Raw genomic sequence first — 46,605 nt, 5'->3', positions numbered from 1 at the left:
CAGTGCCGCCAGCCCGCCACCCGCCGGACGGAGTCCGGCACGCCGCCAGAGGCGGCCGACGAACACAGCCCGGACGGCTGGGAAGCCAACCACGCGGCCCTGGCACACCTGGCGGAACACCGGATCCCCTGAACACCCTGAACCGCGCACGGTGCTTCGTGTCACGGCGTGGTCGACGCGGCCTGCGGTGTACGGCCCTCCTCGCCCGTGTCGTCGTCGGGGGTGTCCGCGAAGGTGAGGTCCGCCGGCGTCAGGGGGGCGGCGGCGGGCAGGTGGGGCCGTGGACGTGCGGTGGGCGGGTCGGCGCCCATGCGCTCACAGGTGAGCGCGGAGACGAGGACGGCGTCGTCCACCGCAGTCGCGAGTTCGGCCGGGGTGGCCGCGGTGAGGGTCTGCGGGGTGTGCAGGCCGTGGCGGAGCAGGGCGCCGAGCAGCCCCGCGGTGAAGGCGTCGCCCGCCCCCACGGTGTCCACCACCGCGACCTTCCGGCCGGGCCGGCTGAGACGTCCCGCACGGGTGTGGAAGACGTGGGCGCCGGCCGCGCCGTCGGTGACGACGACGAGGAGCGCGCCGAGTTCCAGCCAGCGGGCGGCGATCCGCTCGATCGTGGTGTCCGGGTAGAGCCACTCGACGTCCTCGCGGCTGGCCTTGACGACGTGGGCGACGCCGATGCCGTGTTCGACGGCCTGTCTGCCGCGGGCCGGGTCGCCCAGCAGGGCGGGGCGGACGTTGGGGTCGTAGCTGATCAGCGCCGTACCGGCGGCCCGCAGCCGCTGGACGGCGGAGTGGATGTGCTCGCCGCCCGGCGGTGTCCAGGACGCGACCGAGCCGAAGTGCAGTACGGCGGTGCCGGACGGTACACGGGCGGTCTCCGCCGCTGTCCACTGCCAGTCCGCGGTGCCTTCCCGGTAGAAGTCGTAACTCGCCCGCCCCTCCGTGTCCATGGAGACCACGGCCAGCGTCGTCGGTTCGACGGCGGCCGGGGAGCAGGTCAGGTCGACGCCCTCGGCGGCGGCATGGGCGTGCAGCATCCGGCCGAAGGCGTTGCCGGCCAGCCGCGCCATGAGGGCGGTGCGGTGCCCCAGCCGGGCGAGGCCGACGGCGACGTTGAACGGGCTGCCGCCGGGCCGGGCGCGGTAGTCGCCGGGTGCGTCGAGCTGGACCATGTCTATCAGGGCTTCGCCGATCACGGTCACGGCCGGGGACCGCTGCCCCGTAGCCTGCGTCGTTTCAGTCATGTCGGGGTTCTCCGGCTGTGATCTCGCCGGATCCCCGCTCGATGAGCCGGGTCGGCACGGTGACGGTACGGGTGGGTGACTGGTCGCCGTCCAGCCTGCTGAAGAGCATCTCGGCCGCTGTCCTGCCCATCTGCTCGATGTCCTGGGCGATGACGGAGATCCCCGGGGTGAGGATGTCCGCCAGGGGGAAGTCGTCGAAGCCCATGTGGGCGACGGTGTTCTGCAGGCCGAGGGCGCGCAGTGCGCGGACGGCTCCTATGGTGACCAGGTTCTGGCTGGTGAAGAGTGCCGTGGGCGGGTCGGGCAGCGACAGGATCTGCTCGGTCGCGGCGATGGCGGCCTCCTCGCTCGCCCCTGTGTGGCGGACGATCTCGTCGTCGAACGGGATGTGCGCGAGTTCTAGGGCGTGCCGGTAGCCGTCGAACCGCTGGGCGGCGGTGGGGATGGAGGCACTGTCACCGAGGTAGGCGATCCGGCGGTGGCCGTTTTTCAGCAGGTGGTCGGTCGCGGTGATGGCGCCGCGCCGGTTGTCGGAGACGACGGCGTCCGCGTCGAGCAGGCCGGCCTCGCGGTCGACGAAGACCACGCAGGTGCCGGAGCGCTGCTCGCTGATCAGGTAGCTGTGGTCGCGCCCCGCCGGGACGATCACCAGCCCGTCCACCCGCCGGTCGACGAGCGCCCGGGCCAGCTCCCGTTCGCGGGCCGGATCCTCGTCCAGGCTGCCGATCAGCACCAGCACTCCGCGCTCCCGTGCCACGTTCTCGACGGTGCGGGTCAGGGCCGCCGAGAAGGGGTTCGCGGCGTCCTCGACGAGCATGCCGATGGTGGCCGTGCGGCCGTCACCGCGGCGCAGGCTGCTCGCGGTCAGGTTGGGCCGGTAGCCCAGTTGGTCGGCGGCCTCGCGCACTCTGGCGACGATCACCGGATCGACGGTGGGGACGCCGTTGACCACACGCGAAACCGTCTTGATCGCCACGCCTGCCAGCGCAGCCACCTCACGCATGGTGGGGCGGCTCCGGTGCGACGGTGGGGGCGGTTCGCCCTGAGTCATCGTTGTCTCCAAGTCGTTCAGCGTTACCGTCTCGTTGCGGATGCATGTCTACCAGCGCCTTGACGCGCTCGTCCATGGGGGCCCACTATCCCGTTCAGTCAACGTTGTCTCGGCGTCGGCCAGGACGGTTTCGAAAGGCTTCCGCATGAAGATCTCAAGAGTCCAGACCTCGACCGCCCTGCGGACTCGGCGCACCACGGCGGCGATCGGCGTCACCGTGTGCCTCACGGCCGCACTCGGCGCGTGCGGTTCGTCGAACGGGTCCTCCGGCGACTCCGCCTCCGGCGGCGGCAAGATCGGGGTGTCCCTCATCCTGAAGACGCTCACCAACCCGTACTTCGTGAGCATGCAGAAGGACGCCAAGAGCCAGGCGGCCAAGGACAACGTGAACCTCACCGTGGCGGCGGGCAGTTCGGACGGCGACACCCAGACCCAGATCACCGCGATCGACAACGCCGTCTCCCGCGGCGACAAGGGCATCCTGATCACCACCAACGGCGACGCGGTGAACGCCGCGCTGAACCGTGCCAAGCAGGCCGGCCTGTTCGTGATCGCCCTGGACACCGCGCCGAACCCGGCGAGCGTCGCCGACATCACCTACGCCACCGACAACGAGCAGGCGGGCAAGCTCGACGGCCAGTACGCCGCGGCCGCGCTGGACGGCAAGCCGGCGGTCATCGCCATGCTCGACCTGTTCAACAACCAGGTCGTCTCCGTCGACGTCAACCGCGACCACGGCTTCCTCGAGGGCATGGGCATCGACCCGGGCAGCAAGACGGAGAACGGCAAGGAGGCCAAGTCCGGCAAGTACACGGGCGGCAAGGGCGGCACGTACACCGTCGTCTGCCACCAGCCCACGCAGGGCGCCGTCGACGGCGGACGCACCGCGATGGAGAACTGTCTGTCCTCCAACCCGAACATCAACGTCGTCTACGCGATCAACGAGCCCGCCGCCGAGGGTGCGTACAACGCGCTGAAGGCCGCCGGCAAGGAGAAGAACGTGGCGATCTACGCGATCGACGGCAGCTGCTCGGGCCTGAAGAACGTCACCAGCGGCAAGTTCACCGCCGACGCCGTCCAGTACCCGGGCAAGATGGCCGCCCTGGGCGTCAGCTCGATCGCCAAGCTGGCCCGCGGCGGCAGCAAGCCCAGCGTGACCAACGGCAAGGCGTTCTACGACACCGGCACCGCCCTGGTCGCCGGCAAGGCCCTCGACGGGGTGACCGTCCAGTCGCCGACCCAGGCCGCTTCCGCCTGCTGGGGCAGCTGACCGAGGCCGTACCCGCGGTGCGCCGCCGATCCCCGAACCCGGCGGCGCACCGGGTCCCGCTCACCCGGCGGGAGCCCACCGCACTTCCGACGGCTCGGACCAACAGGACAGTAAAGGACGCCCTGTGACCACCCAAGCGGACAGCAAGTCCCCATCAGCGCCGGCCGAGGATTTCCTCAACCGGCCCGCCACCCCCGCCCAGCGCATCCACTCGGTGCTGCACCGTCAGCCCGCGCTCAGCCCGGCCATCGTGCTGGTCCTCGCCGCAGTGGTGTTCTCCCTCGTCAACGACCGCTTCTTCCAGCTGCAGAACCTCTCGCTGGTCACCCAGCAGGTCGCCGTGATCGGTTCGCTCGCCGTCGGCCAGACGGTGATCGTCCTCACCGCCGGCATCGACCTGTCGATCGGCGCGGTCATGGTCCTCGCCTCGCTGGTGATGACGAAGCTGTTCGCGGACAACCACGTGCCGGGCGTGCTGGCTCTCCTCGCCGGCGTGGCCGTGGCCATCGCCGCCCAGGCCGTCAACGGCCTGCTGGTGACGCGGGTCAAACTGCCCCCCTTCATCGTCACCCTCGGCACCCTCAGCATCTTCACGGCGATCACCCTCATCTACGCCAAGGGCCAGACCCTGCAACTGCAGCCGGGCAACCTCCTCATGTGGAGCGGAAACACCGTCGCCCTCGGGCAGCTGAACCTGACCACGGGCGTCCTCCTCATGATCGCCCTGTACGCGGTCGTCGGCTACGCGCTGCGCTACACCGCCTGGGGGCGCCACCTGTACGCGGTGGGCGACGATGCCGAAGCGGCCCGGCTGGCGGGCATATCCGTCAACCGGGTGCTGGTCAGCGCCTACATGGTGGCGGGCTTCACGGTCGCCGTGGCCGCCTGGATCCTCATCGGAAGGGTCGGCGGCGGTGACCCCAACAGCGGTCTCAACGCCAACCTTCAGTCCATCACCGCCGTGGTGATCGGCGGCACCAGTCTGTTCGGCGGGCGCGGTGTGGTCTTCGGCTCGCTGATCGGCGCGCTGATCGTCCAGGTCTTCGTCAACGGCCTCGCGCTGGCCGGCATCGACCCGAACTACCAAGTCCTCGCAGTCGGCGTCCTCGTGATCCTGGCTGTCTCCGTCGACCAGTGGATCCGGAGTGTGAAGTCGTGACGACCCCCACCGCAACCGCACCCGTCCTGCAGGCCAAGGGCCTGGTCAAGGTCTTCGGCAGGGTCGTCGGCCTGGCCGACGTCGACCTCACCCTCCACGCCGGCGAGGTCCTGGCGGTCATCGGCGACAACGGCGCCGGCAAGTCGACGCTGATCAAGTGCCTTTCCGGGGCACTCGTCCCGGACCGGGGCAGCATCCTCGTCAACGGCGAGGAGGTCCACTTCAAGGGGCCGCAGGACGCCCGTGACAACGGGATCGAGACGGTCTACCAGACCCTCGCCGTGGCCCCGGCCCTGGACATCGCCAGCAACCTCTTCCTCGCCCGCGAGATCCGGCGCAAGGGCGTGCTCGGCTCGGTGTTCCGGATGCTGGACACCGGCGAGATGCGGAAGCAGGCCGCCGACCACATGAAGCGGCTGGGCATCAGCACCCTGCAGAACATCAACCAGGCGGTGGAGACGCTCTCCGGAGGCCAGCGGCAGTCCGTGGCGGTGGCCCGGGCGGGCGCGTTCGGCGGCCGTGTGGTGATCCTCGACGAGCCGACCGCCGCCCTCGGCGTCCGGGAGACCGGCCAGGTGCTGAAGCTTGTCCGCGATCTGCGCGACCAGGGCCTCGGAGTCATTCTCATCAGCCACAACATGCCCAACGTCTTCGAGGTCGCCGACCGTATCCACATCCAGCGGCTCGGCGCCTGCGCGGGAGTCATCACCCCGCAGTCGCACTCGATGGAGGACGCGGTGGCCATCATGACGGGGGCGAAGAAGCTCGCCCCGGAAGCCGGCTGAGGGCCCGGGGTGGCCGCCGGGTACCGGATCACCGAGGGCCGTCTCGGCGGCGAACCCACCGTGTCCGTCTCCGCACCGGACGGGTCGGTGCACGCCGTCCTGGCCCTGCGCGGAGCGACCCTGCTGAGCTGGCGGACAAGGCGCGCAGCGGCGGCCGGCGCTCCGCTCACGGACCTGACGGACGGGTACCGCGACGAGGCGGAGCTGTTGGCGCAGGACGGTGTCCGGGCCGGGCTGATGGCGCCGTTCTGCAACCGGGTCGCCGACGGCCGCTACCGCTTCCGCGGGCGCGAGCACGATCTGCTGCCCGGCCGCCGCGGGGACCGCACGATCTACCACGGCTTCGCCCGCGAGGCCCCGTTCGAACTCGTCGGCTCCACCACGACGGCCGACTCGGCACGGCTGCTGCTGCGCACGACGGCCATCAGGCCGGGCCGGTATCCCGGCTACCCGTTCGCCATCGACGTGGAGGCGGAGTTCACCGTCGGCGGCCACGAGCTGGCGATCGAGGTACGCGCGGCGAACACGGGCGACGCCACCGCCCCCTACGCGGCCGGCTGGCATCCCTACTTCACCCTGTCGCGGCCCCTCGACGACCTGAGCCTGCACATCCCCGCCCGCACCCTGGTCCGCACCGACGCCGCCCTCCTCCCGCCGCCCGGCGATGCCGCCTTCCTCCCCCTCGACCGGTGCCCCGGCATGGACTTCCGGGTGCCGAGACCGCTGGGCGACGCCGTCATCGACGCCTGTTTCGCGGACCTGTCCCCCGGGCCCGACGGCCGCGCCGAGACGGTGCTCAGCGATCCGGCGACCGGTGAGGAGCTGCGGGTGTGGCAGTACGGCGGGTACATGCACGTCTTCACCGGAGACACCCTGGCGCGGGACCGGCGGGCCTCCATCGCTCTGGAACCCGTCGAGGCGATGACCGACGCCTTCAACCGGCCCGAGCACGCCGCCGCCCTGTCCCTGGAGCCGGGCGGCCGGCGCCGGTTCCGCTTCGGTGTCAGGTACGCGCCGGCGCCGGCGCACGTCGGGGAACACCGGGCGGCTCGGAATCCTTGAGAGTTCGGGCCCGAAGGGGCTCTTGCGCCGTCGGGGGACAATGGAAGGTGGTCCACTCCACCGGTGGCGCCATCCGAACCGTACGAGGAGGACGAGACATGGCGGAGCCCACGCCGCGTCGGAACGAACCGCGGCTACGCCCCGCGCCCCTGCTCTTCGAGCCGGCGGAGGCGGCCGGCGATCCGGAGCACTTCTTCGACCTGGAGTCGTTCGACGACCCGGGGGCGCTGCTGACGCGCGCGACGGAGCTGACGGTGGCGTTCCGGGCGGCCGCCGACCGGGCGGTGGAGTTCCAGGCCATGGCGGCCGCGCAGCTCGCCGATCCACGCCGGTTCGACCGGCTGACCCCCGCGGACATCGCCGAGCGGGCCGAGTGGACCGAGGACTACGCGAAGAAGATGATCGAGTTCGGCCGCGATCTGCTGCGGGGCGACGCGGAGGGCCGGGGGACCGCCGACCCCGTGTAGGGCGTGTTTCGCCCTGGACCCCTGACAGGCACCAGGCCCCCGGGGCTCTTCCACGCGGTGGCGCGCGGGCGCGGGGGCATATGCCAAGTGCGCGGGCACGATACCCGGTGCTTCCGTCCCCCGTGCCCTTTTTCCGCAACCCTCGGGAATCGTACGCTCACAGCCGGTAGACCTGTTCGGTATGAGCAGCGCATGTGTCACCGCGGACGGCGCCGTCTGGCTGGCCTCCGCCGGAACGTATCCGCGCAGCACCCTCGCCTTCTGGGACGAGCGGCCGCACGCCCCGGTCGTCCTGCCCTGCGGCTCCGTGTTCGACATCGTCAGCGCGCCCGGGATGTTCGGACGGCTCATGCTGGACCTGCTGTGGGGTGACGGGCCGGGCTCGGGGCCGGTGGCCGCCTTCCGGGGGCGGATGCTGCTGTTCGCCGCGCCCGGCACGGCCCAGCGGCTGCCCTCGCTGCTGGAGTGGGAGGCGTGGAGCGCCCACGGCCGGCCGGACGGCCGTACGGGATCCGTGCCGCCGCTGCTCTGCCACGGCACGGGGGACGCGGTCACCGTGCCCGCGCTCACCCCGGACCGGGACGGCGGATCCACCCGCTGGGTGGTCGCCCCGGACACCCGGCACCCCTGGCTCCCGGGCCCCGAGATCCTGCTCTGGGCGGCGGTGCGGGCGGGTCGCGCGGAGGCGTCGATATCGATTTTTCCCCCGGCCGACCAGGATGCTAAGGTCTACGACGTCAGCAGGCGCCGCTAGCTCAGTTGGTTAGAGCAGCTGACTCTTAATCAGCGGGTCCGGGGTTCGAGTCCCTGGCGGCGCACCGACAGCAAAGGCCTCTCGCAGAAGCGAGGGGCCTTTCGCACATCCCCGCGCACCCCGTATGCCCGCCCCCGCGCACCCCCTACTTCCGCGGGGCCGGTGGGGTGATCTGCACCGTCCACGCGCCCGAGGCCGTGCGGCTCACCGCCTCCACCCGCACCCCGTCGCCCGGCACCGTGAACGTCTCGCCGAGGGCGACGGGCGCGTCGGCGAGGGGCGGGTAGACGGAGGACTCCCAGCAGGCCTCGGTGTGCGGGTGGGCGTCGATCACCTCGACCGGGCCGCGGCCGGACTGGGCGTCGCCGCTGATGCGGTAGACGAGGATGCCGGAGCGGCAGGCGGCACGGTCGTTGCCGATCGGGCCGCGCGCCTCGAAGGCGAGCGCGCTGCCGGCGCCGGTGCGGACGACGGCGAGTTTGGTGCCGTGGCCCAGACCGAACGCCGGGGAGCCGGAGGCGCGGGTGACGGGTACGCCGGGACCGGCGCCGAGGGGCTCCAGGGTGAGCCGGGTCGGTCCCGGGCCCCGTACGCACACCACCTGGCGGGGGTCCAGCCAGCCCAGCTTCCACTTGTGCCAGGCGAAGAGGTCGGGGGCGAGGCCGAACTGGCTGCCCATCAGGTCCCAGTCGCCGACGTAGGTGTCCCAGTCGCCCTTGCCGTCGACCGGGCGGTGGTAGAGATCGGGCAGGTCGAAGACATGGCCGGTCTCGTGGGCGAGGACGAGCCGGTCCGGGGGGTGCTTCTCGAAGACGGTGACCACACGGCGGATGTCCGTGCCGTCGGCGCGCAGGGGCACGTCGAGGTTGACGACCTTGGTGGCGTCCGAGTCCACACCGGGCGCGTCCGGGTCGGCGACGAAGTAGACGATGTCGTAGCGGGAGAAGTCGACCCGGCCGTCGGCGGCGGCGAGCGCGTCACGCAGGTAGGCGGCGCGGCGGTCGGCGTTCCAGTCGCGCTGTATGCGGTAGGCGGTGGACGGCTTCGGCATCCGGATCCAGCGTTGCAGGGGATGCGCGCGCAGGGCGAACCTGCCGTAGGAGGCCCGCCGGAAGAAGCGGCTGGTCGTCGGGAAGTGGTCGGCGGCCAGTTCGGCGGGGGAGGCCATGGGGGCCGAGTCCGGGAAGGACAGGAAGACCATCACCGCGTCGAGGCCGCGGGTGGGCCGCGGGTAGGCGGTGTTCCAGGTGTCGAGGCCCTCGGAGTGGTGGGCGCCGGTGCGTGTCAGGGCGCAGGGCGCGGTGGAGAAGGGTTCGGCGACCGAGGGGCCGGCGGAGAGGGAGATCGCGGCGAGTGCCGACAGGGTGGTGCAGACGGCCGTGGTGCTGCGCAGTCGGGAGTGCGGGAACAGTCGCGGCAGCACTGCAGACCTCCGGGTGGCGGTTGACGGGGCACCGCCACCCAGCCTCCGGGAATTTGTCGTACTACGCCCTGTTTGTCTGCCCCAGAAGAGTGAGGCGAGAGAAAGCGGGCATCAATCCCGACACCCCCGGAATTCTCACGGAACGTCACAAGCGGTCGGGGGCCCGCAGAACCGGTCCACCTGCGGGCAGAAACGATCTGTCAGAAGGGTGGGTCGTTCCTGGACACTGGGCAGTGGCTGCGCAACTCCGGGGGCAGCATCTATGATCGGCACACTTTCCTGCCAGGACAGCGATCGAGTGCACTGCGGGAGCGAGCGGTGAGCGGAACGTCCGAAGGGCCGACGCCCGCGGCAGACCTCGACCGGTCCGCCGTCACAGAGAGTGATAGTCAGGCAGCTGCTTGTGCGGAAGGCCGGAAGGGGGCGAACCCCGCGGATCCCGTGGCCTACCGTTCCGTCTTCGCGGCGGCGCCCCTCGCCATGGCCCTCGTCGACCGCGAGGGCCTGGTCGTCGACGCCAACGAGGCGCTCGGCGAACTGCTCGGCGGCGCCGGTCCTTCCCTGGTCGGACGAGTCGCCGCCGATCTGCTGGACCTCGCGTCCGACGCCCGCACCTGGCACGCCTACCGCGAGGTGCTGCGCGGCCGGCAGGCGAAACTGCGCTGCACCCGGCGGCTGAAACACCCCGACGGCCGTACGCTCTGGGCGCAGGTCACCGTCTCCCCGCTGGACGACGACGCGCCCGGAGTCCTGCTGTCGGTCGCCGACATCAGCGCCCGGCACGACCTCCAGGCGCGGCTGCGGCACCTCCAGATGCACGACCCGGTGACCCGGCTGCCCAACCGCACCCTGTTCTTCGAGCGGGTGTCGGCCGCGCTGGAGGCCGAGGTCTACGAGCAGAGCGGAACCGGCCGGATCGGCCTGTGCTACCTCGACCTGGACGGCTTCAAGGCGGTCAACGACACCCTCGGTCACCGCGTCGGCGACCGGTTGCTCGCGGCCGTCGCCGAACGGCTGACCGAGTGCGCCAAGGAGGCCGGGCGCAACCGGCCGGGCGTGCCGCTGGTGGCCCGCCTCGGCGGGGACGAGTTCGCGCTGCTCGTGGAGGACTCCACCGGCACCGAACAGCTCGCGGACCTCGCCGAGTCGGTGCTGAAGGCGCTCCAGGCGCCGTTCGACCTGTCGGGGCAGCGGATGAACGTGTCCGCGTCCATCGGGGTCGTCGAGCGGCACGCGGCCGGGACCACCGCGACCGGTCTGATGCAGGCCGCCGACACCACGCTGTACTGGGCGAAGGTGGACGGCAAGGACCGCTGGACGCTGTTCGACCCGGAGCGCAACGCCCATCTGATGACCCGCCAGGCCCTCGCCTCCACCCTGCGGCCGGCCATCGAGCGCGGCGAGTTCCGCCTCGAGTACCAGCCGCTGGTCGGCATGTCGGACGGCCGGCTGCGCGGCGTCGAGGCGCTGGTGCGCTGGGACCACCCCCGGTTCGGCGCGCTGGCGCCGAATCGGTTCGTCGCACTGGCCGAGGAGGACGGCTCGATCGTCCCGCTCGGCCGGTGGATTCTGGCCACCGCCTGCCGCCAGGCCCGGCAGTGGCAGCTGGACAACCCGGACGACCCGCCGCTGTTCGTCAGCGTCAACGTGGCGGTCCGACAGGTGTGGGACTCCGACCTGGTGACGGACGTCGCCCAGATCCTCGCCGAGACCGGTCTGCCGCCGCGGCTGCTCCAGCTGGAGCTGACCGAGTCGGCCGTGATGGGCTCGGCGGGACGGCCGCTCCAGGCGCTGCAGGCGCTCAGCGACATGGGCGTGCACATCGCCATCGACGACTTCGGGACCGGCTACTCCAACCTCGCCTATCTGAGCCGGCTGCCGGTGTCGGTGCTGAAACTGGACGGGTCGTTCGTGCGCGGCTTCCAGTACGAGGGGACGGGCGCCGCGCCCAACCCGGCGGACGAGGTGGTCGTCGAGGCGATGATCGACCTCGCGCACCGGCTCGGGCTGACCGTGACCGCCGAGTGCGTGGAGACCGCCGCCCAGGCCACCCGGCTGCGCAGCATCGGCTGCGACACCGGGCAGGGGTGGCTGTACTCCCGTCCGGTGTCGCCGGATCGTATCTCCGAACTGATGGGCAGCGAGTCCTACGCGGTCGGCAACCCGTAGGCGTCGGCGACGAGTTCGTAGGAGCGCAGGCGCAGTTCGCCGCGGTGGGCGTGGCTGGTGAGCATCAGCTCGTCGGCGCCGGTGCGCTTGCGCAGGTCGTCGAGGCCGGTGCGGACCTCGTCGGCGGAGCCTTGGACGATGTTCGCCGTCCAGGAGTCGACGAACTCCCGCTCCAGCTCGCTGAAGACGTGCGCCTCCGCCTCCTCCGGGGAGGGGAAGAGGCCCGGGCGTCCGGTGCGCAGACGGACCATGTTCAGTCCCATGGCCAGGGTCTGCCGGCGTGCCTCGCGCTCGTCGTCGGTGGCCAGGACCGAGACGCCGATCAGGGCGTACGGCTCGGTGAGCACCTCGGAGGGGCGGAAGGACTCGCGGTAGAGGTCGAGGGCCGGGACGGTGTTCTGCGCGGAGAAGTGGTGCGCGAAGGCGAAGGGCAGGCCGAGCAGGCCGGCCAGCCGGGCGCTGAAGCCGGAGGAGCCGAGCAGCCAGACCGGCGGCCGGTGCGGGGACTGGACGCCCCCCGGCGCGGTCGCCTGGACCGGGCCGGGCACGGCGTGGATCCGGCCGTAGGGGTGGCCGTCGGGGAAGTCGTCGTCCAGGAAGCGGGTCAGCTCGGCGAGCTGCTCGGGGAAGTCGTCGGCGCCCTCGTGCAGGCGCTCGGAGCGGCGCAGGGCGGCGGCCGTCGCGCCGTCCGTACCCGGGGCGCGGCCGAGGCCCAGGTCGATCCGGCCCGGCGCGAGCGCTTCGAGCGTGCCGAACTGCTCGGCGATGACCAGCGGCGCGTGGTTGGGCAGCATGACACCGCCCGAGCCGAGCCGGATGCGGTCGGTGTGGGCGGCGAGGTGGGCGAGGATCACGGCGGGCGAGGAGGAGGCGACGCCCGGCATCGAGTGGTGCTCGGCGACCCAGTAGCGGTGGAAGCCGCGCGCCTCGGTGAGCCGGGCGAGGTCGACGCTGGTGCGCAGCGCGTCGGTGGCGGTGCGGCCGGAGCCGACGGTGACCAGGTCGAGGACGGAGAGGGGGGTGGGGGCGGTGCCGTGGGCTGTGCCGCGGATGCCGTCCGGTGCGCTCTCGTCTGCCGCCACGGGGTCCTCCTGCTGCTCGTGCTGCTCGGGCTTACGGTGTCCAGGACGCCGTAACAGGAGGGTGTCCCCGTTTATTCCCGGCGCCCGGTCCCGAACGGCTCAGGCCTGCACGATCGGCTCCCGGGTGAACAGAGCCCCGAGGCCCGGCGCATTGACCCTCCGGTTCGTGAGGCGCAGCGCCTCCCAGACGGTGACCTGGCCCGCGGTGAGGACCGGCTTGCCCAGCTCGCGTTCCAGGGCCGGCAGGTGCGCGACCGTGTGCAGGGCGGAGTCGGGCAGCAGAACGGCCTCGGCGCCGGGGGTGTCGGCGGCCCGGGCGAGCGTGAGCGCGTCCCCGCCGGCCTCCCGCGTGCCGCCGACGACCTCCAGGCCGCCCGCCGTCAGGAACTCCGTGGCCTCCGGGTGGGACGTGGCGACCGCGACCCGCCGTACGCCGAGCTCCCGCGCCGCGTGCACGAAGGCGAGGACCGTGGCGGAGGCGGGCATTCCGGCGATCGTGGCGAGTCCCCGCACCTGCTGCTGCACGGCGTCCCAGCCGCGGACGAACCCGTCCTCGCCGCCGGCCCACACAATCGCCTCGGCGCCCGCGAGCCGCAGCTGCTCGACCGCCTTCCCCAGCAGCTCGGGCGGATCCTCGGCGGGGTCCGCGAGGACGAGGTCCAGCCGGATGTCGCTGCCCAGGAGCTGTTCGATGCGCGGGTAGTCGTCCTCGGCCGAGTGGCCCGCGTGGAGGATTCCGAGTGCGGTCATGTCCAACCTTCCTGCTGCTCTTCTTCCGGAAGTACCCGGCTACCCAGCGGGCGCAGCAGACAGCCCCGCCCGTCACCTGGTCGGCGGTCCGTACGGGTGTGTTGACGGCGGTGGGTTCGGGTGCGAGCGTGATCAGCCCCGCCGCGAAAGGCACACGAAAGGCACCGGATGGCCGCCGTCCCCACCCTCCTCGTCCTGGACGCCGATCCCCTGCCGCGCCTCGGCCGCCTCACGGGCCGGGTCCGGGTGCTGCACGCCGACGACGCGACGCTCGCCGACCTGCTGCCGGCGGCCGACGTGCTGCTGGTGTGGGACTTCACCTCACGGGCGGTGCGCGCGGCCTGGCCGGGCGAGGGGCCGAGGCCGGCCTGGGTGCACACGGCGAGCGCGGGCGTGGACCATCTGCTGTGCCCGGAACTCGTCGCGTCCGACACGGTGGTGACGAACGCGCGGGGCGTCTTCGACGAGCCGGTCGCCGAGTACGTGGCCGCCCTGGTCCTGGCGATGGCGAAGGACCTGCCGCGCACCTGGGAGCTGCAGGGGCGGGGCGAGTGGCGGCACCGGGAGAGCCGGCGGGTGGCCGGCACCCGGGCCGTGGTCGTGGGGTCGGGTCCGATCGGCCGGGCGATCGCCCGCACCCTGAAGGCGCTCGGGGTGACCGCCGCGGTGGTCGGCAGTGTCCCGCGCACCGGTATCCACGGCCCCGACGACCTGGACCGGCTGCTCGCCCGCGCCGACTGGGTGATCGCGGCCGCCCCGCTCACCGAGCGGACGCGGGGCATGTTCGATCTGCGGCGGTTCGGGGTGATGCAGCCGTCGGCGTGTTTCGTGAACATCGGCCGGGGCGGACTGGTCGTCGAGGAGGCGCTCGTCCGGGCGCTGCGCAGCCGCTGGATCGCGGGGGCCGCCGTGGATGTCGTGGCCGCCGAACCGCTGCCGTCCGACAGTCCGTTGTGGCGGGTCCCTGGCCTGATCGTGTCCCCGCACATGAGCGGTGACGTGGTCGGGCGGCACGACGAGCTGAGCGCGCAGTTCGTGGACCTGTTCGAGCGGTGGGCGGCTGGCAGACCACTGAAGAACGTGGTCGACAAACAGCGCGGGTATGTTCCGGGGCGTTGACCTGCAACTTTCCCCCGACTGTGGGCGTCTGCGCACAGTCCCCTCACACGACGCACCCGCATAACCCGAATGGACGCGGGTAGCCGCGCGGCCATGGCTCCACCGAACAGACAACCCGGAAATCAGGACAATTCCACCCGTCACGATCCGGCCCGTCACACTCCCACCCGCCGGTCGCTGCTCGCGGGGGTGGCGGCGCTCGGCGCACTGGGGGCCGCGGGCTGTTCACGCGTGGCCACCGCGTCCACCACCGACGGCGGCGACCTGCTCGACCGGCTCCGGGCCGCCGGGGTCGTACGGCTCGGGATCGCGGGTGAGATCCCCTTCGGCTACATCGACACGGACGGACAGCTCACCGGTGAGGCGCCCGAGCTGGCGAAGACGATCTTCAAGCGGCTCGGGGTGGACAAGGTACAGCCCGTGCCCACCGAGTTCGGGTCGCTGATACCCGGACTGAACTCGCAGCAGTTCGACGTCGTGGCCGCCGGGATGTACGTCACCCCCGAGCGCTGCGCGCAGGTCCTGTTCGCCGACCCGGACTACCAGATGCTCGACTCGTTCGTCGTGGGCAAGGGCAACCCCAAGGGGCTGCACACCTACCGGGACGTGGTCGCGAAGAAGGCGAGGTTCGCCACCGGCACCGGGTACGCGCAGATCGAGCACGCCGTGGCGGCGGGCTACAAGGAGAGCGACATCCTGATCGTGCCCGACCAGGTCGCCGGCCTGAACGCCGTGGAGGCCGGGCGGGTCGACGTGTTCGCCGGTACGGCCGTCACCACCCGGGACGTGGTGAAGAAGTCCCCCAAGGCGGAGTCGACCAAGCCCTTCGCGCCCGTCATCGACGGCAAGCCGACCATCGACGGGGGCGCCTTCGCCTTCCGGCTCACCGAGACCCGGCTGCGGGACGCCTTCAACGCCGAGCTGCACAAGCTCAAGAAGAGCGGCGAACTGGCCCGGATCCTCCGGCCCTTCGGGTTCACGAAGGCCGAGATGACGGACCTGACCGCGAAGGAGCTCTGTCGCGGATGACCTCAGGACTCTGGGAACTCGTCCTCAAAGGCGTCTGGACGACCGTCCAGCTCCTCGTGTTCAGCGCCCTGCTGGGCGCCGCCGTCGCCTTCGTCGTGGGGATCGCACGCACCCACCGGCTGTGGATCGTCCGCTTCCTCGCGGGCTTCTACACCGAGGTGTTCCGCGGGACCTCGGCACTGGTGATGATCTTCTGGGTGTTCTTCGTGCTGCCGCCCGCCTTCGGCTGGCAGTTGGTGCCGATGTGGGCGGGCACCCTCGCGCTGGGCCTGACCTACGGGGCGTACGGCGCGGAGATCGTGCGCGGGGGTCTCGCCGCGGTGGACCCGGCGCAGAGGGAGGGCGGGGTCGCGCTCGGGTTCACGCCCGCCCAGCGGCTGCGCAAGATCCTGCTGCCGCAGGCGGTGCCGGAGATGATCCCGCCGTTCTCCAACCTGATCGTCGAACTGCTCAAGGGCACCGCGCTGGTGTCGGTCATGGGCATGGGCGACCTCGCCTTCAGCGGCAACCTGGTCCGTCTGGCGCTCCAGGAGAGCGCGGAGATCTACACGTACGTACTGCTCATCTACTTCGTCATCGCGTTCCTGCTCACGCGGGTGATGCGAGGGCTCGAGCACCGACTGAAGGCGGGTCTCCGATGAACTGGGACTGGAGTGCCGTACGCGACTTCATGCCGCTGTTCCGGGACGGGCTGTTCGTCACCCTCCAGGCGCTCGTCCTCGGGTCGCTGATCTCGTTCACCCTGGGGCTGGTGTGGGCGCTGCTGATGCGGACGCCCACACGGTGGGTGCAGTGGCCGGTCGGGATCGTCACCGAGTTCGTCCGCGACACCCCGCTGCTGGTGCAGCTGTTCTTCCTCTTCTACGTGCTGCCCGAGTGGGGGCTGACCTGGTCGGCGCTGACCACCGGAGTCGTGGCGATCGGGCTGCACTACTCGACGTACACGATGCAGGTCTACCGGGCCGGCATCGAGGCGGTGCCCGTCGGCCAGTGGGAGGCGGCGACCGCGCTGAACCTGCCGAGCGGCCGGACCTGGCGTGCGGTGATCCTGCCGCAGGCGGTCCGCCGGGTCGTGCCGGCGCTCGGCAACTACGTGATCGCGATGCTCAAGGACACACCGATGCTGATGGCGATCACCGTGCTGGACATGCTCGGCCGGGCGCGGCTCTTCTCCCAGCAGCACTTCCAGTTCACCGAGCCGCTGACGGTGATCGGCGTGGCCTTCGTCGTGATCTCGTACCTCGCCTCCCTTCTCCTGCGCACCCTGGAGCGTCGCCTTGTCCGTTGACACCACCCCGACCCTGAACAAGCAGCAGACCACCGAGCTGATCCGGCTGGAGCAGGTCACCAAGCGGTTCGGCGACAACACCGTCCTGGACCACCTCGACTTCTCCGTGGAGCCGGGCAAACACGTCACCCTCATCGGGCCCTCGGGTTCCGGCAAGACCACGATCCTGCGGCTGCTGATGACGCTGACCAGGCCCGACGAGGGCACCATCACGGTCGACGGGCAGCAGTTGTTCCCCGCGCCGGAGAAGCAGGTCCGCGAGGTACGCAAGAAGATCGGGATGGTGTTCCAGCAGTTCAACCTGTTCCCGAACATGAGCGTGCTCAGAAACCTCACCGAGGCCCCGGTCACCGTGCTCGGCCTGTCGAAGGACGAGGCGGAGGAGCGGGCGCGGGAGCTGCTGGACCTGGTGGGCCTGGCCGACAAGGCCGACGCGAAGCCGTCCCGGCTGTCGGGCGGGCAGCAGCAGCGGGTGGCGATCGCGCGGGCGCTGGCGATGCGGCCGCAGATCCTGCTGCTCGACGAGGTGACCTCCGCGCTGGACCCCGAGCTGGTCGCCGGCGTCCTCGACGTCCTCAGGGACATCGCCCGCTCCACCGACATCACGATGCTCTGTGTGACCCACGAGATGAACTTCGCCCGGGACATCTCCGATCAGGTACTGATGTTCGACGCCGGCCGGGTCGTGGAGTCGGGCCCGCCGGAGAAGATCTTCGGATCGCCGGCGGAGGAGCGGACCCGGGAATTCCTGAGCGCCGTGCTGTGAGGTGCCAGGTCGGGGCGGAGGACATCCGCCCCGGTCATGCCTCAGGCATATGCCAGAGTGTCAGCGCCGCAGCTGAGAGGATCGAGGCTGCAACAGATTCTCGTCAACAACTCCTCCCCAGGGCCCCCTTGGCCGCTATCGTGAAGGTGATTCGCCTTCCGCGTCACGGCCAGAGAGCGACCCCAGGGGGACCCAAGTGGCCTTGAAGCACGAGCCGACCGCGCCGTACCACTCGGCCCAGGACGCCCTGCGCGTCCTGGAGACGGTGACCCGGCACCCCGCGGGTGTCACCGACGCCGAGCTCGCCCGCCAGACCGGCCTGGGAGCGGAGCGCCTCGCTCCGCTCCTGCGCATGCTGCGCCGCGAGGGGTACGTCGAGCAGGTCGCCGACGGCGCGTACGTCACCGGGGACGCCCTGACCCGCCTCGGCTCCGCCCAGGAACACCAGCAGGCGCTGCGCGACCAGCTCCAGCGGACCCTGGACCGGCTGCGCGACTCGATCGGCGCGGCCGTCTACGTCAGCCGGTACGTCGACGGCGAGGTCACCATCGCCCAGTACGCCGCGGGCCCCGCCACCCCGGCCGTCCACGAGTGGTTCGACTTCCGCTCCTCGGCCCACGCCACCGCACTCGGCAAGAGCCTGCTCGGCCAGCTCGACCACAACGGCCGGCGCGAACCACCTCTCCCGGCACAGGATGACCCGCCTCACCTCGCGCACCATCACCAGCGACCGGCTGCTGCTCTCCCGCCTGGAGTCCCAGCCGCCCACGGTCCCCCACCTCGACCTCCAGGAGTACGCGGTGGGCACGGTCTGCGCGGCCGTCCCGATCACCGCCGGCTCCTCGGTCGGCTGCCTCGCCCTCTCCCTGCCGGTCGCCCACGCCCACCGCCTGCGCCAGGCCGCCGACGCCCTGAACAGGAACGCGGCCCCGGTACTGCTCTCCCTGGCGATCTAGGGCGTGGCGAAACGTGGTCGGAAGCACCCCTCGCGACCGGGTACTATTTTCTTCGTCGCCGGCCGCCGTAGAGCGGGAGGCGAGGGTCATGCGCCGCTAGCTCAGTTGGTTAGAGCAGCTGACTCTTAATCAGCGGGTCCGGGGTTCGAGTCCCTGGCGGCGCACGATGACGATGGCGGCTCGTGTTCGCGGAAAGCGCGAACGGGAGCCGCCATCGTCGTGTCCGCGCTCCGGCGCCCACACCCCCGTCAGGAAGGATCCTTCGCGGATACGAGGGGCCCTTCGGCGTCCTCCGCGGAGAGTCTGCGGTACGCGTCCTCCCCCGGCGGCCGCCACCACACCGGGTCCGCGCACCGCACGCCCTCCTTCCTGAGCAGCGCCCGGTGGATCTTGTTCGTGGCGGTGACGGGCATCCGCTCGAGGACCCGCACGAACCGGGGCGCCATCTTCGTCCCCAGATCCGGCTGGGCGCGCAGGAACGCGGCGAACCCGGCCGGCTCGAAGTCGCCGGCGAGCGCCGCCATCACCTGGTCCCCGGTCACCGGATCCGGCACCGCGTAGACGGCGACGGCGCGCGCGCCCTCGTAGCGGGCGAGGATGTTCTCGATCATCGCGGCGGCCAGGTTCTCGCCGTCGACGCGGAGGCGGTCGTCGGTCCGGCCCGCGAAGTAGAGGTGGCTGTCGGAATCGCGGTAGAAGAGGTCGCCGGTCCAGTACAGGCCGTCCCTGCGCCGCTCGGCCTCCGCCCCGGGGTTGCGCCAGTACCCCTCGAAGGGGTTGGGCCCGCGGTTGACCAGTTCCCCGATCGCCTCGTCCCCGTTGAGCAGCCGCCCCGCGGCGTCCAGCACGGCCGGCGGGCACTCCTTCCCCGTCTCCGGGTCGAGCACGGCGAGCCCGGGCCCCGCCCGGCCCACCGCGCCCGCCGGTGTCCCCGGCGTCCACTGCACGGCCGCGCCGCCCTCGGAGGAGCCGTACCCCTCCACCAGCCGCACCCCGAACCGGCGCTCGAAGGCCGCCGCGTCCACCACGCCCGCCTCGGTCCCGAAGCCCAGCCGCAGTGCGTGGTCCCGGTCGTCCGGGCCGGGCTCGGTGGCCAGCAGGTACTGGATCGCCCGGCCGACATAGGTGAAGTACGTCGCCCGGTAGCGCCGTACGTCCGGCAGGAAGCCGGAGGCGGAGAACCGCCGCCGCAGCGCCACGCCCGCCCCGGCCGCCAGCGCGGGCGCCCAGTCGGCGATCACGGCGTTGCCGTGGAACATCGGCATGCAGACGTAGTGCACGTCGTCCGGCGTCACGGAGAACTGTGCCGCCAGGGACCGTCCCGCGGCGGCCAGCCTGCCCTGGGTGCAGATCGCGGCCTTGGGGGCGCCGGTCGAGCCGGAGGTGAAGTAGAGCAGGAGCCGGTCGGCGGGGGCGGCCCGGGACGGGTCGGGGCGGGCGTCCGCGTACGGCGCGAGGAGGGCGTCGTACTCCTCGGTGCCCGTCACCAGGACACGGACTCCGGGGAGGCCGAGGCCGGCGAGGAGAGGGAGATGGGTGTGCTCGGTGATCAGCAGCCCGCACTCGGTGTGCAGGATGTCCCGGGCCAGTTCCGGGCCCCGGCGGGTGTGGTTGATCCCGGCGACCGCCGCCCCGGCCAGCGCGGCGGCGGACAGCCACAGCGGGAACTCCGGGGTGTTGTCCAGCAGCACCCCGAGGTGCGGCGGGGCGCCCGGCGGCAGCAGGTCGGCGAGGAGCGCGGCTCGGGCGGCGGCCCCTGCCGCGACCTCGTGGTGGCTGAGGACCGGCTTCCCGGGGTCCTCGCTCCACAGCCCCGGCCGGTGGTCGCCCCAGCGCCGCGCGACGAGTTCGGCGACGGACTCCATGAGCGCGAACGGTAGTTGACGGACCGTCAGATTACTACGGCGCGACGAGGCCGAAGACGGCGAGGACGGGTGGCCTCAGCCCGCGCCGTCGCGTCCGGGACACCACCGCCGCGGCGGTCCGCCGCTCCGGGCCTCACTTGGATTCGATCCGCCCCATGGGGGCGGCGCTCTCCGACAACGCCTTCCGCGCCGCCGTCCAGCCGGCATCCTCGATGCCCAGCGCGTGGCGGAGGTAGGCCCACGTGACCCGCTGGATCAGGGCGACGCGCTCGGGGTTCTCGTCCGTCGTCTCCCGGACCTCGTAGCCGGCGATCCCGCCGAGCGAGTGTTCCGCCCCGAACAGAGTGAGCAGGCTCTTGGCACCCGGGCTCAGGAAGTACGGGTCGGCGAGCCACTCCGGTCCCCGGACGGACAGCGGCGAATCGTCCTTGTCCCCGGCGACCACGAGGGCCGGCGTGGTCATGTTCGCGAAGTCCGGGTTCATGAACGGGAAGTGCTCGGCCGCGAACGGTGTCAGGTCGGCGCCGCCCCTGCCGGCCGTGGCGAGCAGCAGTCCCGCCTTGATCCGCGTGTCGGACAGGTCCTCTTCCTCCCTGCTCACCGGATCGAGGACGCGCAGGCCCAGCAGATTGCCCGCCGTCTGACCGCCGAAGGAGTGTCCGGCCGCGGCGATGCGGCTCCGGTCGAGGCGACCGCCGAGACCGGGAACGGCGGCTTCCAGCAGATCGAGCCGGTCGAGGACGCGCTTCATGTCCTGGACGCGGAGACGCCAGAGCCGCGGCGTGCGGGGATCGCCCCGGGGAAGGCCCACGGTCCTGGAGTCGAGATGGGTGGGCTGGATCACCACGAAGCCGTGAGCGGCCCAGAAGTCGGCCAGCGGGCCGTAACCGTTCATCGACGAGCCGAAGCCGTGCGAGAAGACGATGACCGGCAGTTCGCTCCCGGTCACCGGCGCGGAGATCCTCACCTCCAGGCCCGCACCACGGCCCGGCGCTTCCAGCACCACCGGCTTCACCGAGACGATGGGGGCGGGGGCGGGGATGGGCATGTCCGTGGCCGCCGTGTCCGACGCAGTCATGGGAAGGTCCTCTTTCGTATTTCCGACGGGGAAGCCGCCGGACAAGCCGGTCATGGTCTCGCCCTTCGCCTCTGCGGAGGGGGTGAGCCGGCACGGGATACGCTAAAACCTGACACTGACGTCAGAGGCAAGAAGTGTTGTCCGGCTCACATCGGAGAGGCCGAATGCGCATCGGCGAGCTCGCCACCAGGACAGGTGCCAGCGTCCGGGCGCTGCGCTACTACGAGGAACAGCACCTGCTCGCCGCGGAACGCAGCCCCAGCGGCCAGCGGCACTATCCGGAGGGCGCGGTCGACCGTGTCCGGCTGATCCGGCAGTTGTACGCCGCCGGACTGCCGAGCAAGTCGATCGCGGATCTGCTGCCGTGCGTCGTGAACGGTGAGGCCACCCCGGAGCTGCTCGACCGCCTGTCGGCCGAACGGGATCGCATCGACAGCCAGATCGGCGAAATGGTGAGCGCCCGGAACAGGCTGGACACCGTCATCGCCGCGGCCACCGCGAACTGGCGAACAGGGCAACACTGCCGGCCCCGGTGATGCGGAGGTCCTGGCCCGGCACGCTGATCAAGGGGTCGCTACGGCATGACCTCGTCCGCGGCGGAGAACGCCACCTCGGCGGTGACCATGAAGACGACGCAGAAGGCGAGCACCACCCCCAGGAAGGCCAGCAGGCAGCCCGACTCGGCGAGGAGCCGCCCGGGCGCCGGGGGCCTGGCCGTGGCCTGTTCGGGCCGGTCGGCCGGGTAGAACACGGTGACGATGTCGCCCTCCAGGACGGTCCCCGGCCCGTTCTCCTCCTCGAAGCGGACCGCGGCGCCCTCGCGGGTGGTGAACTCGTAGACGTGGTGCAGGGTCGTCGTCACCCGGTGGTGCTCACCGCCGCTGGTCCCGGTCGTGGTGTACGTCCGCAGACAGCGCGCCTCGGCGGTGAGACCGCTGCCCCAGGCCCGGCTGACCCGGCGGGAACGGCTGATCACCGTGTACATCGCGAAGAGGATTCCCACGATCATGATCGACGGGACGATGAGGAAGAAGATGTCCATGCGTTCCCCCGAAGCGCCTTCCACGCCGGCCCGGTCGGCCGGCGTGGAAGGAACGTACCCGGCACGCATGCCGGATCTCCTCAAGGAAGGCTCAGAAATCACCGGAAGGCGACTCCACCGGATGACGTCGGAAGGCGACGTCGGAAGGTGCCGTCAGAAGGTGACGTCAGAAGGTGACGTCCGAGCAGGCGTAGAACGCGTTGCCCGTGTCCGCGATCGTCCAGACCGCGAGGATCACGTGGTGTCCGCTGAGGCCGGACGGCAGGGTGCCGCTGTGGGAGAGGGTGGCGGGCGGACGCTGGCCGCCGTAGGGGACGGTGAGGAACGGGGTGAGCTCGAGGTCGGAGCGGGCCAGGTTGTGGTTCTGGTTCCAGCCCTGCTTGGTCACGTAGTACTTGAAGTCGGTCGTGGCGTGCATCGCGGTGAACTGCCAGCGGAAGGTGTAGCTCTGGCCGCCGGTCACCTTCGTGGTCGGCCACGCCCCGCCCGACGGGGTCTTCGGGCTGTCGAGCTGGGCGAAGCGGGTGTTGTTGGCGGAACAGAGCTGTCCGTCGGCCGCCCCTGAGCCCGGGAAGCCCTTCGGACCCTCGACGCTCTGCGGCTCCCACTGGATGTCGCCGCAGTTGGTGACGGTGCCGTTCTGGCAGAGCTTCTGCCGGCTGACGGGGAGATCGGTGTAGCCGTGCCCGCTGGCGCCTCCGGCCGAGAGCACGAAGGCTCCGGTGGTGGCAAGGCCCAGCACGGCGGCGTAGAGCCTGGTCTTTGTGCGCATGCTGCCGCTCCTGGAGAACGTGGGGAGTTCCGTGAGCTTGCGAGCCCGCGAGCCGTGCAGGTCTAGACCAAGTGTGAGGTTATTGCCGTTTCTTGGTCATGTCCAGACCAATCGCGGCAGTGGATTTCACGGGCCCTGCTCCCCGCGCCCCGCACAGAACGCCACCGTCAGGTCCTTCACCAGCGCCTTGCGCTCGTAGTCGTCGAGTTCCACCAGCCCCCGCATGGTCAGCCGGGTCACCGTGTCCTCCACCGAGTCGACCACCGAGGTCAGCACGGTCGCCCGGTGCTGCGCGTCGAGCGCGGCGATCCGGCGGCGGTGCATCGCGGCGGCCACCTCGGGGGCGTACTCGACCCGCAACGGCTGCACCGAGTACACGTCCACACCGATCGCGCCCGCGTCCTGCGCGACCCGCCGGGTCAGCGCCTCCCCCGCCGCCTCTACCGAGCCCCGCCCCGAGCCCGGCGTCTCCACCGGGATCCGGGCCAGCGCCGCCTCGACGCACTCGTGCAGATACGTCTCGTGGGCCTCGACGCCCAGCGTGGCCCGCGCGGTGTCCCGCACCCGCCACACCACGAGGACGACCACCCGCAGCCCCATCCCGCCGCCGTCGGCCGCCGCCATCGGCTCACTGCGCCAGTGCCGCAGCCGTACGTCGACCCGGCGGCGCAGCAGCAGCGGGTTGACCCACAGCAGACCCGTACGGCGGACCGTCCCCCGGTAACGCCCGAACAGACCGAGCACCCAGGCCCGCCCGGTCCGCCCCCGGGCCAGCCCGCCGAAGCCGAACAGCCCCAGCGCGCCCGCCCCCGCGTACGCCGCCCACTGCGCCGGACCGAGCCCGGCTCCCGTGTACGCCGGCAGCCGCAGCGCGTACCCGGCCGCCGGCGGCAGCACCCCGGCCCACCAGGAGGTGGCCAGGCACCCCGCCGCCCCGCAGGCCCCGGCGAGCACGCCGGCCGCGCCGGGCAGCACCCGTGCCGACCGCTCCACCAGCGCGGGGTCGACCTCGGCGAGCGGCCGCGGCTTCGCCGGTACCGGCCGCCGCAGCCTCGGCTGCTCCCCGGTACCGGCCCGGCTCGCCACGACGGCCGGCCCGACGGGCCCCGGACACGGCTCGGCCTCGTCGCGGAAGAGCAGGTGGACGGGGATCTCGGTGGTGGCCTCGTTGTGGATGAGCCGGGTGGGCCGGCTCTGCCCGGCGTCGGGCGCCGGTCCGTCGGGCTCCGGCAGGTGTGAAGTGGTCGTGTCCATGCGTGCCTCCAGCCTCCGCGCCAGATACGCCATGACAGTGATGGCCGGGAAAGTGCCGCCTACGAGAGCAGCCACTTCAGAGAGAAATGTCCGTGTCTGTACATGTTCGTCAGTTTCTCAACTGGTCTCCCGGCGCGCATGCTGACGGTCCGAATGATGTACGCGGCACGGAGGCGGGAAGGGGCCCGGAAACGGGTGGCGGGAAGGCGGCCGGCAGGGGCCGGGGGATGGCCGCCGGGTGGTCGGAGGCATCCACGGACGTCCTGTAGAGTTGTGCCGCCAGCAGGCGCCGCTAGCTCAGTTGGTTAGAGCAGCTGACTCTTAATCAGCGGGTCCGGGGTTCGAGTCCCTGGCGGCGCACAGACGAAGAAGGTCCCCTGCGAAAGCAGGGGGCCTTCTTGTCGTACGGACATACGTGCGAGACGGTGGCTCTCACAGCCTCCCGCGCCGGTCGCCGGGTTACTCCCGCAGCCCGGGCGTGCGCGGTCGAGGACCAGCCCGGTCGGCGGCTTCAGGGGGAGCGGGCCGCCGACCGGGCTCGGGTGAGACGTGCTTCAGAGGGCGGTGCCGGTCAGGTACGCCGACACGATCACGTTCGCCGTGTAGCTGTGGCTGACCCGGTCGAACGTACCGCCGCAGGTGATCAGACGCAGTTCGGCGCGGTCCGGCTGGCGGGTGCCGTACGCCTGCCGGGCGTCGAAGCCGTCGCGCTGGACGACCTCGACGCCGTCCACGGTGAACAGGGCGACCTTCCCGTCGTCGCGGACCACCCGGATCGTCTCGCCCGCCCGCATGGTGCTGAGCTTGTAGAAGACGGCCGGACGGGTCTCGGTGTCGACGTGCCCGACCATCAGCGCGGTGCCCTCGGCGCCGGGCTTCGCGCCGGCCGCGTACCAGCCGACGACGCCCGCCTGGTCGAAGGGCGGGGGATCGATCGCCCCCTCGGTGTCCAGGCCGCGGGCGACCACGGGCGCCTGGACTCCGAGTTCGGGGATGTCGATGCGCTGGGGCAGCGCCTGGCTCAACGGCCGTGCCGCGGGCGGCAGTTCGGTGTCCGCCGGGCGGCCCACCGCGGCCACGTCACCCGTCGTCGGCGCGGATATGCCCCGCCGTACGTCGGTCACCTCGCGTCCCCACAGCCACAGCCCGAGCAGCAGCAGCGCCCAGGCCACACCGGTGAGGAGGCGACCGGAGGAGCGTTCGCCGTCGGACATGGCTCAGCCCGTCCCGCGACTCCGCCGGGCGCCCCGGTACACCACGACGGTCGCGGCGACGCCCGCCAGGACCAGCCCGGTGACGGTCTGCGCGGTACCGGGGCCGTCGGCCCGCGCCTCGTCGACGGAGTCGGCGGAGCCCGCGGAAGCGACGGCACTCGTGGAGCCGGCGGAGTCGGCGGAACCGCCGACGGCGAGCCGCGCGGTACCGCCACCGCCCGCGTGGACGGGGGCGACGGGAGAGGCGGGGACGATGGGGACCGACGGCTGACGCGGCCCCGTCCCGGACTCCGACTCCGCGTCCGAGTCCGACTCCAACCGTGCCACGACCTCGATCCTGCCCTTCACCTGGAAGTCGACACAGGTGATCCGCACGTCGTAGGTGCCGGCATTGGCCGAGGAGCGGACCCGGGTCTCGCCGAAGAGCGTGCCGCCCGCGCCGACGAGCCGGGCGTCGGCGACGAAGGCGGCCGAGGCCGCGGTGGCCGTTTTGCCGCCGCAGCCGCTGACCTTCAGCATGACGTCGGCGCCGGGCGAGGGCGTGGACGGCGTCACCGAGACGCTGCCGGTTCTGCCGCCGTCGCCGCTGTCGTCGCCCACGGCATAGGCCGTCGGGATGAGCACCGCGGCGGCTGCGGCGGCGCTCGCACAGAGAGTGACTTTCAGTGAACTCATCGTGAACCTCCAGGTATCTGGAGACTCCCCCGCCGGGACCGGATCCGCATCCCATGGCGGGGTCGTACTACTCCGTCCGGGTGTGTTCCCGCGTCGGCCGGGTTTCAGATCCGGTCGACGAGGTCCGCGATCGAGTCGACGACCTTCGACGGACGGTACGGGAAGTCCTCCACCTGCTCGGGCCTGGTCAGACCGGTGAGCACCAGGAACGTCTGCATCCCCGCCTCCATGCCGGCCAGCACGTCGGTGTCCATGCGGTCGCCGATCATCGCGCTGGTCTCGGAGTGTGCGCCGATCGCGTTCAGCCCGGTGCGCATCATCAGGGGGTTGGGCTTGCCCGCGAAGTACGGCTGCTTCCCGGTCGCCTTGGTGATCAGCGCGGCGACGGCGCCGGTGGCGGGGAGCGGACCCTCGGTGGACGGGCCGGTCTCGTCGGGGTTGGTGCAGATGAACCGGGCGCCGTCGTTGATCAGCCGGACAGCCTTGGTCATCGCCTCGAAGGAGTAGGTGCGGGTCTCGCCGAGGACGACGTAGTCCGGCTCGTGGTCGGTGAGGATGTAGCCGATGTCGTGCAGGGCGGTGGTGAGTCCGGCCTCGCCGATGACGTACGCCGTGCCGCCCGGCCGCTGGTCGTCCAGGAACTTGGCGGTGGCGAGCGCGGAGGTCCAGATGTGGTCGATCGGCACGTCCAGGCCCATCCGCTGCAGGCGGGCGTGCAGGTCGCGCGGGGTGTAGATCGAGTTGTTGGTGAGGACCAGGAAGGGCTTGCCCGACTCGCGCAGCTTCTTCAGGAAGGCGTCGGCGCCGGGGATCGGGACGCCCTCGTGGATGAGCACACCGTCCATGTCGGTGAGCCACGACTCGATGGGCTTGCGGTCTGCCATGTGCGGGATCTCCTGCCGTACGCGGGTGCGCCCCAGCCTAATCACACGCCCGATCTTGGGGAATGGCCGGAATCGTGACGTCCACGGGCTGGGATCGGCGGAGCTCAGTTGCGTCGGCGGATGAGCAGCAGAGCGGCGCCGGCGGCCAGGAGGGCGGCGGTGACGGCGAAGAGGACGGGGGCGGGGGTGAGACCGCTGCTGGCGAGTTCCTCGGCGGCGTCGGCCCCGGGGGAAGGGGCGGCGCCGGCGGGGTGCGGGGAGGGCGAGGCGGCGTCCGGCACGGGGTCCTTCCCGGGGGCGGCCCCGGTACCGGCGGATGTTCCGGGTCCCGTGGCGGCTCCGCCGGCGGTGCCGGTCGGGGGCACGGTCCTCGCGTCCGTGCCCGTACCCCTGTCCGCGCCCGTACCCCTCCCCGGCGCCGTCTCCGTCCGGCTCCCGGTCCCGCTCTCGGCCGGGCGGGGGTCGGTCTCGACGACGAAGCGGTAGTCGTTCGACTGGCCGACCCAGTCGCCGTCGTCGCCGTGCCGCTGGACGACCGCCGCGTTGGCGGTGACGTCCCCCGGCGGGGTGTCGGAGGTGAGCGCGAGGCGCAGTCCGACGGTGAGGGTGGTGCCGGGGTCGACGGTGAAACCGGGAAAGTCCTCGTCCTCGTCACCGGAGTCCTCGGGCCCGTCCGTGAAGGCGCCGACGAGTTCGGCCTCGTCGGTGGACTCGAAGCGGACCGGGTGCGGGCGGCCGTCGGCGTAGAAGTCGAGGTGGGGCTGGGTGACCTTGAGGGCGCGCGCGGTGTCGACGAGGACGACGACCGGATGGATCCCGGTGCAGGCTCGGCGGGTGTGGTTGGTGAGGTCGAGGTACCAGGTGCCGTATCCGCCGCCGGCCCGGTAGGAGTCGGGGCCGCCGTACAGACGGGTGGTGAGCGGGAAGGCGCCGCTGTCCGAACCGGCGCAGGACGACGCGGCTTCCGCGTGCGCGGGCACGGGAAGGAGTGCGGCGGCGGCCGCGAGACAGAGGGCGGCTGTGGGCGTGGACACTCGCATGGACATGTGAGCCTGCCGGGCGGGGCGTGGATCGGGACGCCAACACTCCGTGCGATTGTGTGATTTGCTGCTATTTCCCCCGTTTGGCGGATCTTTGCGCAGATCTTCGCGCGGATCCTTGCCCGGATCCTTGCGCGGTGTGACGCCGAGCCCTGCGGCCGCGCCTTTCGCCGGCCGCCCGCCTCAGCCGTCCCCCCGCCCGAACACCGGTGCCAGCAGCAGCTGGGCCGCACCCAGGGCGACCCCGCGGTCCCCGCCGGGGGCGAGCCGTACCGGTACGGCACCTCCGGACGACCCCTCGCGCCGGGCGCGGTCGGCGAGCACCGAGGCGACCCCGCGCACGAACGGCCCCGGTGTCGCCGTGACCGTACGGCCGCCGAGCAGCACGAGGTCGATGTCGAGCAGGCCGACGAGGTTCGCGGCGCCCTCGCCGAGCACCCGGGACGCCTCGCTCACGTCCCCCTTGCCGATGGCCGCGAGGCACAGCGCCTCGACGCAGCCCCGGTTGCCGCACCAGCAGTGCAGCCCGTCCATCTGGATGACCTGGTGCCCGAACTCCCCCGCACCGGTGCGCGCGCCCCGGTGCACGGTCCCGCCGATCACCAGGCCGGCCCCGAGCCCCGTACCGAGGTGGAGGTAGGCGAAGGAGCCGCCTTCGCCGCCGACGGCGAGTCCGAGCGCGGCGGCGTTGGTGTCCTTGTCGACGACGACCGGAACCCCGAGGCGGTCGGCGAGGGCGTCTCGCAGCGGGAAGCCGTCCCACTCCGGGAAGCCGGTGACGCGGTGCAGAACGCCGTTGACATGGTCGAGCGGCCCGGGAAGGGCGACGCCGACACCGAGCAGGCTGGCGCCCGCGGCGCGCGCCAGCGCCCCGGCCTCCGCCACCAGCACGCCGAGGACCGCCTCCGCGCCCGCGCCCAGGTCCAGCGGCACGCGCCGCTCTCCCGCCACGCTCCCGTCGAGGTCGACCAGGACCGCCCGCATCTCGTCCCGGTCCAGATGGACGCCCACGGCGTGCCCGGCCTCCGGGACCAGCCGCAGTACCGTGCGCGGCTTGCCCCCGGTCGAGGCGCGATGGCCCGCCTCCGCGGCGAACCCCTCCTCCCGCAGCCGGGCGGTGATCTTGCTGACGGCCTGCGGGGTGAGTCCGGTGCGGTCGGCGAGTTCCAGCCTGCTGATGCCGTCCGGTCCCGCCGACCGCAGCAGGTCCAGCACCAGCGCGGCGTTGTGGTTGCGCAGGTCCGGCAGGTTCACCCCTGCCGTGCGGCTGCCTCCGTTCGTCCTGTTCACGCTTCCATTCTCCCCCGCTTGCACTTTGGCAACAGCGTTGCCAAAGTGGGACCATGACAGGTACCTCCATGACAGGCACTCCTCTCCGCGCGGGCCTGGTCGGCTACGGCCTCGCCGGCTCCGTCTTCCACGCCCCGCTGATCGCCGCCTCCGAGGGCCTGGCCCTGGACACGGTGGTCACCTCGAACCCCGAGCGGCAGGAGCAGGCCCGCGCCGAGTTCCCGGACGTCACCGTCACCGCCACCGCCGAGGACCTCCTCGCCCGCGCCGACGCACTCGATCTGGTCGTCATCGCGTCCCCGAACAAGACGCACGTCCCGCTCGCGACCGCCGCCCTGAAGGCCGGTCTGCCGGTCGTCGTCGACAAGCCGATCGCCGGCACGGCGGCCGAGGCCCGCGAGCTGGCGGCGCTCGCCGACGAGCGCGGCCTGCTCCTCTCCGTCTTCCAGAACCGCCGCTGGGACAACGACTTCCTCACCCTGCGGGCACTCGTGGCCGACGGCGAACTGGGCGACGTACAGCGCTTCGAGTCCCGCTTCGAGCGGTGGCGGCCACAGCCGAAGGGCGGCTGGCGGGAGTCCGGCGCCCCCGAAGAGATCGGAGGTCTGCTGTACGACCTCGGCAGTCACGTGGTCGACCAGGCGCTGTTCCTGTTCGGCCCGGCGGCCTCCGTGTACGCCGAGGCGGACATCCGCCGGCCCGGCGCCGAGACCGACGACGACACCTTCATCGCGCTCACACACACGAGCGGCGTCCGCTCCCACCTGTACGTCTCCGCCACGGCCGCCCAACTCGGCCCGCGCTTCCGGGTGCTGGGCTCGAAGGCCGGCTACGTGAAGTACGGCCTCGACCCCCAGGAGGCGGACCTGCGGGAGGGCGCGCGCCCCGGCACGACGGCCGACTGGGGCACGGAACCCGAGGAGCTGTGGGGCCGGGTGGGCTCCGGGGATTCCCCGTTGAGCGGTGGCGGACGACCCGTTCGGACCCTCCCCGGCGACTATCCCGCCTACTACGCTGCGGTGGCCAAGGCACTGATCGACGGCGGCCCCAACCCGGTGACCGCCCTCGAGGCGGCCGCCGCCCTCGACGTCCTGGAGGCGGCCCGCCGTTCGGCACGAGACGGAGTGGCGGTGACGCTGTGATGGGTACCCACGGATCTCTTGGAAGTCATGAGTTGACCCCGAAGTTCACCCCGGAGATCACCCCGACGCTGGAGGAGCTCCAGAGTCAGGAACGACGGCTGGTCTTCCCCCAGTTCACCTACGACGACGCGTGGGCGCTGGGCTCGCTCCTGGTGGAACTCGCGAGGGAGCGCCAGGCCCCCGTCGCCATCGACATCCACCGGGCGGGCCAGCAGCTCTTCCACGCGGCCCTGCCCGGCTCGGCCCCCGACAACGACGCCTGGATCACCCGCAAGCGCCGGGTGGTGGAACGCTTCGGCGCGTCGTCCTACCTGGTGGGCTCCCGCTGCCGCGCCAAGGGCACGACGTTCGAGGAGTCCGCCCGCCTCGACCCCGACGAGTACGCCGCCCACGGGGGATCCTTCCCGATCAACGTGGAGGGAGTGGGCGTCATCGGCGCGGTGACGGTGTCGGGCCTGCCGCAGCTGGAGGACCACCGGTTCGTGGTGGAGGCCTTGGAGGAGTTCCTGGCCAAGGGGTGAGCGGCCGGCCAAGGGGCACGGGGCCGGCGGACCACCACGGCCCCCCGGCCCCGAAGCGGAGCGCCTACGCGTCCTTGAACTCCTGCCGCTGCCTGCCCAGGCCGGAGATCTCCAGCTCCACCACATCCCCCGCCCGCAGGAACGGCTTCGGCTCGGGCGCCCCCACCGCCACCCCCGCCGGTGTCCCAGTGTTGATCACGTCACCGGGATACAGGGTCATGAACCGGCTGACGTACCGCACCACTTCACCCACCGGGAAGATCTGCTCGGCGGTCGCCCCGTCCTGCTTCAGCTCCCCGTTGACCCAGAGCTTCAGGGACAGGTCCTGCGGGTCGGCGACCTCGTCGGCCGTCACCAGCCACGGCCCCAGCGGATTGAACGTCTCGCAGTTCTTCCCCTTGTCCCAGGTGCCGCCCCGCTCCATCTGGAACTCCCGCTCGGACACGTCGTGCGCCACCGCGTACCCGGCGACGTGCGCGAGCCCCTCCTCGGGCGACTCCAGGTAGCGGGCGGTACGCCCGATGACGACCGCCAGCTCCACCTCCCAGTCGGTCTTGACGGACCCGCGCGGCACCAGCACGGTGTCGTACGGTCCGACGACCGTGTCCGCGGCCTTGAAGAAGATCACGGGCTCGGTGGGCGGCTCGGCCCCCGTCTCGCGGGCGTGGTCGTGGTAGTTCAGCCCGATGCACACGATCTTGCCGATCCGGCCCAGCGGCGGGCCGACCCGCAGCCCGGCCGGATCCAGGACCGGCAGTTCACCGGAGTCGGCGGCCGCGCGGATCCGGTCCAGCGCGCCCTGATCGGCGAGCAGCGCGCCGTCGATGTCGTCCACGACACCCGACAGGTCCCGCAGGGTTCCGTCGGCATGGAGCAGCGCGGGGCGCTCCGATCCCGCCGTACCGACTCGCAGCAGCTTCATGGTCCGTCACCATCTCCCTCGATCGCGAGCGTCCTCCGAAGGAGGCTGCCGGGCGAAACCGGGTAGTGCCGGGTACTGCCGGGTGCAGCCATCGGATGACTGGTCGATCCTCCAAGCTGGGCGTCCGCTCCGCAATACCCGGTTCACGTACTGGACCGTCACCTGTGCCGTCACCTGTACAGGGCCGCCCGTTCGACCGCGCTCCACGTCGTGCTGGTGATGACGTACAGCGCGGCGGCCAGCGGGACGACGGCCACCGTGATCAGGGTGAAGAAGGACAGGAACGGCACGGCCTTGGTGACCGCGCCGATCCCGGGCACCTCCTCGCCGGTGCCGGTCTGCGGCAACGGCACCCGCCGGGCCCGTACGAAGTTGAAGGCGGCGACGGCCAGGGCGACGGCGAAGAGGGCGAGGTAGACCAGCCCCGCCGGGCCGAACATCCCGTCGCCGGTCAGCGCGTCCGCCCAGCGGTCGCCGAGGGGCGCGGAGAGAAGCCGGTGGCCGAGGAGTTCATTGGTCTCGCCGCCGATCGAGGAGCTGGAGAAGAGGTGGTAGAGGAGGAAGAAGGCGGGCAGTTGAAAGAGGCTGGGCAGCAGCCCGGACAGCGGCGACACCTTTTCCCGCGCGTGCAGTTCCAGTACGGCCTGCCGGAGCTTCTGCGGGTTCTTCGCGTGCTTCCCGCGCAGTTCGGCGATCTTCGGCTGCAGCGCCGCACGGGCCTTCTGGCCACGGGCCGCCGCTCGTGACAGGGGATGTACGAGGAGTCGTACGACCGCGGTGAACAGGACGATCGCGCCGGCCGCGGCGGACACGCCCAACAGCGGCTGGAGCAGGTCGGCGAGACGCTCGACCAGGGTGGCGAAAACGGACATGGGTGAGGAGCCCTCCGGCAGGGTGTCGGGTCAGGACGGGACGGCATGACGACCCGCGCCGAACCGGGAGGGTCCTACGCGGTGGTCGTCCGGAGGGAGTGGCCGGGGGCACGGGGGCGTGGCCGGCCGGAGGCGTCCGGGTCGCGTTGCGGCAGGAAGGCCGTACGGCGGGCGCGGTCCCTGATGGCCGTACGCACCCGGTTGGGCGGTACGACGGGAGCGCTGCGCGCGGCGACGAGGGCGGAGACGGCGAGCGCGGAGGAGACGGCGGCGGTCGCGGCGAGCGCGACGGCGGCCGAGAGGCTGCCGGAGTCGAGGAGGAGGACGTCGAGGACGAGGAAGAGGAGGAGCGGCGGGGTGGCGCGCACGGCGAGCCGTTCGCGGATCACGTTCCCTCCCTCTCTCTCGCGCCCCCGGTGCTCATACCTGACCGGTCTCGATCGGTTCCAGGAGCCGCTTCGGCTTGAGCAGCGCCCGGCTGACCGGATCGGCCGGGTCGGGGTCGAGTGCGGGTCCCGGCACCATGAGGACGTCCGGGACGGGTACGAGGGTTCCACGGACGGCACATTCGCCGTACGGGCCGAACTCGGTCCCGCAGCCGGCGTGCAGGAAGCAGCGCAGTCGCAGCACCGGCTCCGGTGAGGGCCGGCCGTCACACCCCGCCGCCGCCCTGTCCGTCCGTCAACCCTCTTGGCCGAGAAAGGCATTGGCACTCCCTGGCCACAGCAATCACTTGAGTCGCTTTGCGCACGACACTCACTCTGAGTACTGGCTTCCGCTCCACGAGAGCGGAGGCGTTTCAGTGTTCAGGGGAGGACGTCCACACATGCGAAGACTCCACGCCTTTTGGGTCGTGGCAGGAGCGGCCGGGCTGCTCGCCGGGGCGGTCACGCCCGCGGCGGCCGGTCCCGCGTCCCCGTTCGACCAGCCGGCCACCACGCCGGCACCACACACCGACACCCAGACCGTCACCCTCATCACGGGCGACACGGTTTCGGTCACCACCGGGTCCGACGGCAAGTCCGCCGTCGACATCGAGCGCGGCAAGGGCCGTGAGGCCGCCACCTTCCTGTCGACCGAGCGCGACGGCGAGGTCAGCGTCCTGCCGGCGGACGCGATCCCGCTGGTGAAGGCGGGCCGTCTCGATCCGACCCTGTTCAACGTCACCCAGCTGGTGAAGCAGGGGTACGCGGACTCGAAGACCGGCACCACGCCGGTGATCGCGACGTACAAGAGCGGCAGCGCGACCCCCGAGGGCGCACGCCGGACGCTCAAGCTGCCCGCGATCGACGGGGCCGCGATGAGCGCGAAGAAGTCGACCTCGTTCTGGGCCGACATCGCTCCCGCGCTCGGCACCGCACCCACCACGAAGGCCGCGAAGCAGCTCGGCGAGGGCATCGACAAGATCTGGCTCGACGGCAAGGTGAAGGCGTCCCTCGACGTCAGCGTGCCGCAGATCGGCGCACCCGAGGTGTGGAAGTCGGGCTACGACGGCAAGGGCGTCGACGTCGCCGTCCTGGACACCGGCGTGGACACCGGGCACCCGGATCTGGCGGGGAAGCTCGCCGAGACGCAGAGCTTCGTGCCGGGCGAGACGGTGCAGGACGGCTTCGGCCACGGCACCCATGTGGCGTCCACGATCGTCGGCTCCGGCGCGGCCTCGGACGGCAAGCGCAAGGGCGTCGCGCCAGGCGCTGATCTGTTCGTCGGCAAGGTGCTCGACAACACCGGCAACGGCCAGGCCTCGTGGATCATCGCGGGCATGGACTGGGCGGCCCACTCGGGCGCGAAGATCGTGTCGATGTCGCTGGGCGGTGACGCCACCGGCCCCTCCGACATCCTGAGCGAGACCGTCGACGAGCTGTCCGCCTCCACCGGCACCCTCTTCGTGATCGCGGCGGGCAACTCCGGTCCGGCCGAGCAGACCATCGGCACCCCGGGCATCGCCGATTCGGCGCTGACGGTCGGCGCCGTAGACAAGTCCGACAAGCTGGCCTCGTTCTCCAGCCGGGGCCCGCGCACCGGCGACTCCGCGATCAAGCCGGAGATCACCGCGCCGGGTGTGGCCATCACCGCGGCCCGCGCCGCCGGCACCTCCATGCCCGGCAGTACTACGGTCGACGACTACTACTCGACGGCCAGCGGTACGTCGATGGCGACCCCGCATGTCGCGGGCGCCGCGGCGCTGGTCGCACAGGCCCACCCCGACTGGACGGGCCAGCAGATCAAGCAGGCGCTGGCGACCACGGCGAAGACCATGCCGGACGCCGACGTCTTCCAGCAGGGCGACGGCCGCGTCGACGCCGTACGGGCGGTGAATCAGGGCGTCTTCGCGACCCCGGCACTGAGCTTCGGCAAGTACGAGGAGGCCGACACCGAGGTCGCCACCAAGGACATCACGTACACCAACACCACGGACAAAGCGGTGGAGTTGAAGGTGTCCTCGTCACTTCACGACGCCGCACTGAACGTGGACACGGTCACCGTCCCGGCGAAGGGCACCGCCACCGTCGCGGTCACGGTCGACCCGGCCGAGGAGGCGACGGGCCGGTACACGGGCCACATCACCGCGAGCGCCGACGGTGTCCTCGTCACCACCGCCGTCGGCTTCGAGAAGCTGCCGAAGACCTACGACCTGAAGGTGTCGCTGCTGGGCCGCGACGGCAAGCCGTCCACGGGCGCGTCGCTCTTCATGCTGCAGGAGCTGAACGGCGCGTACCCCGACACCTACGGGTTCATCGGCAAGGACTACACCTTCAAGGTGCCGGCCGGTACGTATTCCATGGCGTCCTGGATCTCCAAGCGGGACGCGGCCGGACTGGAGGTCGACACCTCGATCGTCGGCGATCCGGAGATCAAGATCGACAAGGACACCGAGGTCGTCCTCGACGCCCGCAAGGCGGTCGAGATCAAGCCGAAGACCAAGGAGGACTCCGAGTTCCGGGGCTTCACCACCACCTGGCACCGGGAAGGCCCGGGCACTGGCTTGGGGGTGGCCTACAGCCAGGGCTGGTGGACCGACCACGTCTATGTGGCGCCCACCGAGAAGGTCACCCAGGGCATGTTCGAGTTCTCCTCGAAGTTCCGTCTGTACGCCAAGGAGCTGACGGCGAGCGTCACCAGCCCGGAGAAGTACGCGCTTCCCCTCGACTACGCGCAGACGTACAACGGCCTCCCCGTGAAGGTCAGCGGTGACCACACGGTGCGGGCGGTGGACGCGGGCGCCGGAACCGCGGCCGACTTCAAGGGACTCGACGTCAAGGGCAAGGTGGCGGTCGTCCACGTGAGCGCCGGTAAGACGGCGGACGAGGCACTGACCAACGCGACCGCGGCCGGGGCCGGTTACGTCCTCGCCTACCAGGAGACGCCCGGGTACTGGCTCGGCTCCGTGCAGAGCATGACCATCCCGCTGATGCTCGCCACCGGCGAGGACGGCGCGAAGCTCGGCGCCCTGCTGAAGAGCGGGAAGAAGGTCAAGCTGAAGCTGGCCGGCACTCCGGTCAGTCCGTACGTGTACAACGTGATGTTCCCGCAGGTGGGGGCCGTCTCGGCCAACCAGACGTACAACCTGAACAGCTCCAACACGGTGAAGCAGACGGTTCGCTACCACGGGGCCCGGGCCGGTGATGTCGGCAAGGACGCCGTGTACCGGTACCGCCCCTGGCAGGGGGCCGACATCGCGACCACCAGCACCGTACAGCTCGGCACGGAGCGCACCGAGTACTACAACGTCTCCGACACCCGGATCTGGCACGCCGTCTATCCCAACTGGAAGGCGATCCAGCCTCAGTGGGGGGCCGTGCGGACCTTCGACAAGGCGGGCAAGCAGCCCGATGAGGACTGGCTGGGCCAGGTCGTCCGCCCGGCGACCGCTCAGCGGTACGGCCTCTCCCAGCGCACCGGTGACAAACTCACCTTGCGGATCCCGGAGCTGAGCGATTCCGCACCGGACCACTACGGATCCGTGGACAACGTCCAGGACACCGCGAAGGGCAAGCTGTACGCGGACGGTCAGCCGGTCGGCGACACCGCACTCGGCGGCTACGGCGCCTTCACCGTCCCGGCGGCGCAGTCCTCGTACCGCCTCGTGGTCGACACACAGCGCACGGCCGACTGGGCGGCGTACTCCACCGGCACCCACACCGAATGGTCCTTCGCCTCGGCGCACACGGACCAGCAGACGGCGCTCGGGCTGCTCTCGGTCGACTACGACGTGGCCGGGCTCAACCTCCTCAACAGTGTTGAGGCCGGGCACACGTCGAAACTCGGCCTCTCCGTCCGGAACCAGTCGGGCGGCGTCACCGCCAGTTCCCTGAAGGCCTGGGTCTCGTACGACGACGGCACCTCCTGGAAGGAAGTGAAGGTCAAGAACGGCAAGGCGGAGCTCAAGCACCCGAAGAAGGGCGCCGGGTTCGTGTCGCTGCGCGTACGGGCCTCCGACCAGGACGGCAACACGGTCGACCAGACGGTCGTACGGGCGTTCGGCCTGAAGTAGGCGACCGCCGCCAAACGTGGCGAAAATTCTTGACAAAGACCGTCTACGGTGCCGGGTCATGGTGAACACGGCATACGACACGGCAAGGGAGACCCCTACCGCGAGCCCCTGGGCCGCGGTGGGGGTCTCCGCGTTCGACGGGCTGTTGTACCAGGCCATCCTCAACCAGCCCGACGCCGGCGCGTCCGGCCGGGCGCCGCCGACCGGTTCCTCCCCGGCCCGGGTCCTCGAGGCCTGCAACCGACTGCTCACGCTCGGGCCGCCAGGCGGGCGGGTCCTTTCCGGTCGCCCCCCAGGCCCGCCGCCCGTCCGGCCGCGTCGCGCCCCGCACCCAACCCGCCCGAGGACGGGTGTGCAAAGACCCGGCGCACTTGTATCAAGTGTTTGACACAAAATCCGGCCCACGGCATCTTGTACTCACCACTTGATACAAGCAGCGACCCGGGGGCTCCATGCTCGACCTCGACACCGTCCCGCCCGAGAGACTCCTGGCCCGCGCCGATCTCTGCGCCCGCTGGGCAGGACTGACCCTCGGCGCCGGGGTCGCCCAGGCACTGGCCACCATGGACAGCGACGACATGGCCATGCCCTTCGTGTCCGCCGTCACCGCCTTCGGCCTCTGCGCGGTCGGCGGAGTACTGCTCGGCGACTCGCTCACCCCGCCCCCGCAGGACGCGGTCCGCACCGCCGGCCTCACCCCGCGCCGGGTCCGGAACCACGTACCACCCCGCATGGCCCCGCTGCTCCTCCTCCAGACCGCATGCGTGGTGGTGCTGCTGGCCATCGGCACGACCGTCGCGGACTCCGACCGCGCGGGCCGGGCCGGCCGGGCCCTCGCCGTCACCTGCGCCGTCGGCCGCACCCGGCACCTCGGCCCCTGGCCGGGCCTCTACTACGCCACCCCGATCCTCGCCTCCCTCACCCTCGGCACCGCCGCCTGCGTCTGGGCCCTGCGCCGCATCGCCCACCGCCCCGGCGGGAACCAGCAGCGCCACGACCGCAGCTGGGCGATCACCGCGGCCTGGGGCCTGCTGGTCTCCAGCCAGCTGCTGCTCGTCCTGGGGATGATCGGCAGAGTGCTGTTCTACTCCCAGTGCGCCGGAATGCTCGGCAACATCACCGCCCTGGTGATCTACCCCCTGGGCCTGCTGAGCCTGTTCACCCTGGTCTGGTGCCTGTTCACCATCGTCGTCCCCCGGGCCGTGGACCATGAATGAGCCCGCCGTCCGCGTCAACACCACCAGCCAGGTACCGCCGTACGAGCAGATCCGCGCCCAGCTCGCCGCCCTGATCCTCACCGGCCGGCTGCCCGAGGGCGAACGCCTGCCGACCGTACGCCAGCTCGCCGCCGACCTGGGCCTGGCGCCCGGCACCGTGGCCCGCGCCTACCGCGAGCTGGAGGCCGCCGAGCTGATCCGCACCCGCCGCGGCGCCGGCACCCGGGTCGCGGCGCTCCCCTCCGAGCCGGCCGCTTACGATCCCGCCCAACTGGCCGCTCTGACCCGCGACTTCACCTCCTCCGCCCGCGCCCTCGGCGCGGACGCGACGGCCATCCTGACGGCCGTACGCGAGGCGCTGGAAGGGCAGGCGTAGGGCCGGGGGTCCAGGGGCGTAGGGGAGCAGGGAGCGGGCACCGCACCTACCTCCGCGGCACCGTCCCGACCAGCTTCCCCCACACCACCAGCCGGTACCGGGAGGTGTACTCGGGGGTGCAGGTGGTGAGGGTGAGGTAGTGGCCGGGGTCCTGGTAACCGTAGGCGGGCCTGGTGAGGGATCGGGGCACCGGCCTGATGACACCCGAGTCACGGGACGAGGTCTGCGGCAGGACCTGGTCGACGGTGTAGGTGTAGATCGCGTCTCGCGTCTCCACTTTGACCTCGTCACCCTTCTTGAGGTGGTTGAGGTACCGGAAGGGCTCACCGTGGGTGTTGCGGTGTCCGGCGAGCGCGAAGTTGCCCGCCTGCCCCGGCTGTTGGGTGTGCGTGTAGTGGCCGACATACCCCTTGTTGAGGACCTTCGGCTTGCTGGTGCCCTCGGCGACGGGCACACGCAGACCGAGGCGGGGAATGCGCAGGACGGCGTAGGCCTGGGAGAGACCGGGCCCGGCGGAGGTCTGCCTCGCGCCACCGCCCGCTCCCCCGGACGCCGACCCGCCACCGGAGCCGGAACCGAAGCCACTGTCCCCGGACCCGCCACCGCCGGCACTGCCGCCCCCGGAGCCCCCGTCCCCGCTGTCGCTCCACTGCCGCTCCAGCGCCTCCACCTTCCGCTCGGCCCCCTCCTTCGCCTCCCGATTGGTCCACCACAGTTGATGGACGACGAGGAGGAGGACCAACACCCCTGAGGTGACGAGGAGTTCGGCACCACTCCAGAGCACCCGCCGGTACCGGGCGCGCCGCCGCCGGGTGCTGTGCTGTACGAGGGGTGTCCGCACGCCGGGCACCATAAGGGGTAGGGGGCAAGGTCTCCAGAGCCGTACGCGACAAAACGCCTCGCGCCCGCCCCCTTGTTCGCCCCCTCGAACCCACCCGCACCCTTCCCCCGGCCCTTCCTCAACAGGTTTGAGAAAGGGCTGTCAGAACCCTCGACAACCTCACACGCCACACCCGATGCTTCGATTCGGCCGAACGGGACCGGCCACAACTCGGAGCGGAGTAGCCATGATCCGACGCAGGACACTGCTTACCGCCACCGGCGGCGCGCTCTTCGGAACCGCCCTCGCGACGGGCACGGCCCGCGCGGACGCGACGATCGCCGTCAGCCCTTCGACGTCGTACGGCAGTTGGGAGGGCTGGGGCACCTCCCTCGCCTGGTGGGCGAACGTATTCGGCAGCCGGACCGACTTCGCCGACGTCTTCTTCACGACGAACTCGGTGACGTACAACGGCACGGCCCTCCCCGGCCTCGGCCTCAACATCGCCCGCTACAACCTCGGCGCGTGCAGCTGGAACACCGTGAGCGGCGAGAGCATGGTCGCCTCCGCGAACATCCCGGCGTACAAGCAGATCGAGGGCTACTGGCAGGACTGGAACAACGAGGACCCCACGTCCTCCGCGTGGGACTGGACGGCGGACGCGAACCAGCGCGCCATGCTCCAGAAGGCGGTGGCGCGCGGCGCCACGACCGAGCTGTTCGCCAACTCCCCCATGTGGTGGATGTGCCTGAACCACAACCCCTCCGGCGCCTCGGGCGGCGGCAACAACCTCCAGTCCTGGAACTACCGACAGCACGCCTCCCACCTGGCGGCCGTGGCGCTGTACGCCAAGAACAACTGGGGCGTGAACTTCGCGACGGTCGAGCCCTTCAACGAGCCGTCGTCCTCCTGGTGGACGGCGACCGGCACACAGGAGGGCTGCCACATGGACGCGACGGTCCAGTCGGCCGTCCTGCCGTACATGCGCAGCGAGCTGGACAGCCGCGGCCTGACCTCGACGAAGATCGCGGCATCCGACGAAACGAGCTACGACCTGGCACGCACGACGTGGAACTCCTTCTCCTCCACCACGAAGGGGTACGTCAACCGCGTCAACGTCCACGGCTACCAGGGCTCGGGCGGCCGCCGCGACCTGCTCTACACGGACGTCGTGACGACGGCCGGCAAGGCCCTGTGGAACTCCGAGACCGGCGACAACGACGGCACCGGCTACACCCTCGCCTTCAACCTCCTCTACGACTTCCGCTGGCTGCACCCCACGGCCTGGGTCTACTGGCAGGTCATGGACCCGTCCACGAACTGGGCGATGATCGCGTACGACGCGAGCACGCTGCAGGCGGGGGCCGTCCAGACGAAGTACTACGTCATGGCCCAGTTCAGCCGCCACATCCGCCCGGGGATGAAGATCCTCGACACGGGCGTGAGCTACGCGACGGCCGCGTACGACGCGAGCGCGAAGCGCCTGGTCATCGTGGCCCTGAACACATCCACCTCCGCCCAGACCCTGACCTTCAACCTCTCGAACTTCACCACGGTGACCGGCGGCACCGGCGGCCTGGTCCCCCGCTGGAACACCGTCACGACGGGCGGGGACCAGTACAAGGCGTACTCGGACACCTACCTGAGCGGGAAGACCGTGAGCGTGCCGTTCGCGGCGAAGTCGGTCCAAACCCTGCAGATCGACGGCGTGACGATCTAGAGCCACCGGCTTGGGCCGCCCCTGGCCTGCAGCTATCTCACTTTTGTCAGCGGCGGGCAGTACGGTGTCGTCCATGCGCCCCGACACGCCCGCCGAGAACGTCGACCACACCACCGAAGCGGCACGCCTGGAGCGGACCGCCGGCCTGTATCCCGAGGACGCGGAGGCCCTGCTGCTGCAGGCCGCGGCCCACCTGGAACTGGCCGGCGACCGCCCGGCGGCCACGGCCCTCTACGACCGCCTGCTGTCGTCCCCGGCCGACCTGGACACCCCCCACCTGGTCCGGGCCCTGAAGGCCTCGAACCTCTGGGAGTACGACCACGAGGCCGAGGCCCGAGCCATCATCGAGGGCGTCCGCGCGGCCGCGCCCCGGGACCCCGCCCCCTGGGTGATCGTCGCGGAGTCCCTGGAGTCCCACGACGAGCTCGAGGCGGCCGAGGCGACGTTCACGGAGGCCGCGCGCCTGCTGCTGACGGACGTCCCGGAACCCCCCTACGCCACGCACCCCCTCCTCTTCGGCCGCCACCGCGTCCGCCGCATGCTGGGCCTGCCCCACGACAACTGGGACACCCTGGCGGACACCCTCCACTCCTCCCCCGTCTCCCTGGACGAACTCCACGACCCGAAGCGGGTGTGGTCCCTGGGCTCCGACAACCCGGCGGAGTTGGAAGCGGAGATCTCCCGCCTCCGAGCCGAGCTGGGCGCCTACCGCGAGGCCCTCTCCCGCCCCTTCCCGGTGGCGGTCCTGCACTGGCCGGCGGAAGAACTCGCGGAACTGGTCGTCGCGTACCCCTCCCTGGAAACGGAGTACCCGTCCCACGAGGAACACCTGGCGACGATAGAGGGCTCCCTGCGCGAGCTCTCCGCCTCCGGCACGGCGAACCTCGGCATCGTGACCGGAACCGTCCCCTCCTACGAGGCCTTCGCGGCGTCGGAGGGAGCATCCCCGGCAGACGGCGACCTCCTCCCGCAGTACGCGACGACATTGGCGGCGCGGGGACGGGCAGTGGCTTGGCCGCCGCAGCGGGGGGCTGGTTGTTGGTGTGGGTCGGGGAAGGCCTATGAGGGGTGCCACGGAGCGTGAAGGCGTAGCCCGCAGAAAAGCCAGCACGACTTGTCGGTGCCTCCTGATACAACCGACTCAGCGATCACATCGGTGAGAGGGATCCTTCATGCGCCCGGAGTCGGTTGACAGCTCAACGCCCGTCGTCGGCCTGTACGAGACACTGATCACCCGGCGGCTAGAGCAGCGCATGCAGGACCTGGATGCGGCTGGGTGGAAGGCCGTCGAGGGGGAGGTCAGCAAGGAATCCGCGCCGCATGTGCTGGCCCGCCATGTTGCGGAGATCATGCGGCGTGTCCTGCGCGACCTGCCCCTCGATGAGCAGGTCGTGGCCGCCAACAAGATCTTGGACTCTCTCTGCACAGTTGACGGCGCCCGCGAGTGGATCGATGCGGTGGTGGACGGCCCCCGTCAGTTGCTTGCCATAGCCGAACAGGAAGCGCCCGGCGTCTATGCCATCCGTCCTGCCACACCGCTCTCTGAGAGCTCGCTCCTTACCAACTCTCCTGAAGATCCGAGCCTCGGCTTCGAACTGCGGGCCGAACTCGCCACGGCGGACCGTGTTGACCTGCTGTGCGCCTTCGTGAAGTGGTACGGCATTCGTGTCCTGGAAAGCTCGCTCCGCGAAGCTGCCCAGCGCGGCGTCCCGATTCGTGTCATCACCACGACGTACATGGGCGCCACCGACCGACGTGCCCTCGACCGTCTGGTCCGAGACTTCGGTGCGGAAGTGAAGGTCAACTATGAGACCCGCTCGACTCGCCTGCACGCCAAGGCCTGGCTGTTCCGCCGCAATAGCGGCTTCGACACCGCGTATGTAGGTAGCTCCAACCTCTCTAAAGCCGCACTTCTGGACGGCTTGGAGTGGAACGTTCGCCTGTCGTCTGTCGCGACACCCGCCGTGCTGAGCAAGTTTGAGGCCAGCTTCGACTCGTACTGGAATGACATCGCCTTCGAGCCCTACGACCCGGACCGCGACGCCCGCAAACTGGACGAAGCTCTGGGAGTGGCGGGTGGTTCGATGCCCGGCCAGGACTCCAAGATCAGCCTCTCGGGCCTTGAGATTCGACCGTACCCGCACCAAGCAGACATGTTGGAGCGGCTCCGCGTCGAGCGTGAGATTCGTGGGCACCAGCACAACCTGCTAGTCGCCGCGACCGGGACAGGCAAGACCGTCATGGCCGCCCTCGACTACCGCAATCTACACAAGCAATGGGGCGGCAAGCCGTATCCGCGACTGCTCTTCGTGGCTCACCGCAAGGAGATCCTGAAGCAGTCGCTACGCAAATACCGTGAAGTACTCGACGATGCCTCCTTCGGCGAGGCACTCTTCAGCGGCGAACTACCGCGCGACTGGCAGCACGTCTTCGCTAGCGTCCAGTCACTTACTGGCCAGAGACTCGAACAATTCGCCCCGGATCACTTCGACATCATCGTTGTTGACGAGTTCCATCACGCTACGGCCACAACGTATCGCCGCGTTCTTAACCACTTCAAGCCCAAACAGCTCCTCGGCCTCACTGCCACTCCTGAGCGTACCGACGGGCTGAATGTGCAAGACGAGTTCTTCGAGGGGAGGATCGCCGCCGAAATGCGACTGTGGGAGGCGCTCGACAACGACCTCCTCTGCCCGTTCCACTACTTCGGCGTGCCCGATGGAACGGACCTCACCCGCCTCAATTGGCGTTCAGGAACGTACGATCAGAGCCAACTCGGCGACTTGTTCTCCGCTGATCATGCTCGGGCCCGCATCGTCATCAAGCAGGTGCGCGACAAGGTGTCCGACCCGACGAGCATGCGGGCGCTGGGCTTTTGCGTCACTAGAAAGCACGCCCATTTCATGGCGAAATGCTTCCAGGACGCAGGGTTCAAGGCTGCCGCCTTGGATAGCGAGTCGAAACCAGAACTCCGCGACCGAGTCCTGTCCGAACTCAAAGCCGGAGAAATCCAGGTCATCTTCTCCGTAGACCTGTTCAACGAGGGCTTGGACATCCCCGACGTCGATACGCTGCTACTCCTGCGCCCGACGAACAGTGCCACGGTATTCCTTCAACAACTCGGCAGAGGATTGCGCCGCACGCCCGACAAACCCGTACTCACTGTGCTCGATTTCATTGGCCAGCATCGCGCTGAGTTCCGGTTTGAGGAGCAGTTCCGTGCGATGACCAACCTGTCACGCAATCGGCTCCTTGAGCATGCTGAGCGCGACTTCCCTCTACTGCCGTCCGGCTGCCAGATCATCCTTGAAGGAAAGTCCAAGGACCTCGTGCTGGAAAACATCCGCATGCAGATAAAGGCAACCGTTCAGACTCTTGCCAAGGAAGTCAGGACCTTTGATACACCGCTCCTCGCCGACTACCTCAGAGAGAGTCGCCGCGAAATCAAGGAGTTGTACAAATCAAACAACTCGTGGACAGGCATCCTGCGCCGTGCCGGCCTGGCCAATCTGCCCGAACAGGCAGGCGAAGCAGACCTCTTGAAGCGCGTGCACGCATTCCTACATGTCGACGACCTCGAACGCGCTGAGGCATATACCCGCCTGCTAAGCGATGACGCCCCTACGTACGAGGATCTGAACCCGAGGGACCAAACATACGCACGGATGCTCTTCTTCAATCTCTGGGACAAAGCTGGTGGTTTCGGCTCCTACACGCAGGGCCTTGAATCACTGCGGGAGCAGCGAGCCCTCCGTAGCGAGCTGCGACAGGTACTCGAGCACGCGATGGGTCAGGCCGACCACTTCCCCATCCCCCTGGATGGCCCGCATGCCCACATCCCTCTGAAGATCCACAGCGCATACAACCGCTCCGAGATTCTGGCCGCGCTTGGCGTCGCTCGCCTCGGCGGACAGATGCCAGGCTCGTTCGCGCAGGGCGTCCTGTGGGACGAGCCCAACCTGACGGACGCGCTGCTGATCACGCTTGAGAAGAACGAAAAGGACTTCTCCCCAACCGTCCGGTACAAGGACTATGCATTGAGCCCTGCCCTCTTCCATTGGGAGTCCCAGAGCACGACCGCTGACACCTCCCCTACTGGGCTGCGCTATCAACAGCACGTGCAACGTGGCAGTCACGTACTGCTGTTCATGCGGCGTTACAAGGACACCGACATCGGCAAAGCCCAACCGTGGATGCTGCTCGGCCCTGCGACATACGTCCGACATGAGGGCACCAGACCCATGGCCATCACCTGGCAACTGGACCATGAGCTGCCCGCGGATGTGTGGTTGTACTCGGCCATCACCGCGGGTTAGGAGTCTCGACGACCTTCATGCAACACCACCGATCTCAGCTTCAAAGTGAGTCTGGGCCCGGTCGAGTACGTCACCGGGGTCATGACCGTGCGCACGCAACCAGTGCAGTACGTCGGCCATGACCTCAATGGCAGCTTCTGCTGCCGCTGCCCTATCCAGCAGGCTGCCACGCCCTGCGGTGGCTCTACCGCGCGGGGAAGACCAGGATCCGTACAACTCAAAGATCGCCTCAGCCCGCGTGACGCGGGGACCGCTTGACCGGCTACAGGTGGCGGCTTCAACAGCGAGCTCACACCACACCACCTTGGAGTCAGCGCGCAGGATCACACCCCACCGGTGGTCCGTCATGGCGTCGACGAGTGCCATGCCCCGTCCCGATTCCAGGTTGCTGTTGGCAGCGAGCAACGTGGGCAACACTCGCGGATCGGGATCCTCAACCTCCAAACGTAGATGCAGCTCAGAGACCTCCATGCGCAGTTTTGTGGGCGTTCCCTCGCCCACATGTTGAATGACGTTGGTCACCAGCTCGGACACGCAGATCTGCGCCGCGTCGACGTGATCGGGCAGCCCCCACAGGATGAGCCGGAGCTTCAACATGCGCCTCAATTGGGCGACTTCCTTTGGATCGGCAGTGAACGTGTGGAGCCAGGGCTCCCGTCCGACACGACCACTTACGTAGAGCATCTCGCTCACCTTTCACGCATCGTCGCGCACTGACACTT

General features: G+C 70.6%; 41 protein-coding genes, 3 tRNA genes and 2 pseudogenes. 25 read left to right on the top strand and 21 right to left on the bottom strand.

Annotated elements, in window-relative coordinates:
- Positions 1 to 161: 161 nt before the first annotated feature.
- Both ABT057_RS17535 and ABT057_RS17530 read right to left on the bottom strand, forming a co-directional pair.
- Positions 162 to 1,238: a carbohydrate kinase family protein gene (locus tag ABT057_RS17535; RefSeq protein ID WP_352343930.1), complete on the bottom strand. Its 1,077-nt coding sequence runs from the start codon at positions 1,236 to 1,238 to the stop codon at positions 162 to 164.
- The gene (locus ABT057_RS17530; protein WP_352343929.1) at positions 1,231 to 2,289 is read right to left on the bottom strand and encodes a LacI family DNA-binding transcriptional regulator; all 1,059 of its coding nucleotides are present in this window, start codon (positions 2,287 to 2,289) and stop codon (positions 1,231 to 1,233) included. Before ABT057_RS17530 ends, ABT057_RS17535 begins: the two co-directional genes overlap by 8 nt.
- A gap of 145 nt (positions 2,290 to 2,434) precedes the next feature.
- On the opposite strand from ABT057_RS17530, the gene ABT057_RS17525 reads away from it, so the two are divergent.
- From ABT057_RS17525 to ABT057_RS17495, 7 genes are all read left to right on the top strand, one after another.
- Positions 2,435 to 3,559 carry a substrate-binding domain-containing protein gene (locus tag ABT057_RS17525; RefSeq protein ID WP_352343928.1) on the top strand — a complete coding sequence of 375 codons (1,125 nt, stop codon included), beginning with the start codon at positions 2,435 to 2,437 and terminating at the stop codon, positions 3,557 to 3,559.
- A 124-nt stretch (positions 3,560 to 3,683) separates the two neighbouring features.
- Positions 3,684 to 4,718 carry an ABC transporter permease gene (locus ABT057_RS17520; protein ID WP_352343927.1) on the top strand — a complete coding sequence of 345 codons (1,035 nt, stop codon included), beginning with the start codon at positions 3,684 to 3,686 and terminating at the stop codon, positions 4,716 to 4,718.
- A complete protein-coding gene (locus ABT057_RS17515) occupies positions 4,715 to 5,503 on the top strand; it encodes an ATP-binding cassette domain-containing protein (protein ID WP_352343926.1) in 789 nt (262 codons plus the stop codon). The genes ABT057_RS17520 and ABT057_RS17515 overlap by 4 nt, the downstream gene beginning before the upstream one ends.
- A 9-nt stretch (positions 5,504 to 5,512) precedes the next feature.
- Positions 5,513 to 6,565 (top strand): aldose 1-epimerase, encoded by a 1,053-nt coding sequence (locus ABT057_RS17510; protein WP_352343925.1) that lies wholly within the window; start codon positions 5,513 to 5,515, stop codon positions 6,563 to 6,565.
- A 98-nt stretch (positions 6,566 to 6,663) separates the two neighbouring features.
- Positions 6,664 to 7,032 carry a DUF8844 domain-containing protein gene (locus tag ABT057_RS17505; RefSeq protein ID WP_352343924.1) on the top strand — a complete coding sequence of 123 codons (369 nt, stop codon included), beginning with the start codon at positions 6,664 to 6,666 and terminating at the stop codon, positions 7,030 to 7,032.
- 181 nt (positions 7,033 to 7,213) lie between these two features.
- Positions 7,214 to 7,786, top strand: a complete 573-nt coding sequence (locus ABT057_RS17500) for a bifunctional DNA primase/polymerase (RefSeq protein ID WP_352343923.1) — start codon at positions 7,214 to 7,216, stop codon at positions 7,784 to 7,786.
- A tRNA-Lys gene (locus ABT057_RS17495) sits at positions 7,777 to 7,850 on the top strand. The genes ABT057_RS17500 and ABT057_RS17495 overlap by 10 nt, the downstream gene beginning before the upstream one ends.
- Positions 7,851 to 7,931: 81 nt before the next feature.
- Here ABT057_RS17495 and ABT057_RS17490 read toward each other — a convergent pair.
- Positions 7,932 to 9,206, bottom strand: coding sequence for a M6 family metalloprotease domain-containing protein (locus ABT057_RS17490; RefSeq protein WP_352343958.1), 1,275 nt, complete (start codon positions 9,204 to 9,206; stop codon positions 7,932 to 7,934).
- Between the two features lie 321 nt (positions 9,207 to 9,527).
- Here ABT057_RS17490 and ABT057_RS17485 point away from each other — a divergent pair, with 321 nt between their 5' ends.
- A complete protein-coding gene (locus ABT057_RS17485) occupies positions 9,528 to 11,378 on the top strand; it encodes a putative bifunctional diguanylate cyclase/phosphodiesterase (protein ID WP_352343922.1) in 1,851 nt (616 codons plus the stop codon).
- Here ABT057_RS17485 and ABT057_RS17480 read toward each other — a convergent pair.
- Positions 11,357 to 12,460: an LLM class flavin-dependent oxidoreductase gene (locus ABT057_RS17480; protein ID WP_352343921.1), complete on the bottom strand. Its 1,104-nt coding sequence runs from the start codon at positions 12,458 to 12,460 to the stop codon at positions 11,357 to 11,359. The genes ABT057_RS17485 and ABT057_RS17480 overlap by 22 nt on opposite strands.
- Positions 12,461 to 12,559: 99 nt before the next feature.
- Complete coding sequence (locus ABT057_RS17475) at positions 12,560 to 13,210, bottom strand: aspartate racemase/maleate isomerase family protein (RefSeq protein ID WP_352343920.1); 651 nt, start codon at positions 13,208 to 13,210, stop codon at positions 12,560 to 12,562.
- 168 nt (positions 13,211 to 13,378) lie between these two features.
- Between ABT057_RS17475 and ABT057_RS17470 the strand changes: the two genes are divergently transcribed.
- The 7 genes and pseudogenes from ABT057_RS17470 (at position 13,379) to ABT057_RS17440 (ending at position 18,532) form a co-directional block, all read left to right on the top strand.
- On the top strand, positions 13,379 to 14,329 hold the full coding sequence (locus tag ABT057_RS17470; RefSeq protein ID WP_352343919.1) for a D-2-hydroxyacid dehydrogenase: 951 nt from the start codon (positions 13,379 to 13,381) through the stop codon (positions 14,327 to 14,329).
- A 93-nt stretch (positions 14,330 to 14,422) separates the two neighbouring features.
- Positions 14,423 to 15,358 (top strand): ectoine/hydroxyectoine ABC transporter substrate-binding protein EhuB, encoded by a 936-nt coding sequence (gene ehuB / locus ABT057_RS17465; RefSeq protein WP_502973932.1) that lies wholly within the window; start codon positions 14,423 to 14,425, stop codon positions 15,356 to 15,358.
- The gene (ehuC, locus tag ABT057_RS17460) at positions 15,355 to 15,999 is read left to right on the top strand and encodes an ectoine/hydroxyectoine ABC transporter permease subunit EhuC (protein ID WP_352343918.1); all 645 of its coding nucleotides are present in this window, start codon (positions 15,355 to 15,357) and stop codon (positions 15,997 to 15,999) included. Before ehuB ends, ehuC begins: the two co-directional genes overlap by 4 nt.
- Entirely contained in the window at positions 15,996 to 16,646 is a 651-nt protein-coding gene (gene ehuD, locus ABT057_RS17455; protein ID WP_352343917.1) for an ectoine/hydroxyectoine ABC transporter permease subunit EhuD, read from the top strand. The genes ehuC and ehuD overlap by 4 nt, the downstream gene beginning before the upstream one ends.
- Positions 16,636 to 17,412, top strand: a complete 777-nt coding sequence (gene ehuA, locus ABT057_RS17450) for an ectoine/hydroxyectoine ABC transporter ATP-binding protein EhuA (protein ID WP_352343916.1) — start codon at positions 16,636 to 16,638, stop codon at positions 17,410 to 17,412. The genes ehuD and ehuA overlap by 11 nt, the downstream gene beginning before the upstream one ends.
- Before the next feature lie 196 nt (positions 17,413 to 17,608).
- Positions 17,609 to 18,368: pseudogene (locus ABT057_RS17445) on the top strand (IclR family transcriptional regulator).
- Positions 18,369 to 18,458: 90 nt separating this feature from the next.
- A tRNA-Lys gene (locus ABT057_RS17440) sits at positions 18,459 to 18,532 on the top strand.
- 84 nt (positions 18,533 to 18,616) lie between these two features.
- Here ABT057_RS17440 and ABT057_RS17435 read toward each other — a convergent pair.
- Positions 18,617 to 20,233 carry an AMP-binding protein gene (locus ABT057_RS17435; protein WP_352343915.1) on the bottom strand — a complete coding sequence of 539 codons (1,617 nt, stop codon included), beginning with the start codon at positions 20,231 to 20,233 and terminating at the stop codon, positions 18,617 to 18,619.
- 133 nt (positions 20,234 to 20,366) lie between these two features.
- Entirely contained in the window at positions 20,367 to 21,311 is a 945-nt protein-coding gene (locus ABT057_RS17430) for an alpha/beta hydrolase family protein (RefSeq protein ID WP_352343914.1), read from the bottom strand.
- 164 nt (positions 21,312 to 21,475) lie between these two features.
- On the opposite strand from ABT057_RS17430, the gene ABT057_RS17425 reads away from it, so the two are divergent.
- Positions 21,476 to 21,847: a MerR family transcriptional regulator gene (locus ABT057_RS17425; RefSeq protein WP_352343913.1), complete on the top strand. Its 372-nt coding sequence runs from the start codon at positions 21,476 to 21,478 to the stop codon at positions 21,845 to 21,847.
- 38 nt (positions 21,848 to 21,885) lie between these two features.
- On the opposite strand, the gene ABT057_RS17420 is transcribed toward ABT057_RS17425, so the two are convergent.
- The 3 genes from ABT057_RS17420 to ABT057_RS17410 form a co-directional block, all read right to left on the bottom strand.
- The gene (locus ABT057_RS17420; RefSeq protein ID WP_352343956.1) at positions 21,886 to 22,353 is read right to left on the bottom strand and encodes a DUF3592 domain-containing protein; all 468 of its coding nucleotides are present in this window, start codon (positions 22,351 to 22,353) and stop codon (positions 21,886 to 21,888) included.
- A gap of 166 nt (positions 22,354 to 22,519) precedes the next feature.
- Positions 22,520 to 23,125, bottom strand: coding sequence for a lytic polysaccharide monooxygenase auxiliary activity family 9 protein (locus ABT057_RS17415; RefSeq protein WP_352343912.1), 606 nt, complete (start codon positions 23,123 to 23,125; stop codon positions 22,520 to 22,522).
- A gap of 126 nt (positions 23,126 to 23,251) precedes the next feature.
- Positions 23,252 to 24,379 carry an SPFH domain-containing protein gene (locus tag ABT057_RS17410; RefSeq protein WP_352343911.1) on the bottom strand — a complete coding sequence of 376 codons (1,128 nt, stop codon included), beginning with the start codon at positions 24,377 to 24,379 and terminating at the stop codon, positions 23,252 to 23,254.
- A 286-nt stretch (positions 24,380 to 24,665) separates the two neighbouring features.
- On the opposite strand from ABT057_RS17410, the gene ABT057_RS17405 reads away from it, so the two are divergent.
- Positions 24,666 to 24,739, top strand: a tRNA-Lys gene (locus tag ABT057_RS17405).
- 194 nt (positions 24,740 to 24,933) lie between these two features.
- On the opposite strand, the gene ABT057_RS17400 is transcribed toward ABT057_RS17405, so the two are convergent.
- From ABT057_RS17400 to ABT057_RS17380, 5 genes are all read right to left on the bottom strand, one after another.
- The gene (locus tag ABT057_RS17400) at positions 24,934 to 25,593 is read right to left on the bottom strand and encodes a class F sortase (protein WP_352343910.1); all 660 of its coding nucleotides are present in this window, start codon (positions 25,591 to 25,593) and stop codon (positions 24,934 to 24,936) included.
- A gap of 3 nt (positions 25,594 to 25,596) precedes the next feature.
- On the bottom strand, positions 25,597 to 26,268 hold the full coding sequence (locus ABT057_RS17395) for a hypothetical protein (protein ID WP_352343909.1): 672 nt from the start codon (positions 26,266 to 26,268) through the stop codon (positions 25,597 to 25,599).
- A 104-nt stretch (positions 26,269 to 26,372) separates the two neighbouring features.
- A complete protein-coding gene (locus tag ABT057_RS17390) occupies positions 26,373 to 27,152 on the bottom strand; it encodes an HAD-IIA family hydrolase (protein ID WP_352343908.1) in 780 nt (259 codons plus the stop codon).
- A 104-nt stretch (positions 27,153 to 27,256) separates the two neighbouring features.
- Complete coding sequence (locus ABT057_RS17385; protein WP_352343907.1) at positions 27,257 to 28,198, bottom strand: hypothetical protein; 942 nt, start codon at positions 28,196 to 28,198, stop codon at positions 27,257 to 27,259.
- A gap of 177 nt (positions 28,199 to 28,375) precedes the next feature.
- Entirely contained in the window at positions 28,376 to 29,482 is a 1,107-nt protein-coding gene (locus ABT057_RS17380) for an ROK family transcriptional regulator (RefSeq protein WP_352343906.1), read from the bottom strand.
- 68 nt (positions 29,483 to 29,550) lie between these two features.
- Between ABT057_RS17380 and ABT057_RS17375 the strand changes: the two genes are divergently transcribed.
- Together ABT057_RS17375 and ABT057_RS17370 are read left to right on the top strand one after the other, a co-directional pair.
- Positions 29,551 to 30,624 (top strand): Gfo/Idh/MocA family protein, encoded by a 1,074-nt coding sequence (locus ABT057_RS17375; RefSeq protein WP_352343905.1) that lies wholly within the window; start codon positions 29,551 to 29,553, stop codon positions 30,622 to 30,624.
- Complete coding sequence (locus ABT057_RS17370; protein ID WP_352343904.1) at positions 30,624 to 31,145, top strand: heme-degrading domain-containing protein; 522 nt, start codon at positions 30,624 to 30,626, stop codon at positions 31,143 to 31,145. The genes ABT057_RS17375 and ABT057_RS17370 overlap by 1 nt, the downstream gene beginning before the upstream one ends.
- Positions 31,146 to 31,209: 64 nt before the next feature.
- On the opposite strand, the gene ABT057_RS17365 is transcribed toward ABT057_RS17370, so the two are convergent.
- The 4 genes and pseudogenes from ABT057_RS17365 to ABT057_RS17350 form a co-directional block, all read right to left on the bottom strand.
- Positions 31,210 to 32,067 (bottom strand): fumarylacetoacetate hydrolase family protein, encoded by an 858-nt coding sequence (locus ABT057_RS17365; protein ID WP_352343903.1) that lies wholly within the window; start codon positions 32,065 to 32,067, stop codon positions 31,210 to 31,212.
- Between the two features lie 170 nt (positions 32,068 to 32,237).
- Entirely contained in the window at positions 32,238 to 32,939 is a 702-nt protein-coding gene (locus ABT057_RS17360; RefSeq protein ID WP_352343902.1) for a YidC/Oxa1 family membrane protein insertase, read from the bottom strand.
- A 74-nt stretch (positions 32,940 to 33,013) separates the two neighbouring features.
- On the bottom strand, positions 33,014 to 33,328 hold the full coding sequence (locus ABT057_RS17355; RefSeq protein WP_352343901.1) for a DUF6412 domain-containing protein: 315 nt from the start codon (positions 33,326 to 33,328) through the stop codon (positions 33,014 to 33,016).
- Positions 33,329 to 33,359: 31 nt separating this feature from the next.
- Positions 33,360 to 33,563, bottom strand: a pseudogene (locus ABT057_RS17350) (winged helix-turn-helix transcriptional regulator); the annotation flags it as partial.
- 202 nt (positions 33,564 to 33,765) lie between these two features.
- Here ABT057_RS17350 and ABT057_RS17345 point away from each other — a divergent pair.
- The 3 genes from ABT057_RS17345 (at position 33,766) to ABT057_RS17335 (ending at position 39,027) form a co-directional block, all read left to right on the top strand.
- Complete coding sequence (locus ABT057_RS17345; RefSeq protein WP_352343900.1) at positions 33,766 to 37,434, top strand: S8 family serine peptidase; 3,669 nt, start codon at positions 33,766 to 33,768, stop codon at positions 37,432 to 37,434.
- A 452-nt stretch (positions 37,435 to 37,886) separates the two neighbouring features.
- The gene (locus tag ABT057_RS17340) at positions 37,887 to 38,651 is read left to right on the top strand and encodes a hypothetical protein (protein ID WP_352343899.1); all 765 of its coding nucleotides are present in this window, start codon (positions 37,887 to 37,889) and stop codon (positions 38,649 to 38,651) included.
- Positions 38,644 to 39,027, top strand: a complete 384-nt coding sequence (locus ABT057_RS17335) for a GntR family transcriptional regulator (RefSeq protein ID WP_352343898.1) — start codon at positions 38,644 to 38,646, stop codon at positions 39,025 to 39,027. Before ABT057_RS17340 ends, ABT057_RS17335 begins: the two co-directional genes overlap by 8 nt.
- Before the next feature lie 46 nt (positions 39,028 to 39,073).
- On the opposite strand, the gene ABT057_RS17330 is transcribed toward ABT057_RS17335, so the two are convergent.
- Complete coding sequence (locus ABT057_RS17330) at positions 39,074 to 39,880, bottom strand: class E sortase (protein WP_502973931.1); 807 nt, start codon at positions 39,878 to 39,880, stop codon at positions 39,074 to 39,076.
- A 214-nt stretch (positions 39,881 to 40,094) separates the two neighbouring features.
- On the opposite strand from ABT057_RS17330, the gene ABT057_RS17325 reads away from it, so the two are divergent.
- The 3 genes from ABT057_RS17325 to ABT057_RS17315 all read left to right on the top strand — a co-directional run bounded on the left by ABT057_RS17325 (position 40,095) and on the right by ABT057_RS17315 (position 45,883).
- The gene (locus ABT057_RS17325; protein ID WP_352343896.1) at positions 40,095 to 41,567 is read left to right on the top strand and encodes a glycoside hydrolase; all 1,473 of its coding nucleotides are present in this window, start codon (positions 40,095 to 40,097) and stop codon (positions 41,565 to 41,567) included.
- Positions 41,568 to 41,640: 73 nt separating this feature from the next.
- On the top strand, positions 41,641 to 42,651 hold the full coding sequence (locus ABT057_RS17320) for an SEC-C domain-containing protein (RefSeq protein ID WP_352343895.1): 1,011 nt from the start codon (positions 41,641 to 41,643) through the stop codon (positions 42,649 to 42,651).
- 88 nt (positions 42,652 to 42,739) lie between these two features.
- Positions 42,740 to 45,883 carry a DEAD/DEAH box helicase gene (locus ABT057_RS17315; RefSeq protein ID WP_352343894.1) on the top strand — a complete coding sequence of 1,048 codons (3,144 nt, stop codon included), beginning with the start codon at positions 42,740 to 42,742 and terminating at the stop codon, positions 45,881 to 45,883.
- A gap of 15 nt (positions 45,884 to 45,898) precedes the next feature.
- Here the strand turns inward: ABT057_RS17315 and ABT057_RS17310 are convergent, their stop codons facing one another.
- On the bottom strand, positions 45,899 to 46,567 hold the full coding sequence (locus ABT057_RS17310; RefSeq protein WP_352343955.1) for an ATP-binding protein: 669 nt from the start codon (positions 46,565 to 46,567) through the stop codon (positions 45,899 to 45,901).
- Positions 46,568 to 46,605: the final 38 nt, after the last annotated feature.

The sequence above is a fragment of the Streptomyces sp. NPDC002588 genome (assembly GCF_040295925.1).
Taxonomy (GTDB): Bacteria; Actinomycetota; Actinomycetes; order Streptomycetales; family Streptomycetaceae; genus Streptomyces.
This window is presented reverse-complemented; position numbering and strand designations above follow the sequence as displayed.

What these genes read in the sequence shown, in the direction of transcription:
- ABT057_RS17500 (WP_352343923.1), top strand. Translation starts at nt 7,214, where the DNA reads ATGAGCAGCGCATGTGTCACCGCGGACGGCGCCGTCTGGCTGGCCTCC.
- ABT057_RS17320 (WP_352343895.1), top strand. Translation starts at nt 41,641, where the DNA reads ATGCGCCCCGACACGCCCGCCGAGAACGTCGACCACACCACCGAAGCG.
- ABT057_RS17400 (WP_352343910.1), bottom strand. Translation starts at nt 25,593, where the DNA reads ATGTCCGACGGCGAACGCTCCTCCGGTCGCCTCCTCACCGGTGTGGCC.
- ABT057_RS17330 (WP_502973931.1), bottom strand. Translation starts at nt 39,880, where the DNA reads ATGGTGCCCGGCGTGCGGACACCCCTCGTACAGCACAGCACCCGGCGG.
- ehuC (WP_352343918.1), top strand. Translation starts at nt 15,355, where the DNA reads ATGACCTCAGGACTCTGGGAACTCGTCCTCAAAGGCGTCTGGACGACC.
- ABT057_RS17345 (WP_352343900.1), top strand. Translation starts at nt 33,766, where the DNA reads ATGCGAAGACTCCACGCCTTTTGGGTCGTGGCAGGAGCGGCCGGGCTG.
- ABT057_RS17475 (WP_352343920.1), bottom strand. Translation starts at nt 13,210, where the DNA reads ATGACCGCACTCGGAATCCTCCACGCGGGCCACTCGGCCGAGGACGAC.
- ABT057_RS17410 (WP_352343911.1), bottom strand. Translation starts at nt 24,379, where the DNA reads ATGGACACGACCACTTCACACCTGCCGGAGCCCGACGGACCGGCGCCC.
- ehuB (WP_502973932.1), top strand. Translation starts at nt 14,423, where the DNA reads ATGGCTCCACCGAACAGACAACCCGGAAATCAGGACAATTCCACCCGT.
- ABT057_RS17535 (WP_352343930.1), bottom strand. Translation starts at nt 1,238, where the DNA reads ATGACTGAAACGACGCAGGCTACGGGGCAGCGGTCCCCGGCCGTGACC.
- ABT057_RS17395 (WP_352343909.1), bottom strand. Translation starts at nt 26,268, where the DNA reads ATGAGTTCACTGAAAGTCACTCTCTGTGCGAGCGCCGCCGCAGCCGCC.
- ABT057_RS17315 (WP_352343894.1), top strand. Translation starts at nt 42,740, where the DNA reads ATGCGCCCGGAGTCGGTTGACAGCTCAACGCCCGTCGTCGGCCTGTAC.
- ABT057_RS17415 (WP_352343912.1), bottom strand. Translation starts at nt 23,125, where the DNA reads ATGCGCACAAAGACCAGGCTCTACGCCGCCGTGCTGGGCCTTGCCACC.
- ABT057_RS17525 (WP_352343928.1), top strand. Translation starts at nt 2,435, where the DNA reads ATGAAGATCTCAAGAGTCCAGACCTCGACCGCCCTGCGGACTCGGCGC.
- ABT057_RS17530 (WP_352343929.1), bottom strand. Translation starts at nt 2,289, where the DNA reads ATGACTCAGGGCGAACCGCCCCCACCGTCGCACCGGAGCCGCCCCACC.
- ABT057_RS17375 (WP_352343905.1), top strand. Translation starts at nt 29,551, where the DNA reads ATGACAGGCACTCCTCTCCGCGCGGGCCTGGTCGGCTACGGCCTCGCC.
- ABT057_RS17470 (WP_352343919.1), top strand. Translation starts at nt 13,379, where the DNA reads ATGGCCGCCGTCCCCACCCTCCTCGTCCTGGACGCCGATCCCCTGCCG.
- ehuD (WP_352343917.1), top strand. Translation starts at nt 15,996, where the DNA reads ATGAACTGGGACTGGAGTGCCGTACGCGACTTCATGCCGCTGTTCCGG.
- ABT057_RS17365 (WP_352343903.1), bottom strand. Translation starts at nt 32,067, where the DNA reads ATGAAGCTGCTGCGAGTCGGTACGGCGGGATCGGAGCGCCCCGCGCTG.
- ABT057_RS17430 (WP_352343914.1), bottom strand. Translation starts at nt 21,311, where the DNA reads ATGACTGCGTCGGACACGGCGGCCACGGACATGCCCATCCCCGCCCCC.
- ABT057_RS17420 (WP_352343956.1), bottom strand. Translation starts at nt 22,353, where the DNA reads ATGGACATCTTCTTCCTCATCGTCCCGTCGATCATGATCGTGGGAATC.
- ABT057_RS17435 (WP_352343915.1), bottom strand. Translation starts at nt 20,233, where the DNA reads ATGGAGTCCGTCGCCGAACTCGTCGCGCGGCGCTGGGGCGACCACCGG.
- ABT057_RS17360 (WP_352343902.1), bottom strand. Translation starts at nt 32,939, where the DNA reads ATGTCCGTTTTCGCCACCCTGGTCGAGCGTCTCGCCGACCTGCTCCAG.
- ABT057_RS17425 (WP_352343913.1), top strand. Translation starts at nt 21,476, where the DNA reads ATGCGCATCGGCGAGCTCGCCACCAGGACAGGTGCCAGCGTCCGGGCG.
- ABT057_RS17340 (WP_352343899.1), top strand. Translation starts at nt 37,887, where the DNA reads ATGCTCGACCTCGACACCGTCCCGCCCGAGAGACTCCTGGCCCGCGCC.
- ABT057_RS17390 (WP_352343908.1), bottom strand. Translation starts at nt 27,152, where the DNA reads ATGGCAGACCGCAAGCCCATCGAGTCGTGGCTCACCGACATGGACGGT.
- ABT057_RS17325 (WP_352343896.1), top strand. Translation starts at nt 40,095, where the DNA reads ATGATCCGACGCAGGACACTGCTTACCGCCACCGGCGGCGCGCTCTTC.
- ABT057_RS17335 (WP_352343898.1), top strand. Translation starts at nt 38,644, where the DNA reads ATGAATGAGCCCGCCGTCCGCGTCAACACCACCAGCCAGGTACCGCCG.
- ABT057_RS17370 (WP_352343904.1), top strand. Translation starts at nt 30,624, where the DNA reads ATGGGTACCCACGGATCTCTTGGAAGTCATGAGTTGACCCCGAAGTTC.
- ABT057_RS17310 (WP_352343955.1), bottom strand. Translation starts at nt 46,567, where the DNA reads ATGCTCTACGTAAGTGGTCGTGTCGGACGGGAGCCCTGGCTCCACACG.
- ABT057_RS17385 (WP_352343907.1), bottom strand. Translation starts at nt 28,198, where the DNA reads ATGTCCATGCGAGTGTCCACGCCCACAGCCGCCCTCTGTCTCGCGGCC.
- ABT057_RS17505 (WP_352343924.1), top strand. Translation starts at nt 6,664, where the DNA reads ATGGCGGAGCCCACGCCGCGTCGGAACGAACCGCGGCTACGCCCCGCG.